This window comes from Chitinophaga costaii, assembly GCF_900094705.1.
Taxonomy (GTDB): domain Bacteria; phylum Bacteroidota; class Bacteroidia; order Chitinophagales; family Chitinophagaceae; genus Chitinophaga; species Chitinophaga costaii.
In genome coordinates this window covers 1-57,671 of the sequence record NZ_FMAR01000018.1, presented here as the reverse complement: position 1 = coordinate 57,671, position 57,671 = coordinate 1, and the positions used below count along the sequence as shown (strand labels likewise).

Below are 57,671 nucleotides of genomic sequence, written 5' to 3'. Positions count from 1 at the left end.
TAGCTACCAGGAATACCTACGCCTGTACCTGTGCGAAAGCCAGGGCATTGGCGGGGAAGCACAGATTTATTCCCGCAATTTGGAGCAACTTTTGCAGCGTGCAGTGATGAAGCTGCCGCCCCAGCAGCAGAAGGCTTTCCGGCTGAGCCGTTTTGAAGGGATGGATCATACACAGATTGCCGCGCTCATGGGCGTTTCCAAGGTGACGATTAAAAGTTATATTGTACAGGCACTGGCCACGCTCCGGAAAGTGTTTTCCCATTACACCCTCCCTTTTCTCATCGGCATTTTTCTCCATCCTTAATTTTTTTTTCGATTGGACACCTCCTTTTAGATCGGTTATGCGTCATTCATGGTGTACGGCCAGGGAAACGCTGTATATAATACGTTATGGAACCTACTTCGCTCGCTATCCTTATTAAAAGATATATTCACGATGAACTACAGGAAGAAGAAGTAGCCCAGTTATGGGAAACGCTGCGGGAAGACCAGCACCAGGAAAAATGGGAAGCCGCCATGACGGCCCTGCTGGAAGACGAGGCAGCCCATGGCCTGTCTGACCCGGCCAAAATGGAGCAGGTGTGGGCACGCATTCAACCACGCCCCTCACGGAGTATGCAACCTATAACATCCGGAAAATGGCGGTGGCTGGCTGCCGCCGCCGTGGTATCCGTCATGGCGGGTGCCAGCACCTATTTCGTATTACTCCGGCATCCCCGCACGGTGGCCGTAGCCGTACATCCTGCTACACCATTGCCCTCCCCGGTGAAACCCGGTAACAACAAGGCCGTGCTTACCCTGGCAAACGGCACCCAGATACCGTTGGACAGTAGCGGCAACGGTGCGGTAGCGGTGCAGGGCAACAGCCAAATTCTTCAGCAAAGTAATGGACAGCTTACTTACAAAAACAGCGGTACCACGGCTGCCGGTCAGCTACAATATAACAACCTGCATATTCCACGGGGTGGCCAGTTCCGCATCACCCTCTCTGATGGTACGAAGGTTTGGTTAAACGCCGCCTCCGACCTGCATTACCCCGCTTCTTTCACCGGCACGGATCGCCGGGTAGAACTTACCGGCGAGGCCTATTTCGAAGTAGCGCAACTACCAGCCAAACCATTTAAGGTAATTGTGCACAACACGGAGATACAAGTACTGGGTACCAACTTTAACGTAAAAGCCTATCAAGACGAACCCATTACCCAAACCACCTTACTGGAGGGTGCGGTGAAAATGAAAACCGGCAGCCAGGAAGCCCGGCTGCGGCCTGGACAGCAGGCGCAGGTACAGGCGGGTGGTATGCTTACCATAAAAGATGAGGTGGATGTAGAAGAAGTGGTGGCCTGGAAAAATGGCTATTTCCAGTTTAACCATGAAAAAATAAGTGGTGTGATGAAACAGTTATCCCGCTGGTATAACCTGGAGGTCAGTTACCAGGGAAACATCCCCGCCCGCGAATTTGGCGGAAGAATAGCCCGCAGCAGCAGCATTGAAGAAATTATCAGGATACTGGAGCTAAGCAAGATTCACGTTAAAATAGACAACCATAAAATCATCGTCATGCCATGAAACCAATTAAACGTTATGAAAAGTAAATAACCACACTATTATGTTGCCTAAAAAAAAACCGGAAGTGTTGTAGCACTCCCGGCGGCCGTTTGGGCAACACTTGAAAATCGTTCCACGACGCTCACCGCACCTGGTATAATGCCGGGCGGGCTTTTATTACCCAAACAAACCAAATGTATGATTTTTAGTGCTATTATGCGGCGCCCGGCTTGTCCACCGCCAGGGCTTGCCCAAACATTCCTCGTTATGAAATTGTCTGCCATCATTTTATTAACCGCTTGTTTGCAGGTGAGCGCAAAAGGGTATTCCCAGGATATCACCCTTTCAGAAAAAAATGCCTCCCTACAGAAAATATTCCGGCTCATCGAAAAGCAAACGGGATATGCCTTCTTTTTTGATCACACTCTCGTAGACCAGGTCCCTAAGATCAGCATAGCTACCCAATCGTCTTCACTGGAAAATGTTATGACCCTGTGCCTGAAAAACCTGCCCCTCACCTATACCATTGTCGGAAAAAATGTGGTCATAGCGTCCAGGGAAGAACGCGCCGCGCGGGCTGACGCACCCGCGCTGGAAGACATTCATGGAAAGGTGACGGATGAAACTGGCACTCCACTACCCGGCGCCACGGTGATGGTGAAAGGCAGTAAAAACGGCACGCAGGCCAGTGCAGATGGCACATTCCGGCTTAATGCGCCGAATGGCGCGGTGCTGGTTATATCCTACCTGGGTTATGAAACCCTGGAAGTAACGGTAACCAACAACGAGCCACTCGCCATTGTGCTAAAAACCGCTATCAATAAAACCTCCGAAATAGTGGTAGTGGGCTACGGCACGGTGAAAAAAAGTGATCTCACCGGCTCAATATCCCAAATAAAATCGGCCGACATTACCAGTCAGCCGGTAACTAATGTAATGCAGGCCCTCAGCGGTCGTGCGCCGGGCGTGCGGGTACTACAAAATAATGGCGCACCTGGTGGCGCTATCAGCGTGCGTATCAGGGGTATTAATTCTATCCTGGGCGGCAATGAACCCTTGTATGTGATAGATGGATTCCCGTACGATGGTAATCCCGACTTCCTGCAACCAGGTGATATTGCTTCCATGGAAATTCTTAAAGACGCCTCCTCCACTGCCATTTACGGTTCCAGGGGCGCCAATGGCATTGTAATGATAACTACCAACGCCGGTAAAAAGAATGACCAAACGCGGGTAGATTTCAGCACCAGTTACAGCATTCAGTCGGTGACAAAGAAAATGAAGCTGATGAATGCCCAACAATATGCTACGCTTTACAATGAACAGGCGGCCAATGATCACCTGGCACCTTACTTCACGCAGGCGCAGATAGATTCCTTTGGCCTTAGTGCAGGTACCGACTGGCAAGACCTGGTAATGCACCATGCACCACTTTCCAGCACAAGTGCTACGGTAAGTGGCGGATCGGAAAAGACCCGTTTCTCCGTGTCTGCCGGCGCTTTCCTGCAGGATGGTATTATCCGCAATACAGATTTTAAAAGATATTCCCTGCGGGGCAGCATAGAACACGATATCAGCAAGATCTTCACCATCTCTTATAACGCAACGCTGGTACAGTATGGCGGGGATGAGCAGAACAGCCTATTGGGCAACCGGGGCAGCGACGTGGTATCTGGCATGCTCATGGCGCCACCTACCTTGTCGCCCTACCTGCCGGATGGCAGTTACCGCCGCCTCAACACGGCCTACCCATTTATCTCTAACGCCATCAATAACCCCATGGTGGCCATTAATGAAACATCGAACAAACTAAAACGCAACCGCGTGTTCACCAATGCCGCGTTAACGATTAAGCCATTAGACGGCCTCTCTATCCGCATATCCGGTGGCCTCAATAATATAGATGATCGCCGCGATCAATACGCCAACATAGAGCCTTCCAATAATTCCGTAGGTACGGCCACGGTAAGCACCGCACAAGCTACTAACCTGCTGAATGAAAACGTGGTGAACTATTCCAAAACCTTTGGCCTGCACGCCATCAACGCCACGGCAGGTTTTACCTACCAGGAAAATTCCTCTACCACGCTGATAGGCTCCGGCATAGGTTTCCTCAGCGATGTAACCGGTACAGGCGCCCTGCAAAGTGCAGGCACACCCGGCATACCGCAAACCAGTTATGAAAGATGGGTGTTGATGTCTTACCTCGGGCGACTGAACTATACCCTGGCCGAAAAATACCTCATTACGGTGAGTGTACGCCGGGATGGATCTTCCCGTTATTCTGCCGGCAATAAATGGGGCAACTTCCCTTCTGCCGCCATTGCCTGGCGAGCTTCCAACGAACCTTTCCTTAAAAATTCGCGGGTGATCAGCGACCTGAAAGTAAGGGCCAGTTATGGAGCCAGTGGCAGCACGGCTATCAGTCCTTACCAGACCCTGAACCTGCTCACTCCTTCTAACACAGTGTTTGGCGATGGACTACATATAGGCTACGCGCCCGGCACTACATTACCCGGCAACCTGAAATGGGAAACTACTTATCAGGCCGATTTTGGCGTAGATGCCAGTTTTTTGGATAACCGGCTCCACATTACCGCAGATCTTTATGATAAGAAAACTAAAAACCTGCTGAATAATGTACAGTTGCCCGCATCGATTGGTTATCAAACCACCGTGCAAAATATTGGTGAAATGCAGAACCGTGGCATGGAATTCAGCGCCGACGCCACCATATTCAGAAAAGCAGTAACCTGGAATGTAGGGGCTAACATTGCCTTTAACAAAAACAAGGTAGTGAAGCTTTACAACGGGCAGGATATTTATGGCAGTGCGCTGTATACCGGTTCGCTAAACGATTATATAAACCTGCTGCGGGAAGGACAACCCTTTGGCATTTTTTATGGCTACAAGGAACAAGGGTATACCGCTACGGGTAATATTCAATATGAAGACCGCAGCAAAGACGGGGTAATTAGTCCCGCAGATAAAACCTATATCGGCAACCCCAATCCTAAGTTTATCTATGGTTTTAATTCTTCGCTCACCTATAAAGGCTTTGAATTTACCCTGTTCATCCAGGGATCACAGGGCAATGATATTTATAACCTGAACCAGGCCGCCACGCTGGACCTCGGCATGGGCCTGAACCTGCCGGCAGCAGTAGCTACCGATCATTGGACGCCGGACCATACCAATGCCAAATATCCCAAAATCACCAATACGATTACGGCGAATATGTCTAACCGCTTTGTAGAAGACGGCTCTTACCTGCGGTTTAAAAACATACAGCTAGCCTACAACATTCCACTCAAAACCACCAACCTCAAATGGTTTAAGAAAGCACAGGTATTCGTAAGCGGACAAAACCTGATCACCATCACCCATTACTCGTGGTACGATCCGGAAATAAATGCCTATGGTTCTGGCAATTCTATTGCACAGGGTATTGACTATGCCACCTACCCAGCCAGCAAATCGGTTACGTGTGGCATTCGGTGTGGTTTCTGATCTTTTAACTGTTTTAATTGCTTGTATGAAAAATAAAATCATCTTTATACTAACTATATTTTTATTTACGGCCTGTTCTAAATTGCTGGATGAAAAGCCGAAGGCAATTGCGGCCAGTAACTTTTATAATAAGCCGGCTGAAGTGGAGGCAGGATTGAACGCCATTTATCCACCGCTCCGGGATCAGGGCAACATGGGCGCTTTATACCAAACCCAGCTCGAAATATACACCGAGTATATGTATGGCCGCGGCAGCCATGCCCCGCTGAATACCTATACCGGCCTGGATAACACTAACATCACCCGCGTGTCGGATATGTGGCGCCGCTTTTATGAAGCGATCCGCGATGCCAATATTGTGATACAAAAAACACCCCTGGGCAAGGAGATCGGCGAGGCAGATGCTACCCGCTTTATTGCAGAAGCTAAGTTCATGAGAGGGCTTATTTACTTTCACCTGGTGCGCAACTGGGCAGGCGTGCCCATTAGAACGGAGGCTAATATGGAAGACCAAAACGTGCCCCGTAGCAGCCAGGACGACGTGTATGCACTCATCCTGTCTGACCTCACTGCGGCTGAAGCGGGCCTGGGGGAAACCGGCCGGTTACCGGGCGCACCCACCAAATGGTCTGCCAAGGCCGTTCTGGCAGATGTGTATATGAACATGCATGATTACCAAAAGGCAGCGGATGAAGCCAAGCAAATCATCACTAGCAATAAATTCTCCCTGGTGAATGTAACCGTGGCGGATGATTTTGATAAACTGTATGGGCCGGAAGTAGAAGGTTCTACAGAAGAAGTATTTTTCCTGAAATTTTCCCGTACACCCAGCGGCCAGGGATTTTCCTACCCCATTTACGCACACTATCCTAATTCCGGATATTATCCTCCCGGCGGGTTTTATACGTTCTATAGCGACTCTGAGCAAAATCTTTTTGTAAAACAATGGGATCGTGCAGACCTGCGCTATGTTTACAACTGGTACTCCCAAACGTTTGGCCTGAGTCCTACAACGATCCTCAATAAAAAGTTCAGCGACAAAACCACCACCACTAGCGGCGGCAATGATTACCCCATGTACCGCTATGCAGATGTGCTGCTATTTTACGCAGAATGCGCCGCCCGGGTAGCTAATGCGCCTACAGCCGATGCGATGGAGCAACTTAATATCGTGCATAGACGGGCATATGGTAAAAATCCCCTGGTAGCGGATGCCAGTGTAGATTTTAAACTGGCCAATTATTCCTCGCTGGATGCATTCATTAACCTGGTGGTACGGGAAAGAACCTACGAAGATTGTTCGGAGGGCAAACATTGGCTGGATCTGAAACGCCTGGGCATTGTAAAACAGGTGATCCTGGCCGATAAAGGCATTACCGTGACAGACAAACACCTGTTGTGGCCTATCCCCTCGAATGAATACAATTACAATAAAGATATTGATCCTATCAAAGACCAGAATCCTGGTTACTAATACACGTTACCATGCAATTGAAAAAGAAAATCATCACCCTTCTATCCCTGCTGATGGCCGGCAGCGCCCTCCATGCCGGGGTACCGAAGGAAGTAGACATTTGTGTGTACGGCGGCACCTCTGCAGGAGTGATCGCTGCTTATACGGCGAAGCAATTACACAAATCGGTATTACTGATATCGCCGGACAAAAGGCTGGGTGGCCTCAGTTCCGGAGGGTTGGGTTATACCGATATTGGCAACAAATACGCTATTACCGGCATATCGCGCAACTTCTACCGGCGCATTGGCGCACACTACGGAAAGCTGGAACAGTGGATATTTGAGCCACATGTAGCGGAAGAAACGTTTCACCATTATATGCAGGCAGGAAAGGTGGATGTATTTTACGACTACCAACTTACGGACGTAAAGAAGGTAAAAGGCCAGATCACAGAGATCACCGTAAGCGGCCCCACCACCCAGGTAGTAAAGGCCAAAATGTTTATCGATTGTTCGTATGAAGGAGATCTGATGGCCAAGGCCGGGGTGTCTTATAAAGTGGGCCGCGAAGCCAATGAACAATATCATGAAACGTACAACGGCGTGCAGCTCCGCGACAAGCACCAGTTTCCCGACGGTATTGATCCATACAAGATACCTGGGCATCCGGAAAGCGGCCTGTTATGGGGCATTAGCCCTGCCATACTGGACCATCCAGGAGCCGGCGATACAAAAGTTCAGGCCTATAATTTCAGGATATGCCTGAGTAACCAGCCCGGCAACATGATCCCCATTACCCAGCCGGCGGATTATGATCCTGCACGGTATGAACTGCTCCTGCGTTTGCTGCAAAAGATAGATGCAAAAAATCTGAATGCTATTTTAAAGTTTGACCTGATGCAAAATGGCAAAACAGATATTAATAACAACGGTGCATTTAGTACCGACATGATCGGCATGAATTACGACTATCCGGAGGCAGATGTCGCCACCCGGAAAAAGATTATCCAGGACCATGAAAACTACACCAAAGGATTACTTTACTTTATAGGGCACGATGAAAGAATGCCCCAGCACCTGAGGGATGCTATCCTGAAATGGGGCTATCCCAAAGACGAATACCCGGAAACCAATCACTGGACACCGCAATTGTATGTCAGAGAAGCCAGGCGCATGGTAGGGGAATATGTGATGACGCAGGCCAATTGTGAAGGCAGGGAAACGGTAACAGACGGTGTAGGCATGGCCGCTTACACGATGGACTCCCACAATATCCAGCGCATTGTCGTAAACGGTATGGTGAAAAATGAAGGTGATGTGCAGATAGGCGGTTTTGGCCCCTACCCGGTGTCTTACCGCGCCCTGGTTCCTAAGCCGGCAGACTGCACCAATCTATTGGTACCGGTTTGTTTATCGGCAACACACATTGCTTACGGATCTATCCGCATGGAGCCGGTATTCATGGTACTGGCGCAATCCGCTGCCACCGCTGCGGCGGTAGCTATAGACGCGCATACCACCGTGCAGCAGGCCGACGTAAAAAAAATACAGGCCATGCTGATCGCCAACCCGCTGGCCGATAATAGTACCCCGGAAATACTGGTGGATAATGACGACGAAAAACACGTTACCATCACGGGCAATTGGACGAAGGACACCAAAGGTTGTTACGGTCCGTCCATGCTCACAGACAATACCAAAGGTGCCACTCCAAAACGGGTGCGTTTTACCCCGGATATTCGCAAAAAGGGACGTTATCATATCTACACCTACATCCCCCGGTTGCCCGGTCATGCCACCGTAACGCTTACCAGCATTTTTGACGGCAAGACCTCCCAAACCGTAAAGATCCTGTCTGAAAATGTGAAAGTAGAAGGACAGACCTCCGGTGAATGGGCCGACCTGGGCACTTACCAATTGAGCGCTGGCAGCAAGGCCTACGTGGAAATTGGCAATGATAAAGCAGATGGCGCCGTGGTAGCGGATGCCGTGCTTTTTATCCCGGAATAACGCATATACGGTACCATTCTTATAAACAAGCGAGGCTACCTCCCGGTAAGGAGAGGTAGCCTCTTTTCTTCAGTCACGGTACTATTTCAGCGAATTACAGGGCTTTCCCTTTCAATAGCGTATCAATGCGGTGTTCCATATCCTGCAGGTGCAGTTTGGATAAACCAGCCTGCAAGGGAATGGATTTATGGATATCCGTTTTTAGATCACTTAAATGTGCCCGCATAATGCTGGAAACATCGTTACCAGTTGGATCGGGATTGATATAATAAATAGTGCCGTTCCCATTGTTCCGGCCTACGAGTTCATTCACCGCCTTGAAGGCTTTGGATGAATTTTCCACATACAATTTCTGCTGATTACGGCGATACATATCGATCGGTTTGTTAGTGTACAACTCCGTCCATACGCTATGTTTCAGGTCTTGCAGGAATTCCTCAGGCTTGTAGGTTTTCATCCCTTTATGCAGTTCCGCTGTTTTAAGCAGGCCTAATAGCATGCCGGAGCCTTGAAGTTTCATCAATACATTGAACTGTGCAACATTGATCTGCAAGAAAGGGTCTACACCGGTTAGTGCGGATAGGGAATCATTGATCAACCAGGTGGGCGTTGTAAAAAGGTAATCGTTGAGGAATTTCATGGCGTCTTTCTGGCGCTGGTACTCCACCGGCACCATTTGCAGGCCGGGTTGCTCCACACTTTTGATGTTGTAGTATTCGCCACCTATATTCTTAAGTACATGCACCGTGAATAATCTATACTGCTTGATCAACTCCTCGTACATGATCTTCAGGTTATCATACCCCTCGTTGGGCTCCCGCGTCCATTCCTGCAGGTGGGGCAAGATGCGTTGCAGGTTTTTAATCCCGTATTTGCCCGCCAATACAGCATTGTCGCCCAGGTCCTCGCTTTGACTGCGGGGATCATTGAACATGTTTTCACTGCCAAAAAACAGGCGAATATTATGTGCCAGGCTATCGATCACCAGTTGGTTCAGGTAAGGCACTTCTTCCTTCGCCGACTTAAACTGGGGATACAGGCGATAGCCAAATTCAATGGCCCAGGTATCGTACTCCCCTATTCTCGGGAAAATGCCTTTGCGGGAAATATTATCTTCGGGCTGCGCTACGTAATTGAATCGTGCATAGTCCATGATAGAAGGTGTATGGCCGTGGGCTTCTACATAGGCCTTATCCCTTAATTTTTCTACGGGTATAGTAGAGCTGGAACCAAAGTTATGGCTTAGGCCCAGGGTATGCCCTACTTCATGAGAAGACACGAACCGGATGAGTTGCCCCATCAGTTCATCGTCGAACTGCATTTTGTGTGCACCGGTGTCTATAGCGCCGGCTTGCAGCATGTACCAGTTGTGTACCAGTTGCATAATGTTATGATACCAGTTGATGTGGGTTTCAATGATCTCCCCACTGCGAGGATCATGTACGTGGGGACCGCTGGCATTGGCTATTTGCGATGGTTTGTATACGATCACATTATGGCGTGCATCATCTATGCTCCAGGTAGTATCATGCTCTGGAGCGGGCAATGCTTTGATGGCGTTCTTGAAGCCGGCTTGCTCAAAGGCTTTTTCCCAGTCGTTCACACCCGCGATCAGGTAAGGCACCCATTTTTTGGGGGTGGCAGGATCTATGTAATAAATGATGGGGTTTTTAGGTTCCACCAGTTCCCCCTTTTTATATTTTTCCAGGTCTTCTGCTTTAGGTTCCAGGCGCCAGCGGGTAATAAGGTATTGCTGTTTTACGCCCTGCGGATCTGCATCAAAATCTACATAACCTCTGGCAAAAAAACCTACCCGCGCATCTGCATACCGGGGCTGCATGGGAACTTTCGGCAGCAGTACCATGGAGCTATTCAGCTCATAGGTACCGGGAATGGTGCTGGCTACACCCTGAGGTCCGGGTATCTCCAGATAACTACGCAGCGTGTGGATCTCAATGTTCATCGGGAAGGCATGTATGCCGGTGATGAACGACTTATCTGCCTGTACGGCACCCAGTTTTAGCACCGCCTTTGCCTGCGGTCCAAAGTAAAAAATTTCATTTTCCGTGTTCAGGTAATCCGTTACATCGATCACCGTACTGTTGGCCGTTTTGTTGTAAGCTTTCACCGGGAATACGGCTACGATTGGTTCCAGGTTGGAATTTATGACAGCGCGGTACATGCCATTGCTGGTACTGTCTGTAGAACGTTCTGCAAAGCGCATTACTTTCATGAACACGCGATCGTCTGGTCCGCTTTCAAAATGAATAACGTTTTCGGCAATCTCATCGCCGGCATAACCGGTAAATTGCGGCCTGGGGCCGGCGGCAGCACGTGCAATACGGTTTACCACCAGGATGGCCCGGTTGTACATGGAATCCGGAATTTCAAAATAATAGTGGTTGTTGAGCTGGTGTACGGTTAACATACCGGTGTATGTTTTTGCCTTAGCGGTGATCACCTGCCCATACGGTTTGATGGCGGAAGGAAGCGTGTCCGTTTTTTTAACGGTGGTGTCGGCAGGTACTATTTTCTGCGCATGGGTGATGACCGCCATGCCAAGCAAGGAAAATAGTGCAATGTTGAATCTAAGCATAGTTTATTTAAATATTTCTTCTAATTTTTGAGCCAGCTGCTCCCCACGCAGGTCTTTGGCAATGATCTTCCCCTGTGGGTCGATGAGGAAATTCTGCGGGATGGAACGTACCATGTACAGCTTCGCTACTGCACTATCCCAGTACTTCAGGTCAGACACATGCTGCCAGGTGAGGCTATCTTGCCGGATGGCTTTTTCCCAGGCGTCTTTTTTACCGGGTTGGTCCAGGGAAACGGAAAGGATGTCGAAATTTTTATCCTTAAAGCGATGGTAGTCGGCTACTACAATAGGGTTTTCTTCCCGGCACGGACCACACCAACTGGCCCAGAAATCCAGTAGTACATACTTGCCTTTGAAGTCCGATAGGTTTACCGGGTGACCGGCAGTATCCGCTGCGGAAAATAGGGGTGCCTGCGCGCCGATGCGCACTGCCATATAACGTGCTATCAACTTTTGTAAGTTGCTGCCTGGTTCGCTTTGCCGCACTGTTTTTTTCAACCCTTTAAACAGGCGGTCATACATGAGAATATCGTCTGGTATGGGTCCTATAACGTCTTTTAGTGCATCCAGGCTCGCAAGGTAACCGGGATGCTGCTGGATGAAGTTGATCTCCAGCTTTTTCCTTTCCATTTTTAGTGCATGCATTTCATAACGATATTGGCCCAGGCCAATGGTATCGTACTTTTGTTTGGCCTGCTGTGCATCCGTCCAGGCGCGCTGCCGGTCGTCCAGTTTTTTGTCGGCGTCCTGCAAGGCTGCTTTCAGTTCGCTTTTTTGCCGTGTAAGCGCGGCGGTATCGGTTTGCGCCAGCAGGCTTCCGGCATACAAACAGCAGGCGGCGCTTAATAAAAATGTACGTTTCATGTTTACTTTTTTTATTTAAAAAAGGCATGAGATCACTTTGCCAGGCTGCGCATGCAGTGGCGTCATTGTGATCTCATGATATAGGAGCTTACTTAGAAGGTGCGGCTTCCCTGCCCTTGTTCCATGTAGGTGATATTGGCTACACGCCCATCTCCTTCAAAGTTTGGCTTAGCCAAAGCCTGGATAGTACCGGTAGAACTAATCGGGTGCAACCATACTTTATAATGGCCGTTGGCATAAGACGCAATGGCCAGGAAATCGGTAGTGGTGGGTATGGTAGCACTGGTAGGCTGCGGGTATTTAATATGTTGTATACAAGTGATGGTTTCCCCTGCCGGCAATGTTTCCTGCAGGTATTCACCGTTGCTATTAATGTCGGTAAGATATACCTGGTTGCCGAGGGCGTAGTAGATATAGTCTGCGTCATAGTTGCCCCCAATTACACTGGCAGCCATCAGTCCATGCGATGCAGGCAGGGTATCTTTTGCTAATACCATAGGCGATGTATAACCGGCCAGAAAACCATACTGCGCGTTTAGTTTCACCAGCACGCCACGGCTGTCTGGCAGGCGGAAGAGCAACATCGCCACACTGCGCTGGCCGGCATAACCATTTATCCACACAAGGTCTGCATTCATATTCTTCAGGTCATTCCCATTGGATGCCAGATTTGCATATACACTACCGTTATATAAAACGACCGATTTTGCATCGAGGTTAAATCCAATGTCCATCGCGTCTACGCCGGCTACGGCAGACACCCGGTAAGCGGGCGACATATCGGTAAAGAGTGCCCCTTTGTTCATGGAATAAGCCTTGTTGTCGTTGATAAGACCCAGATTGGCCGTATTCATAGACTGGAAGGCGTTCTGCAGGTTTCGGGTGGAGGGCTTAGAGAAGAACATATTATCAAAATTCAGGGCCTCTATGCCATTGTCAATACGGTAAATACCGGCATCTTTGGAGGAAAGCACCGTAAATGCGCTGAAAAGATCGGTGGTGGTAAGGTTCATTTTGAAGTACGGGGTAAATACTGCTTTCACGGCTGTACCATTCAGGCTTTTCCCGTTGTTGTAAAAGGCAATCCAGTTATCAATGCGGCCACCCTGGTATATGAAGTCGAAGTCAGTTTTGCTGCCATCGTCTTTAAGCAGGTACCAACCATTCATATTTAGCGTGGCCACGTTCATGATCTTATTAATGAGCGTGATAACTCCCGTCTTTTTGTCTTTCACGTTAAACACCAGGATGTACTCGCCTGGCGTGAGTGTTACAACGTAGTTGAGGTACTGGGAGGTGCCTAGTGTATCTGCATGCGGTAGCTTGCCGGTGCCTTGTACAAAGTTGGTAGAATAAGCAGTCCAATAATAATCATACTGGTCGGCATGCTGCACTTCCGGGTTTATGCGCAGGGTATCGCGGTGGGTATAGGTGGAAATGGTGTCCTGCAAACCGGTCACAACCACCTCCGGCAGCGGATGCGTAGCGCCGGTGCTGTTGTCTTTTTTACATCCAAAGGCCAGCAGGGACAACAGGCCTGCCATGATATATAACTGTTTCATGTTTGTAATAATTAATTGGGTGATCAAGGAAAAGTTATCACGGCACTCGTGGGAACATCTGTTTCCCGCAACGGCGCTTTCCCGCTGGCAATATTTGCCGGGTCATTATTAAAATTCACCAATGCTTGTTTAATGAGGGCCTTATACTCGTTCATGGCGCCTGCGGCTACGGCGGCCTGGTACCAGGCTTCATCAATATTTACTTTCAATACATCGATCATGAACTGGTGTTTGCCAGTGCTGTATTTGCCAAAATAGGCATAAGCCGGTGCCACGTAACTATCCACCCGCCAGGAATAAAAACGTTCCAGGTGATCAGAGAAAACGATGGTCTTTTCCCGCACACCTACTTCGCCCAGGCCAAATTCCGCATTAGGCTGCAACTGTATGCGCAGGCGGTAGCTGTTTGTTTTCAGACTGGTATCGCGGAGCAGTACAATGGGTATGCTGTCTATCACATTGCCTGCTCTCACCACCATCAGCGGTTGCAGAGAAGGATCGTTGAAATCTACATAATGCACGCCAGGAACGGCTTTAAAAGGTTTTTCGGTAAAAATGGTATCGACAATCTGGTTCGTCACAGTATCACGTACATAAGTATAATCGTATTCTGTGGTTTGCAGGATCTTCACCGCCCGGTCATGATCGGAAAAGCCTCCGATCGTATTTATTTGAACATAGATAGTATCTCTCACCACGCTGGGCGCATCATACACGAAGGTGGCATTGAGGGAAGAGGTATCGTTCAACTGTATGCGTGCAATATCATTGTACATCAGGTAGGCTGCTTTTTTACAACCGGTGCTGAGCATCCCGATGAACGCTATATAACAGAAAAATCTTTTCATCGCTATAATTAGTTATTGTGATAGTTAATTTCCCGGTCTGGTTTGGCCACCACATAACGGGTGGTATTACCGGTGTAATAAACGGAAGTCCAACTGGCTGGCAGCGTCGTCACATTATACCGTTTGTAGGTAAAGAAGGTTTGGCCTTCAGCGTAGAATTCGCGTACATACTCCCGTATCATTTTATTTCTACGGTCTGCCTGCCAATCGGTGGCATTAAAGCCGCTTACAAATGGAATGCCTTTCTGGGCGCAATAAGTTCCATATACTGCTTCAGCGGCTTCCTTTGTCTGTGCGCATTCCGTCAGGATCAGGTACATTTCGCTGAGGCGCAATAAAGGCACTTGCAGAATGGGAGAACTGGACCGCTGAATGAATTTTCTATACATCACATAACCGGTGCTGCCTGCCGTAGTTTTGTACACCCACATTTCTTTCCATCTCACATCGGAAGTTCTTTCGGCAACGGGGAATAGGTTATTCAAATAATAAAACCCATCCTGCACATTGAAGTCGCTGCGCTGCAGGCTACCAGATTCCCCGAAAGTATTAGTGGCAGTAGCGTCGAGATTATACACACTGAGGGCTGCGATATGTTCGGGCGACATGGTATAGTCTCCTGCCACGCGATCGCTTTCTTTACCCAACCGGAAAGTGGGTGTGCCATTATGATCTTTAGCGTCTATCACCATTTGTGCATACTTGGCAGCGTTCTGTACGTTAGCAGGGTCCAGGGGCGCCAGCCACAGGTATACCCTGGCTTTCAGGGCCAGTACGGCATAATAGTTCATGCGAATCTGGCGATACATGTAATAGTCGTCCGATACCACTGGGTTAGCAGTGCTGCTGGATGTAGGGTTCAGCTCCGCCATCGAGTATTTCGTGAAAGGGTCTGTGTCTTTCATCAGGCTTTCTGCTTCATCCAGGTCGGCCAGAATTTCCTGTGCAAATGCCTGGTAAGAAATAGGCTCAATGATCTGGTGTGTTACCGTTTTCACATAAGGCAAAATGGGCTGGGTGCCGGCATCATCCGGCATAGGACCAAACATGCGCAATACATCGAAGTGGGTAAATGCCCGCAGCGCAAGCGATTCTCCTTTGATCAGCGCATAATTGTTGTCGGTAAATAGCTCCTTTTTTAAATCTATATTTTCCAGGATGCTGTTTACATCAGCAATCACTTTATACTGATCCGCATACGTGTTGTCCAGCCAGCCCCGCGCAGTAGCGTCTGTATAGGTGCCACTGGCCAGGCTGGTGAGTGCCGTATTGCTGGAAGACACTACATCCCAGTTGCGGGCCATATATTCAATATTGCCCCACATCATCGATCCGCCGTAGGTGTTGCTGCTCTTCATATTGATATAAGCGCCAGTGAGGGCATCTCGAAATCCTTTTTGGGTACTAAATACTTCGTCTTTGGTAGCTTGCGCTTCCGGTGTTACATCGAGCCATTTCTTACACCCGGTAAAAGCCAGGCTGCTGCATAATATCGTTGTGAGAATAATTTTTTTCATGTTGGTTTCTGATTAAAAGGTGGCAAACAAGCTCATTGATACCTGCCGGGTGAATGGATAATCCAACCCGCGTTCCTGGCGCACGGAGGAGAGATAAAATACTTCACCTGTGTTGGCAGAAAGCGTCAGCGCTTTCATTCCGATATGCGATAACCAAACCCTGTTTACCACATCATAAGAAAAATTCATGTTCTGGCAGGTGAGTGTAGATTCGTTCTGCACAAAGCGGGAGGAGGGATAAATACGCAAGGTTTCATTGAGCCCCCGGAAGAAAGTTTTGTCGCCCGGTTTCTGCCAGCGGTCGGTAAACACGCGCTGATCTACGTTGAGGAAGCGGTCTGCATCTTCTACCTTGTCTATCAGCGTTTGGTTGTACAACTGACCGCCAAAACGGAATCCAAAGGAAGCATTGAACGAGAAGCCGCCGTAGCGGAACAGGGTGCTGAAGTTGCCCCTGTATTTAGGCTGGCTCAATCCTACCGCCACCCGGTCGGCCGCACTCCAGGTGTAGGTTACTTCGTGGTTGCGGTTCAGGTATAATTCTTTACCGGTGCTGGGGTCGATACCCAGGGAGCGTACAGCGTAAATCGTGTTCTGGGAAGCCCCTTCGCGGATGATGGTATTGGGTGTATTACCATCTGTTTCAAGTGCGAGCTTTTCGTTTGCAGCTTTCATGGCCTGCGACAATTGTATGATCTTATCTTTATTGTTGGCGATGTTGCCAGTTACCGACCAGTAAATGTGTCGGGTATCTTTGCGCAGCAACATTACGGTGGCCATCAGTTCCCAACCGGTTTGTTTTAATTGACCAATGTTTTCAATATAACTGGTAAAACCATTGGCATAAGGCAGTTCCAGGGATGATAATAGGTTGGATGTTTTTTCCTTGTAAATGTCTGCCTGGAAGGTGATGCGACCTTTGAAAAGCTCTGCTTCTATACCACCATCGTATTTGCCGGTTTTCTGCCATTGCAGATCAGGGTTGCCCAGTGCAGTTTGCGTGGCACCCAGCCAGTTTTTATAACGGTCGTTGGTAATGTAAGTGTAGGTAGCCAGGGGCTGGTAAGCGGCAAATTGTTGATTGCCCGTTACCCCGTAAGATGCCCGTACTTTCAGGCGGTCTATAAAGGTAAAGTTGTCTTTGATGAAAGACTCGTATTGCAGGTTCCAACCAACACCGGCAGACCAGAAAGGCGCGAAACGCCGGTCGGAGCCGAACTGGGAGGCACCATCTTCGCGGAAGGCCAGGTCGGCAAAGTAACGTTCATCGTAAATGTAGTTCGCATTGGCCAATATCCCTATTCTGCGGGTGGTAGCTTCTGAACCACTGGGCGTGCTGTTCTGCTGGTATTGCAGGGCCATCCCGATGAAATCTATGCTGGCATCCGGGAAACCTTCGGCATTAAAAATATAATTACTGCTTTTGTCTTCGTTAATGTCTGCCGCGGCGCCAATCGTAAGGCTGTGTACGCTGTTAAATACATTGGAATAGTTAGCGGTTATGTTGCCCGTATAATTGAATGATTTTCCGCTGCCATACGCATAACTTCCTTTGCGTAGCAGATCTGCATCACTATAGTTGGCAAAGTCGGAATGATCGGCCGGTTTAAAATCGTCGGAAGTGTTAGATTGGGTAGTGATGCCCATGCCGCCGCGTAATAACAGGTGTTTTACAGGGGTGTATTCCAATTGGAAATTATTGGTCACAGACGTATAGGCGCTACGGTTAAAGGTATGGAGTGTAGCATCGTACATCGGGTTGGCATAAGGAACTACGCCATGGGTACTTTGGGTCCAGTAATCCCAGTTAAAAGGCAGGAAATTTTTCACCACATGTCCCGTCGAATCATATGGACTCCAGTAAGGATTAAGCTTTGCATAGTCGCCGAAAGAACCCCAGGGCGATTCATTGCTCTTCATACTACCTATTGTGAGGCTGTTGCGGAAATTAAGTTTGCCGAGGCGATAAGAAAGGTCTACGGTAGCATTGATGGTTTCCCGGCCAGAGCCTTTCATGACGCCGTTAATTTTATTATACTGCCCTTCCAGTGCGTAGCGGAAAGCATTGTCGCCACCTTCCAGGCGCAGGGAATGGTTTTGGTCCAGTTCTGTGCGCAATGGTTTGGCCATCCAGTCAGTATTCACCCCACTTTCCACCAGTCCTTTAATCTGGTTGTAGTACTGTTGCAGGCCTATATTCTGTGCGGCATTTTTGGTAGTGCTTTCATAATAACCGGAGCGGCGTTCCAGCTCCAGTTTGTCGCGGGCGTTCAGCAAATGATAACTGCTCAGGTCTGGCATGCTTAGGTTCACCCCTCCCCGGTAGGTGAGTCGTAATTTGCCGCCCACCGGCTCTTTGGTAGTGATTACGATCACACCATTTGCACCGCGGGAACCATACAGCGCGGTGGCAGATCCGTCTTTCAACAGGGTAATAGATGCTATCTCATTATTATTAAGGTCCATCATACGCTGCAGCGTGGTAGGGAAACCATCGAGTATGATCAGCGGTGTGTTGATAGCTGCTGCGGTGCTGCCCTGCAATTGGTCAATGTTGGGCAGGTTGCGGGTACCACGGAGTTGAATGTCTGGCAGGTGGTTGGGATCAGAGCCAAAACTATTATCCGGCAATACGTAAAACGAAGGGTCGATGTTGCCAATGGTTACAAAAATATTGCGACCCTGGAAGTTTTGCAACTCTTTTGCCGTAATCACCCTGGCAGCTCCGGTATAACTTTCTTTTGCTTTATTGAAGATACCCGTTACTACAACATTATTAATACTGGACACCCCTGGTGCCATGATAACATTGATAAGTTTGGATTCTTTTTTTACGGTATAGGCTACCGTACCGTATCCCACATAACTGACGATCAGTACATCGCCTGGATCGGCCAGTATCTGGAAGCGCCCTTGCACATCCGTAGTTGCATTGCGTTGCTTGCCACGCACCCGGATGGATGCGCCGGGCATAGCTGCGCCGGTGGCGCTGTCTGTAACACGGCCCTGTACCGGCTGCGTTAACTCCAGGGGCGCCAGAATGCCTACATTGGCGGAGGCGGCGGTTTTCGGAGCTAGCACAATCGTTTTCGTGTTTGCTTTCATCTCGAAGCTGAAAGGCTGGTCTTTGGAAATAACCGCCAGCAAATCCTGTAGCGGCATATCCTTCACTTTCACAGAAACGGCCTTGCTGTTGGCCAGCATGTCTTGGTTGTAAAAAATGACATAGCCGGTTTGCTGCTTAATGAGCTGAAAGATCTTTTTTACCGGCATATTCTCTCCGGAAAAAGTAACGGTTTGTGCGACTACTGCGCCCTGAACATGTAGCAGTGCGGTGATCAATAGTACAATTGTCAGTTTCATGGCGAGAACAATTGATGCTGCATCAGTCCGATGGCTACGCAGGTAGGTTCGGGCCATCGCGAACAGCGATTTTTTGGTTGATTTCCCCGAAGTCCGATGCAGGGAAGAAGGCACAATAATAGCGTACGGCTTGGGATAAGCTGTAAAATCCATAACTTACGTCTGGTTAGGTTGATAAAAGAAACGGTTACTCCTCGAACGATAATTGTTTACAGGGATCAGCCCAGCCATTTTTCGCCGGAAATGTTGGAAGCATTTCCGGTTTTTTTTTGCAAGGGCGATCTCTTCATTTGTTAATTCCTCATGCGTTTAGATATGTGTTTGGTTTAGCGATATAATAGCCTTTTTCCTAGGTAGTTAGCTGATGTGGCAGCGAATGACTTATCAAGGAACAACCACCAGTTTGCGGCCTTCTTCCAGCCGGTAATGTACATTTGAACTTTCCAAAATTTGCAGCACATCCTGCAACGAATTCTTTTTGTTGATTTCACCCCCGAAACGAATAGCGGGAATACCTTTTTCATAAATTACTTCTATATCATACCAGCGCTCCAACTGGCGCATTACTTCTTCCAGGCTGGCATCATTGAAATCAAACAGGCCATTTTTCCAGGCCATTACGTGATCTATATCCACGTTGCTGATCACCTTCATTTGTTGCCGGGCCAACGATATGGAGGCCTGCTGGCCGGGTGTAAGCGTTTGCACCTGCTGATAGGCTTGTAAGCGTACGGCCCCTTCCAGCAAGGTGGTTTTGATGGCCGTTTCATTTTTATACGCGTTGATATTAAAACTGGTTCCCAATACTTCTACTGCTGTGGCATCGTTCAGCTTTACGATAAAGGGCCGTGATGCATTTTTAGCTACTTCAAAGTAGGCCTCCCCTTCCAGCTCCACGCGTCGCTCCTTATCGGTGAAGGTGGTGGGGTAACGTACGGTGCTGGCCGCATTGAGCCATACCTTGCTGCCGTCTGGCAATTGCAGCCGGAATTCCCGGCCCTTAGGCGTAGTTACGGTGTTGTAAATAAGGCTGCCCGTTGCGGAACTGTTCACGGGATCGTAGGCCAATTGCCCATTATACAGGGATACTTTTGCACCGTATTGCGTAGCTACTACGCCATTGCCCATACTATCCAGTACCACCTTAGAACCGTCTGCCAGAGTAAGTATAGCGCCATTATGCCCCGGGCCTATGATGGCAGTGCCGGGCGGTTTATTACCGCCCAATTCCTGGTTGTTATTTTTATGGAAGGTCCACCAGAATGCCCCGGTGCCCAAGAGGAAGATAATGGCTGCTGCATAACGCAACAGGCGCCGAGGCAGGGGCCGCATAGCAGGATTCGTATTAATGGTATCAAATGCCAGCGCTTTTATTTTGCTGATACCCCGTTGTTTGTTAAGCTCCCGGTTTTTTTCAATATCGTGCCAGGTCTTCAACATATCCTGTACGGCCGCAGGGTTTTCCAGCCTTTCCGCCAGCGCCGCATTAGCAGCCGACCGGTTTTTCCATTCTTCCAGCAATAGCCATTCCTCCCCGGAAAGCATTTCCCCACGTAGCTGCTTTTGCAGCACGGGCGCCACCAGGGCCAGTAATTCCATGTTAAATGTGGAGAAATCCTCCTCAGCCATGCAGGTTATTTTCAGTAAAACAACTGAAGGAAGGAAAGCGTGACAATCTTTTTTAGAAAAATATTAAGGAGAAAAAAATGTCATTCAATCCTTTTTTGAGCAGCCCACTTTTCAGTTCTTTGATGGCCCGGCCTTTTCGCTGACGCAGGTTATCCATGCTAATGCCCAGCCGGTCTGCGGCTTCCGCAGCTGAAAGCCCTTCCACATACAGCAGCTCCACCACCTGGCGGTAAGCATCCGGTAGCTGGGCTATTTCCTGGTATACCAGGCGTAGCAGGTCTGCCTCTACCACCAGCGCCTCCAGCCTGGCATCTATCAATGCTTCGGGATGGGCAAGTACCTGCTCGCTACGTTCCCGTACCCGCAGGTGTTTCAGGTAGTTCAGGCTTGCATTCCGGGCAAGGGTAAAGAGGTAACCCCTCAATTTGCCGGTGGTTTCAAAACGGGTAGGTACCTGCCATAGTTTCACCAGAGAATCCACTGCAATGTCTTCGGCCTGCTGCTGGTCTTTAATGATACTAAGCGAAAAATATACGAGGGAATTATAATAGGTATCAAATAAATAAGGATATATAGTAGCATCTCCTTCCACGATGCGGGTAAGCAATTCCTCCTCCTGGTATGGTGCGTCGGCTGGCAAATTCGATTGAATGTTGGTTCCCCTATTTTATGTGGTAAGTAAAATAAAAATAGAAAAAAGTATCGGCAATTTTTATCTTTTGTTGCAACGCCAATATGTTGGGATGGCGAATATGCCGTAAAAATAGGCTCAAACCATTGCTGGCAGCAGGGGTAAGCACGCTGCGGGGGCCTTCCTGGTTCATGGTGAGAACAGGAAAATCCCCACCATTTAATATTATTTTAATACAAAGACATTACACTACCCCCCATTTATTTTACATTTTCTGCTGCTGTGGAAAAACGCCGGCAACATACCCTTGCCCTCCGGTATGGGCAAGGGTGGCCATGTACATTATGCTTTGCCGGCCGGTGCGGATACATCTTTTGGCTTATAGGCCAGCAGGCGCAGGGCATTAAACACTACTACGAGTGTTGAGCCTTCGTGCGCCACTACAGCGGGGCCAATAGAAGCCAGCCCGGAGATGGTAAGGGGTATCAGCACTACTACCATACCCAGGCTGATGAAGAGATTTTGCCGGATAATGGATGTTGCTTTCCGGCTTAGCCCAATGGCAAAAGGAAGCAGGTCTAATTTGTCGCCCATCAGTGCAATATCGGCAGTTTCAAGGGCCACATCGCTACCGGCGGCCCCCATGGCAATGCCTACGGTACTTTTGGCCATGGCGGGTGCATCATTTACCCCATCTCCTACCATCGCTGCTTTACCGGCATCCCTGGTGAGTTTTTCAATAGCTTCCACTTTTTGTTCGGGCAGCAAGCCGCCTAGCGCCTCGGTTAGCCCAATTTGCACGGCCACTGCATTGGCCACCTGCTGATTATCGCCGGTAAGCATGACCATTTTTGTAATCCCTTCCCGTGTTAGCGCTGAGAGGGTGGCTTTGGCTTCTGGTCGGGGGATATCCATAACGGCAATGATGCCAATATAGGCCTGGTTGCGCCGGATGATCATGGTGGTATTGCCCTTGTTTTCCAATTCCCTTACCTGGGCCGTGAGTGCAGGAGATGGTTTGTAGGCATCCAGGCCGTCGAACAATGCCAGGTTTCCGGCATACACCTGCTCATTGCCTACGCTGGCTTTCACCCCTTTTCCCAACACCGCTTGCAGGTCTTGAGCCGTTAAGGACGATGCTCCTTGTAGCCGGGTTTGCGCATCGCGTACAATGGCTTTGGCCAAAGGATGATCGCTGAGCGATTCCACGGCCACTACATATGCCAGCAACTCCTGCTCACCGATGTTGTCCAGTGGCAGCACGGCAGTGAGCCTGGGCTTACCTTCGGTGAGGGTGCCTGTTTTATCAAAGGCCAATGCCGTGAGGCTGCCCAAGTCTTCCAAAGGACGGCCGCCTTTGATCAGTACCCCCGCACGGGCGGCGCGGGCTACGCCGCTTAATACGGCGCTGGGTGTGGATATAGCCAGGGCACAAGGACTGGCGGCCACTAACACTGCCATGGCCCTGTAAAAGCTCTTACTAAATGGTTCATCTATGACCAGGAAGGCAAAACAAAGCAGCACGACCAGCACCAGCACGGCAGGCACAAAAATTTTTTCGATCTTGTCCGTAAATTGCTGGGTGGGCGATTGCTGGGCCTCCGCTTCATTCACCATTTTTACCAGCCGGGCAATGGAAGAATCATTGGCCTCCCGCGAAACTTTTACCTCCAGCAAATCATTGCCATTGATCGTGCCGGCAAATACCCGGTATTTCCCATCCAGGTTACCCGCTTTCTCCGGCGATATGCTGGGATCTTCCACCGCTTCTTTATCTACCGGTATGCTTTCGCCGGTAATGGGTGCCTGGTTTACACTACCAGCCCCGCTGACTACAATACCATCGGCGGCAATTTTAGTGTTAGGTTTCACAACGATCACATCGCCAATTTTCAGGGCGCTGATCGCTACGGTACGGGTTTGGCCATTATCCTTCACCAGCGCGGTTTTTGGTGCCAGGGCCGTTAGCGCGGTAATAGATTTGCGGGCCTTGCCCATGGCGTAATGTTCCAGCGCATGGCCCATGCTAAAAAGAAACAGCAGCAAAGCCCCTTCGGCCCAGTCGCCCAAGATGGCGGCGCCTATGGCTGCTACCAGCATAAGGAAATCTATTTCAAAACCACCCTTGCGAATGGCTTCTATCGCTTCTTTGGCCGTAAAGAAACCACCCAGCAGGTAGGCCACTATGTAAAAAGCAATGGGCAGTAATTTGGGCAAGCTGCTCACCCGGGAAAGACCAAAGCCCACCGCCAGCGCTATACCGCAGCCAATACTGAAATATAATTCTGTGTTTTTGCCAAAGATACCACCATGCTCATGATCATGCCCCGGCTGCCCGGGATCATCGACTGCGGAGGCATGTGAATGTGGTGCCTGGGCGGCAGCTTCACCGGCATTACGGTGTATGTCCTGGTTTATTTTTAGGTTATCCATAGCAGATGTTGTTATTGGTAAAAAAACAGGGGGGACCATAACAGGCAGGCCCCAATCCTTTATTCATCTTCTTCCGATACGTTTTTCATTTTTGACAGCAGATCATAGGCACCCTTGGTTACAATCTTACCACTGGTATCCACACTTTCCGGCAGGCCAATCGCGGTAAAGCCATTTTCTGTAACGCCAGTGGTGACTTCCATGCGCCGAAACGTATAAGTGGTGGTAGTACCCTGCGCGCCGTTTGCCGCAGGCTGTGCTACGAAGATATAGTTCTTTCCGCCCGACTGTACAATCGCATCTTGCCGGAGCGCGGGTGTGGCCTTGGCACCCAGTTCAATAATCGCATTTACAAACATACCCGGCAATAATTTGCCCGCAGCTCCTGCTATTTGGGCCTGTACATCCACGGTTCTGTCTTCATGAATATCTTTGCCCACAATGGTAATCACCGCACGGCGTTCCACACTGTCGCCCGCCACCTGGAAGCGAACGGTTTGATGCAGGGACAGCTTGGGTACGTCTTTTTCAAACACACGGATACGTACCAGCATATTGTCTGTATTGGCCAGGTCTGCTACCACTTCATTGGTACCTACAAACTTGCCAATATTGGCGTATACCTTGGTAATATAACCCGTTTGCGGAGAATAAATGCTGGCCTGCGTTACAAAATTTCCCCGGCTTACCCGTTCGGGATCGAGGTGAATGATGCGCAACTTTGCTTTCAAACCCTCCACGCGTGCGGCCATGCTATTGTAATCGCTCTGTGCCTTTTGCAGCGATTTTCGGGCGGCAATTTCTTCCTGCACCAGCTCTTGCTGGCGTTCCAGGTCTTGCCGGAGAAATAAAAGCTGGCTGCTGCTTTCCATGTAGTCCTGCTGTAGCTGTACAAATTCGGGATTCTCCAGCACCGCCACCACTTCGCCAGTACCAATGTGCTTACCCTCCAGTACACTCATGCTGGTAATGTGGCCACCGTAGGGCGATGTAATGCTCACAATTTGTTGAGGCGGCACTTCAATAGCACCGGAGGCTTTGATATAATCGGTGAGGTTGGTGTATTGCACATTACCCAGCGCAATTCCTGCCGCCTGGTATTGCGCGGCATTTAGCGTAACCAGGTCCGGATCATGGGCTGGCTCCTGGGTTTTACTTTCTTCCGGTTGCTTATTACCGGTGCCACAAGCCGCCAATAAAATACTTGCTGAAAGCATGAATAGATATAATGGTTTAAACATACCGTGATTTTTATAGATTATAAGCCAGCAATCAGTTCCAGTTCGATGGCTGTTTGGTTGTATTGATTTAACAGGTTTAAAAATTGCCTGCGTACTTCTACCGCGTTGTTAATAGATTGGGATAGCTGGTAATAATCCATCTCCCCTGCTTCAAAGGCCCGCTGCGATTTTGTGATCAGCAGGTCGGTTTGCGGCAGTGCTGCGTGGCGGTAAAAATCTATTTGTATTTGAAAGCGTTTCAAATCGGACAGCAATTCGGTACCGCGTTGTAGCAGGCTAAAATAAAATGCATCTACCTGCGATGCTTTCACCTGCTCGTTAAGCCGGGCCGCCTTTATGCGGGCGCGTTGCGCACCGGCAAAAATAGGTAGGCCTATACCCGCCTCAAAACCCTGGAAGCGCTTGCCCACCCCGTAATATTGGGCACTGCCATCTTTATCATAAGTTCCTACCAGCGACTGGTTAAAATATCCAACATTAAAGTCCGGCAACAATTTGCTTTTCTCTACTTTAATCTCGCGGGATGCCACCATTACTTCACTACGTAAGGATTGCAGTTCTGCATTATTATGAAATGCAGTGGTATCGGGTACGATCAGCAGGGGCTTTTCCTGCAATACACTATCTGCTATACCGGTGATAGTGTTATCGCCCATAAACAGCCGGAGTTGTTGAAGGTGGGTATTGGCCAGCTCTATGGTCTGCTGTTGCTGCGCGATGGCTTCCTGCAACCGGGTGCTGGCATTGTATTTTTCTAGTCCATTGGTTTCCCCGGTAGCAAGCCTCACCTCCGCCGCTTTTAAAATGCGGCTATAGAGGGTCACCACTTCCTGGTCTGATTTTGCTTGTTGATACCTGAATAAAAGCAGGTAGTAAACAGACTTTACCTGATAGGCCACCTTTGAACGGTAAATAGCTGCCTGCAACTGGCTTGCATAAATATTGGCATCGGCCAGTTGTGCTAACCGTTTCAGGTATACCGGGTTGGGGATGGCCTGCGATATCGTAAAATTGTTATCATATCCTACGGGACTGTTGTACTGTCCATAAGTGAGGTTGATATTCGTTTTACCAAAATCTGCGGTGCTGCCTTTAAGCGCTTGCTGGTATTGCATGTTCAGGGCCGCCATACTTGTAGTAGGATTAGATTGCACTGCTGCATGAATCGCAGCTTCCAGGTTCACTATTTTTACCGGGCCGGTTTGTGCTTTTGCACTGCCCGCACCCAATACGCATAGCAGGCACACCGCAGTAGCCACAGGGGTTACTGGCAATGCACGCAGCCGTAGTTTTTCCACAAAGGCATATAACACCGGCAGTACAATAAGGGTGAGCAAAGTAGCCGTCATCAATCCACCGATAACTACCGTGGCCAGCGGTTTTTGCACCTCGCCGCCAGCGCCAGTGGAGAGCGCCATGGGCATAAAACCCAGCGAAGCTACCGTGGCCGTCATCAACACCGGGCGCAAGCGGGTGGTGGTGCCGGAAAGAATAATTTCATCTATATCCACCACCCCTTCCTTTTTAAGCCGGTTAAATTCTGTGATCAGTACGATGCCATTGAGTACAGCCACGCCAAACAGCGCAATAAACCCTACTCCTGCCGATATACTAAAAGGAAGCCCGCGGAGCAACAGCGCAAATACGCCCCCAATGGCCGCCATAGGAATAGCCGTAAAAATCAGTAAAGCATACTTAATAGTACCAAAGGCGAAATACAGTAGCACCAGGATCAGGGCAAGCGATACCGGCACCGCCACAGACAGGCGTTTGTTGGCTTCCTCCAGGTTTTTGAACTGGCCGCCATAAGTGATATAATAACCAGGCGGTAGCTGCACTTTTTCTGCTATTTTTTGCTGAAGGTCTTTTACCACGGAGGCTATGTCGCGCCCCCGAACGTTGAAACCTACAATGATCCTGCGTTTGGCATCTTCCCGCTGTATCTGGTTGGGGGCAAGCTGATAACTGATGTCGGCCACCTGGTCTAGTGGTAATTGGTTTCCATTGGAAGCCGTTACAAACAATCGTTTTACATCGTCTATACTTTGCCGTTGTGATTTTTCCAACCTCACCACCAGGTCGAACCGCTTTTCTCCTTCAAATACAATCCCAGCCACACCACCGGCAAAGGCAGTGTTGATGGTTGTATTAATATCGGCAATATTTAAACCATATTGTGCAATGCGCTGGCGGTCCAGTTTAATGGAAATCTGGGGCAGCCCCGTTACCTGTTCAATATAAAGATCTGCGACTCCTTGTACGGTAGGCACCAGCCGGCCTATGCGCTGCGCCAGTTCGGACAGCTCCTCCAGGTCTTCCCCAAATATTTTAATTCCTACATCCTGGCGCACACCGGAAATAAGTTCATTGGTACGCAACTGTATGGGTTGAGAAAATCCAAAACTTACGCCGGGCAAGGCTTCCAGCGCCACTTGCATTTTGCCCGCCAGCGCCTCGCGGGTGTGGGCGCTGGTCCATTGATTTTTAGGTTTCAGCAGGATGGTGAGGTCACAGGCATCTATGGGCATGGGGTCTGTAGGTATTTCAGATGCACCAATTTTACCAATGACCTCCTTTACTTCGGGAAATTGCTTTTTTAACAGCATGGATGCCTGCTCCACTTTATCGATAGTCTGATCCAGCGAACTACCGGTGAGCAGACGGGTTTCTACGGCAAAATCGCCTTCCTCCAGCGTAGGCAAAAATTCTCCCCCCAGGGTGGTAAACAGGTACACTGAAAATGCCAAAAGCATAAAGGCAATTCCCACCACCATTCGTTTTCTGCGCAGCGCACCTTGGATCAGGGGCGTGTAAGCACGGGTAATGGCTTCCATCATCCGGTCTGCAAATGTTTTTTTATGCACCCTCCGTTTACTTAACAACAGGCTACTGATCATAGGAACATAGGTGAGCGAAAGGAGCAGCGCGCCAAGGATAGCGAAAGAAACCGTTTCCGCCATAGGCCGGAACATTTTGCCTTCAATGCCTACCAGCGCAAGGATGGGCAGGTATACGATTAAAATAATGACTTGCCCAAAGGCAGCGGAGTTCATCATTTTTTGGGCGGCCTGCTTTACTTCCTCATCCATCTGGGGCTGTGTTAACGTATCGCCTTGCCGGTAAGCCAGGTGATGCATGGTGGCTTCCACAATGATAACCGCACCATCCACGATCAGCCCAAAATCAATGGCTCCCAGGCTCATGAGGTTACCCGACACACCAAAAAGATGCATCATGGAAATGGCAAACAACATAGCAAGGGGAATAACGGAGGCTACGATCAACCCCGAGCGGAGATTACCCAGGAACAAGACCAACACGAAGATGACAATCAGGGCACCTTCTATCAGGTTCTTTTTAACCGTATCAATAGCCCGGCCTACAAATTCACTTCTGTCCAGGAAAGCCGCTGCGGTAACGCCTTCTGGCAATGTTTTACGAATTTGGTCCATCCTGTCTTTTACGGCACGCACTACTTGCGTGGCATTACTGCCTTTCAGCATCAATACAATGCCGCCTACCGCTTCCTGGTCATCGCGGGTTAATGCGCCATAACGGGTAGCCCTGCCAAATTGAACGGTGGCGATATCACGCATCAGGATGGGTATACCGGAGGAGGCGGTTTTAACTACAATGTTTTCAATATCCGCCAGGCTCTTTATCAGGCCTTCACTGCGGATGAAATAAACGTTGGGCTTTTTGTCGATATAAGAACCGCCGGTGTTCTGGTTATTTTTTTCCAGGGCCGTAAATATATCTGCCGTGGAAATATTATAACTACGGCTTTTGTCGATGTTGAGTGCTATTTCGTATTGTTTCAAATATCCCCCAAAACTATTTACCTCGGCCACACCCGGCGTACCCAGTAATTGCCGGCGCACTATCCAGTCTTGAATGGTGCGTAAGGCAGTCGCATCGTACTTTTTTTCATAGCCTGGTTTGGCATGCACTACGTACTGGTATATCTCCCCAAGACCGGTGGAGATGGGCGCCATTTCGGGGTTTCCCAGGCCTTCGGGAATATTATGCTGCGCAGCAGGCAGTTTTTCCGCCACCTGCTGACGCGCCCAGTAGATATCCGCATCATCATGAAATACGATGGTCACCACCGATAAGCCAAAGCGGGAAATAGATCTCACCTCCTGTATATCGGGTATGGTAGACATGGTTTGTTCTATGGGAAATGAAATAAGCTGCTCTATTTCCTGGGTAGCCAGCGCCGGGCTGGAAGTGATGATCTGTACCTGGTTATTGGTGATGTCCGGCACAGCGTCTATGGGAAGGCTTCTTAAAGACAGGATGCCCCAGACCAACAGGCCAAGGGTAAAGATGCCTACCACCAGCTTATTCCGTATGGAAAAGTTAATGATTTTATTGAGCATGTCTGAAATGGACTTTTTTATTTTGATGAATAATGAGGCTGTACCGGATCATGATCCTGCAAAACGTTGCCAGGCAAAACATCCCTGTACATGATAACAAGGCCATATATAACACCACACAGGTGGCACGATAGCCCTTACCGGATTTGGGTAATACTGGTTAGACATGCATGATAGCTAACAGGGAATACCCTGCCAGGCAATGGAAATACAGCACTAAAAAGAAAGTATTTAAGAAAGCTGAGGAGGTTGCCAAACAGTACGCGGAATGGCTACAATCAATGATAGATAGGTGGAATTAAATACTTTACCCGGCTGCGCGGCGCGCATGCCATGATCTGTCACAGGGGCTATGATAACGAAGGTAGCGCAGCAGGCGCAGTGACAAAAGGGAGAACAATCGTCCTGAAAAGGTAAATGATGCAGGGGCATTTCCTGGGAAACCTGCACCTGCGCCGCCTGGCCAGTGTGCATCATCATTTCATCCGAGCAAGGAACTATGCTCAGTATTAAAACAAGAAAGGATAATATGACACCTAATATTTTCACTGTCGCGAAGATAAAATATATTATTTACCAGACAAATAGAATAACTGAAGCGAAGTTGCAGTTTCAGCTAGCGCCGTTGTGACCGAAGCCATGCGCAACAATTGCTTTTTTAAAAAACATAACCCCATCCTTACAGACGGGGTTATCCATTATTTTCATCCTTTTGTTGGGCGCCTACTTCGCTTCATTAATGTGCCGGATCGCTTCATCGGCGATACCCGCGGTGGTTGTATCGCCCTGACTGCGCAGCCCGCTGCCGACCTGCTCCAGGGAAACGATTAGTTTGGTGGCTATACCATATCGCTTATACCCTATACCCAACCGCTCCATGGCGTGTATGCCCTCAGCAGTATATTGTTTGTTCTTAAGCCGCACCATCAGCTGAGACATGCCTCCCCGCAAAAGATCAAACTTCACCTGCACAGACCCTTTGTTGAAAGCGTTCATGATGAAGGGCCATTGCTCATCCGAACCATTTGCGGCATAGGTGTATACAATGGCCTGTCCCAGTTTTCCTTTACCATCTGTTTCCAGGTGTTTGGCCAGGGTAAACGCCGCCGCCGGGTCTACGCTGTTGAGCGCAAGGAGCGCCGCACCCTTTACGGTGTAGGATGGACTGGCGATGGACGACTGGTACAGTGCCGTGTAATCTTTTCTACCTGTTTTGCCCAGCACAGTAATGGCGGCGGCACGTACCAGGTAATTAGTATCGTTGCTGGCCATCCCCGCCAGCAATGGCAGTATGGTGGCGGCCCTGTCTAATGTATCTGTTTTAATCGCATTGATTGCTCTTATGCGAAGCCCGTAATACTTATCCTTTAATGCTGCCGTGAGTATGGCTATTCCTGCCGGCTGCCCTTGCTGCCCGGTGGCCGCCTGAATGGCTTCCAGCCGGTCGAGGTAGAATGGCGCATGTTGATATTGGAAATATAGTTCCTCCAGGGTTTTATGGTCTGTGAGCTTACATAGCAACACTTTATCGGCGTCTACATTCACCAGGTCGGGTTTCGTGGCCAATGGGATGACAAGCGTATCCTGGTGTTGCTTCATCCATACCTGCGCCCTCACTACTTTGTCTTTCACATAAAAATCAACGGCCAGGGGCCACTGAAAGGCCGGTCCTGCCTGTTGCTGGTTAATGATAACGGTTTCCTGGTGCAGCGCCTCATTCCACTGGCTAGTAACATCCAGTACGGGATGCCCTGCCCCGTAATACCATTGATTAAAAAACCAATTTAAGTCTCTCCCACTCACTTCTTCCATGGCCAGGCGCAGGTCTTGTACCTCCGCATTTTTATAGGCGTGGGTTTTAAGGTATAATCCCAGCCCCTTAAAAAACGCTTCATCGCCCAGGTAGTTTCTCAGCATGTTGAGCACAATGCCGCCTTTGTCATATATATTGGCCCCATTTATGCCCTCGTTGTCAGTAAACACAAAGGGTACCAGCGGCTGCGATGCGGCAGTTGCATTTCTCAGATAGGCCTGCATTTCATCATACCGTTTGGCATCGCCATCGTCTTTTCCGTATTTCTTTTCATTCCAATATTTTTCACCAAACACGGCAAACGATTCATTCAACGTTTCATTACTCCAGCTTTCGCAGGTCACCAGGTCGCCAAACCACTGGTGAAACAGTTCATGCGCAATGGTGGTACCACCTGCTCCATTCGGATCGTCTATCAGGTCCCACGGCGTTTTCTGCACATAGTCTCCATGCAGGGTGGCAGAGGTATTCTCCATGGCTCCCAGGGGAAAATCGCGCACAACTACCTGGGCGTATTTATCCCATGGAAAGTCTACACCCAGCGCTTGGGAAAAAAACTCCATCATTTCAGGCGTTTGCCCAAACAATTGTTTCGCGTAGGGCGCATAAGCCGGCTCCAGGTAATAATCAACGGCCTTGTTGCGCCACTTGTCCTTAAATATTTTGAAATCGCCCACCGCAAGCATGAAAAGGTAGGGCGCATGCGGCAGCAGTTGTCGCCAGGTGTCTGTTCGGGTGCCGTCTGTATTATTTTTTTGGGTGATCAGCAAACCATTCGACAACGTGACATATTTTGAAGGCACGGTAATGCTAATTTCTTCGGTGGTTTTCTGATTGGGCTTATCGATGGTGGGAAACCAGCAGGAGGAGCTCTCTGCTTCTCCCTGGGTCCATATTTGCGTAGGTTTACTGGTGTCTTCTCCACGGGGGTTTACAAAATACAGGCCTTTACCATCCAGTTTAAATCCAGGCTTATCATGCAGCTTATCCGGCATAGCGGTGTAGTCGATAAACAGGGTATACTTTTCATCATTGCGGTAAGTCCTATCCAGTTTTATGACAAGGGTCAGACTATCGTTGTACCGGAAAGTAAGCGGCTTGATCTTGCCATGCTGCATCATGCCGATAGTCTTAATGTTCATCCCCTTGGCATCGAGTTGCAGCGTATCCGTGGGATAATAATGTGGCTTCAGGGTTATCCATTCTTTTCCGTACACGTAAGATTTGGCCAGGTCGAACCGGACATCCAGCCGGGTATCAATAAGGTCATTTACCTTTTGCGATGTGGTGTGATAATATGGAGTATCCCTGTTTCGGGCCATATCCTGTGCCTTAGTACCCATGCTTCCTAATCCCATGCAGAGCAACCCGCCCAGCAACTTTGCAAAACGTTGTTTCATTAAATTACTTCGATTATTGACGCTAAATAGGGCGTTGCATTTACCTAAAATGCAAAAACCGATGCCAAGCTACAAAAGCGCGTTTAACCTATTTCAACTATTGTATGAGCGGTCAAATAGGCCGGAAGTGAACCTTGTAATACCTACCATTGGCCATCCCCCTGCATCTCAACATTTTGAAAAGCTGATATATTGAACAAACCTAGGCTGGTCTGTATGATTGGCACTGGCAGCATGGGGCAATGTTTGCAGCCATAGTATGGCATCCCCTTTTTTACCGGGTACCGGCGTACCGGTAAACGCCTGTTGCATTACCTGTTGAGCCTCATGCGGGTCGGGGTAGGTTTTTATCCATTCGTCAAACTGAAGATGAAATCCGGGTACTAAGGTTAGCGGGCCCCTATTTTCCGGCACATCGTTCAGGTACACGAGTCCCTGTATGTAGTACGGATCAGGATGGGCAAAGTCTACATCCCAATGAAGCCTGCCATGGCTAAATTTCCAGGTGGCTGTTTCCGGTGGGTTAAAGCTTACTTTTTCCGGGTTGGGAATAAGGCTGGTCGTACCGTACAATTCCTCAAACAACAGCCGGATAACCGGGCTTGTTCTAATAGCATGAATACTTTCATCTTGGTATAGTTGCAACATTAACCCATGCCAATCAGGATGGTGTTGATACCAGGTAGCTGGCGCAGACAGGTTTGCCCCCAAATGGGTAGCTATTAACTGAACCACCGCATCACATAAATGATCTTCTACCAGGCCGCTTATCTTTATAAAGCCTTGCTCCTTCCAGCTTTGCCATTGAGATTCATTTAGCAGAGAATGCCCGGAACTGGCGGTAACTGTAGGCATATTTTGCTGTAATGACCACTGGCTGAAAGCGATGGCAGACGCCTGAATTTGCGTTTCCCCTTTTAGACCAATCATCCATTCCTGCAAATGTGCCAGGCTGATACAATGTGCATATAAAAATTGGTAGGTCTCAAATTTTCCCAACCCATAAAAGCCCATCCATATATTTTCCATCCGCAGGTATTCATGAGACACCGGCAAAGGTTTTCCCATTTTTATACGCTGATGATGTTCGTAAAATGCCGGCAGAAAGCTATCATTCATCATGAGTTAGAAATTAATTTAGCCATGAAAATACAAAGATTAAGGCGTTGTGTTATTATAAAAACAACGAATGTTTGAGAGGTATAATTTCGAGTCCATTTATTAAACGAATAAACTGGAACAAGGAAGCTACCAACAATTTATAAGCGCCATTTCGGCTCAGGTTATACCGCTGGCAACAACGGAATATATACAGGTAGGGTCAAAAGACACCTGTTTCCTACCAGTTTTGTATCTTTAAACGCCGCACGTTTTTATTTCCAACTGGCCCTTGCTATGGAGAGTGCTTATGTAACGGCGAAGAATTAGTAACTGTTAGTTCTAATAAGGGCTACATCGAATACTGAGACCATGATCGTTAAAAGAGCAATTGTTTCTTATATAATCAATGTCTGACAGATTATTGTCATTTAAATTTTTAGCATAAGATGTTGCTTCACTACCATCAAACGAAAATATTATTACCCGTCATGTTATGCTCTTTTTTATTTGGGAAAGGTAAAATTTATACACCAGGAAACGAGGTGACTTCGCACCTTATCCCTTGGCTTACAACGGGAGGAAAATATGGATATGCGGATAATTCGGGCAAAATGTTTATCCATCCTCAATTTGATGATGCGCAGCTATTCCAGCATGGGTTCGCAGTAGTAGGGAAAAATAATAAATACGGTGTTATTAATACTGAGGGGAAATTTGTTATTCCGATGGCATATCCGTTTGTGGAAATTAGTAAGTGCGGAAATTTTACATGGGCCGTGCTCAAAAAAGAGCATAACGCGTGGTGGCAGTTCTGGCATTGGAAACTGTTGCCCCAATGGAATATTCTGGGTGGGAAAAGCGGACCTTTTTTGGTTACAAAGGTCCCGAGGGCCCAATGGAGTGTGATGGCTATTCCTGGTCGTAAAACCTTGTTCGTGCAAAGACGCATGGATGATAAAGGCCTTTGGGGTAATAGCCAATACTGGAAAAAAGATTGGCAACCCAACCGTACGCCGCCCGCTGATATTTCCATACGTGCCACAGATACTTTAATCGCCGTTTCTAATGTCGTTTTCCATCTTGGCGAAAACAACAAATTGATAAAAATAAATCGTCACTTTCAATATTTCACCGCCTCCCATGAAATGATGGTTCAAATAGGCGAGAACCGTTATCAAATTATCAATGAAAAAGGTAAGCCCGTCAATAGCATCATATATTCCAAAGAAAAATATTTAACTATTCAGGACGAGCAGAATGCCCATATCAGCATACCCATTACCCATACCGAAATGCCTGCTTATCCCGTTATGGCTGCTTTGTTCAAAAATAGCAAGGGGCAATACTTTCTGCCACCCAATTTTACAAGTCCTTTTCCACACGTTATGCAGGCGTATAATAACGGCAAAGATACTTTGACTGCTGCTGAAATTTTAAAGAATGCAGTTTTGATAAACGCTATTCCAAACAGTATGGATTTTCTGATTATATCCAGTGCAGGACATGATGCAAGCAAAGGATGGATGGGTTTTATTATTAAAAAAGACGGTTCATGGAATACAAAAATTCCGTTGAGGAACGGCGTAAAGGCAATGTTGCCTGACGGTAGGATTGTTTATAATGATAAAGAAAATAAAGGTGTGTTGGATACGGATCATATTTTTCACTCCATGCCTTTATCCAATATAGTACCCTGCCAATACCATCATGATTGGTATATGGGAAAAGATACGGCTTCCGGCAAATATGGAGTATATGATGTGGGAAATAAACGTTGGCAGGTAATGCCTAAGTATAACTATCTGCAACACGAAATAGCACCAGGCATTGCAATTTATACCATCCATAAACAAGATTCAAATGCTAGTCAAAAGGAATGGTATGGATTATTAAACATCGACCGGGATAAGGCAATCACGCCACCCGAATACGACCGCATTAACGCAGACGGAAGAGTGTGGAAACAGGTTAACGGTAACCAAATGAGCTTTTACATTAACCCCGAAACGGGTGATGCCTATAGGGATAAATAAAAAGAATTATAGGCACCAATCCATTATTCCAAGCGTTAAGATCACTTCCGTAATCAATATGGCCAATAGCCACTACTGCCCTAAAGTCAATGTTAAAGTAATCTTAAAAAAAGCCCATTCAAGGTAAAAATGGAATCATTATTGTTCCTTTCTACCCTGAACCAAAAATATTAACCATGGCAAAGAATCATATAGATGAGGTAAAACACGAAATTCAGGAATTGGCCATAGGCAACTATAAGAGCTATCCAGAAGAATATGAAAAAACGCCGGATGAGGTGAACCGCAGCATTGAATCCCTGGCAAAAGGCTATTGGGATAGCCGGGAAGACAAGGAAATAGCCCGTGACGAACGGTTAGGCATCAGCCTGGAAAATTACCAGGAATGGACCCGGGAAGCGTATACAACATTTATAGCTGAAAATGCGCAGTCCCTGAACTAAGTTAATGGATCGCATTACCTAAAAAAGCGGGAAAACCTACATGGTTATCCCGCTTTTTTGCTTCGTATTATAACAAGAGGAATATCAAGCAAAGGCATAAGCTTATCATCTTGTTAAAACCCGTATCCTTCCACTATGCAATCACAATACTATCTATTCCTTTTTGTAAGGCATCGGCTTCGGTAATGCCTGACATTCTAAAGCCTTCTGCACGAAAAACAGTAACATCCGTCATTCCCAGCCATCCAAAAATGGATTTTAACAAGGGTATCACAAAATCCAACGACTGCCCCGGGCCTTCTGCATAATTGCCGGATGCGGAAAAAGCGAGGTATACTTTTTTGTTTTTTAACAATCCTTCTATCCCATTTTCAGTAGCCTGGAATGTAACCCCTCTTCTTACAATATGATCGAGAAAGGATTTTAAGGTAGACGTAATTGTAAAATTATACATGGGTGCGTCTACTACGATTATGTCTGCTTCCTGGAGTGCCGCTATAGCCTTATCTGAGTAGGTAATGGCTGCCAATTGTTCCGGGGTTAAATGCTCCGCAGGGGTAAAAAAAGAGGAAATAGTCACCCCATCCAAATGCGGAAGCGGATCATTTGCTAAATTAATTTCCTTTATAATACTGGCTGGATAAGCAACTTTAATTTTTTCAACAATAGCGTTTCCTAATTGAATGCTTAAAGATGCTGCTCCCCGGGGACTCGAAATAATTCTCAATACTTTCTTGGCCATAAAATGTGTTGCTTTTTTATAACGACAAAACTATGTACATTCGCTAAATAAATATTAGTACTAAACAATTGTTTAGTACTAACCTTTTGTTTAGTTAATAATATAATGGGAGATTTATTAAGTAAAAAAGTAGCCTTCTCCGCTTCACAATGCAGCAAAAATTTAGCTGCCACGGAAGATGCATTGTACGTGGTGGGCGGCAAATGGACCTTACGCGTCATGATCGCATTGCTAAGTGGGCACACCCACTTTAACGATTTACAACGTACGGTAGTTGGCATTTCGGCCAGAGCGCTTTCCGGGGAGTTGAAAGATCTGGAATTAAACGGATTGGTAGAAAGGGTGGTAGATCCGCAACAAAAGCCTGTAACTGTATCTTACCTGCCTACTGAATACAGCAGATCACTGCGGGAAATTATTACCGCCTTGTCTGAATGGGGTGCAAAACATAAGAAGAGGATCACCCGGCGCATGTAAGGGTATGCATCCGTATAACGGGGTTGTTTTATAAAGAAAGATGGAACGAATATAAATGGCCCTTATTCATTTCTTACCACGGGTGTCAAATGCTCCAGTTCCTCCTCCGTGAAAAGCCGGTATTGCACTTTAAATGTTTTCCCGTAAGGCGTTTCCAGGGAAAAACCGCCAGGTCCAAATCCGTCTAAAACATCGAGTGTAAAATGTGAATATTTCCAATACTCAAACAAGTCCCTATCTACCCAGAAGTCAAAACCCCGGATGGTGCCAATGCAGGCATCATTTGTTCTCGGAAAGAAACCGCCTTTTTCAAAACATTGGGGTTGGGTTCCCTCACAGCAGCCGCCAGCCTGGTAAAACATTAAATCTCCATGATCCTTCACAAGCAGGTCTATCAAAGCCAGTGCTTCATCCGTAGCGTCCAATCTTTTTATGGCTATCATAATGAATGTAATTAACAGTACTACCTGAAAAAAAATAGGTGGCATAGCGCACACCTATTACAAATATAACCATCATCGATACATACACATAAAAACCGCAAAGCACTCAGCAGGTAGGTGCTACCAGGTGCCGAGCCTTTGCGGTTAATAGATAAATATACCTAGAAGAATCCCAGTTTCTGTTTACTGTAAGAAATAAGCATATTCTTGGTTTGGCGATAATGGCCCAACATCATCTTGTGATTTTCTCGTCCTATGCCAGACTGTTTGTAACCACCAAATGGTGCACCTGCGGGATAGGCGTGATAGTTATTCACCCATACCCTACCTGCTTGTATGGCCCTCGGCACACGGTACAACTCGTGTGCGTCCCTGGTCCAAACGCCAGCACCTAATCCATACATGGTATCGTTACCAATTTCAATGGCTTCTTCCACGGTTTTGAAAGTAGTAACGGCCAATACCGGCCCAAATATTTCTTCTTGGAAAATGCGCATTTTATTATGTCCTTTAAACAAGGTAGGTTGTATGTAGTAGCCGGTTTCCAAATCGCCTTGCAGGTGATTTTCGTCGCCGCCTACCAGCAGTTCTGCCCCTTCTTCCTTACCAAGTTTCAGGTAAGACATAATCTTGTCTTTCTGGATCTTGGAAGCCTGTGCACCCATCATTACCGTTGGGTCCAGTGGGTTTCCAGTTTTTATTTTTTTCACCCGGTCTATTACACGTGCAATGAACTTATCGTAAATGTCTTCCTGAATCAGCAGGCGCGACGGGCAGGTACAAATTTCACCCTGGTTAAGCGCAAACAAAACAGCGCCTTCAATGGCTTTATCTAAATACTCATCATCGGCATCCATCACAGAATTAAAGAAAATATTGGGCGACTTGCCTCCCAATTCCAAAGTAACCGGGATGATATTTTCGGTAGCATACTGCATCACCAAACGCCCGGTGGCCGTAGAGCCTGTAAATGCGGCTTTAGCCACCTTAGGATTGGTTACCAACGCCCGGCCAAGTTCCGACCCAAAACCGTTCACAATATTGATCACGCCGGCAGGGACCAGGTCTTCTATCAGTTCCATTAAAATCAGGATAGAAACCGGGGTACTTTCTGCGGGTTTCAGCACCACACAGTTACCTGCAGCCAGTGCTGGCGCCAGTTTCCATACCGCCATCAAAATGGGGAAGTTCCAGGGAATGATCTGGCCAATAACGCCTAAAGGCTCCTGGATAATTAAGGAAACAGTGTCTTTATCCAACTCCGTGGCGGCACCTTCTTCTGCCCGGATCACCCCGGCAAAATAGCGGAAATGGTCTATCGCCAGCGGGATATCTGCGTTCAGGGTTTCCCGGATAGCCTTACCATTATCAATGGTTTCTACCGTAGCTAGTTTTTCAAGGTTTTTTTCCAACCGGTCTGCCACTTTGTTTAAAATAATACTGCGTTCGGTGGCAGATGTGTTTTTCCAGGTTCTGAAAGCCGCTTCTGCAGCATCTACGGCCTGGCTAATATCCTCTTTATTGGAATGTGCAACCTGGGTAAACACTTTTCCATCTATCGGGGAAATAACATCGAAATACTTACCACTTGCAGGTTTTGTCCATTTTCCACCTATAAAATTGTCATATTTATCCTTGAAACTGGGCCGCGCAAAACCATCATTTTTGGGTAAAATCTTGTCCTTTTTTTCTGGACTTGCTGATACTTCTGCCATAACTTTACATTTTTGTTTACATAAAGCTATCGTACATTAGTAGAACGAAATAGCAGAATAATGGAGAAAAATAGTAAAATAGTCGCATGGATGCGTCCTTATCCATAAACCAGCCACTAGACTTGGATAGCCTGCGAATTGCTATGTATATTTATGCTACCGTGCACAGCCAGTTATGAAGGATGCTGAATGTTACTAAACCACGCCACGATATGAAAAAAATACAACAGCCTGCCATTGTCTGCTATTGGCTGGGAGGCCTTCAATTATAGATCCAGCGATAATTTTAAAGCATCAGCCGCATGTAACAAGCTCTCCACAAACATACTTTACACTTGCAGCTGAATGCATTGATTCCACACACGCCCATCATCTCCATTAAACAGATGACCATGACCAAAAAATCACTGTTAAATCCACTGAAATTAAGGACCATAAGGAATTTGAATACGATGGTCGAAAACAAAAAAAGTTATACGTATAATAATTGTGAATTGGATATTTACGAAACACATACTGCTGTGCAGAATATTTCGTTAAAGTTCGACGATTTCGCTTTCATCGGCATGATCCGTGGCAAGAAGGATCTGCGCATTGCCAATAAAACTGAAAAATTTGAATACCTGCCCGGCGAAAGCCTGATTATGCTTCCCGGGGAGGAAATGATTATTGATTTCCCAGAAGCAGACACTACCCCGTCGCAATGTATAGCCTTATCGATCGACAGTAACTTTATTAAAAGCACGGTAGATTACCTCAATGGAAATTTCCCTAAAATTGATACTGCCTCCGAATGGAAATTTTCAGATGAATGTTTTTACCTGTTCAACAGCCCTTCCCTCTCTTCCGCCACCAATAACATTCTCCGCATTGCTGTTGAGAATAATAGCGCTAAGGATTTTATGACCGATCTTGCGCTAAAGGAATTGCTGATCCGGATCATGCAAACGCAGGCAAGAAAATTTTTTGAGATGAATTACCTGCATTATAAAGATGTTAACCGGTTTGCAGCCATCATCGCCTACATCAAAAACAATATCCGGGAAAAAATTTCTGTGGACGCACTTGCTAAACAGGCCTATATGAGCAAGTCTAATTTCTTTCGTGCATTTAAGCAGGAGTTTGGCATTTCTCCCAATCACTTTATTTTGCAGGAAAGGATCGTTAAAGCTAAATCATTGCTCCAAAATCAACTGCCCGTATGCGAGGCAGCCTACCAGGCCGGATTTTCAGATGCCAATTATTTTATCAAAGCATTTAAAGAGGTGGAAGGCATTACCCCCAAGCATTTTCAAAGGGATGTATTGCTAAAGAAAGGATAGCCTGGCAGGCTGCCCTTGCCCTCATTGAGCAGGCACCGGCGCTACTATTTCAAACATATCGGGCTGTTCTTTTACATATTTCACTTCCAACTTATCTCCTTGCTGGTATTGTGTCTTTCTATTGTCCAATACCCGGTATATTTTCACGCCGTCTACACTGTATTCTAACAATGCATCGCTATGCTGCCGGTTATTGATGTACCGGGTAGTCCTGCTTGCGGCGCTGGTTTTATAATTACGTACATCCGTAACCGTAGCTACCGCAGTGTCGGTGGGGAGGGCGTTCAGGAACTGCTTTACCCGATGGCTACTAGCAATTTGCAGATAAATATGCCCGCCCACAAGTGAAAATACGGGGAGTATAACAAAGATCACCCACAACTCCGGCCCACGCGGGCCATTGGCCTGTAAGGACTTCATGCGCTGATTAACAGGAGGTATATTGAGTACAAGAATGGTGAGTAAGATGGCAGCAAGGATGAGGACTGTGATGGCAGCCATGTTAAAGAAAACATCGTTTTTATAATCGTAATAATAATCTATATAAAATAAGGCCGCCAGGTACAGCAAACAGACAAGCAGGGCCACAAATACACTTTTTACCGCTAAAAAAAATGACCATACCAACATGCAAATACCAGCACCGAGCAGCAGCCCGTCAAATAAAGTAAAGCCAATGTCCATATATCCATTCCGGCTTATAGTATAAGCATAATATAACAAAGCAGCAGCCAGTACCGGCAACACCACTATCAGCCATCCCTTCACCATGTTATTCCGGCTTTTCCCAGCGGACTTTTTGGATATAGCATCTTCCGTAGGCACCAGCACTATGCCACCCATATAAGCTTCATTGGCATAACAGGGATAGCCGCCTACCAGGCAGGCATGTTCTTTACCATAGGTTTTGGTAGCCTGATTATAGGATTGAAAACCGCCGGAAATGCCTTCATTGTAGAACGTAAGCTTTTCCCCTTTTACATTTACCGCTTTTCCTATACAGTCCTCGCATAACCTTACAGGATAACGAGGATTAAAAGGCAATGCTGCTTCGCATATAAAACAATGGTCGTTTTCTTGTGTTTCATGAGGCATATTGACTGCTTATTTATGGTTTAATACAATAAGGGTGTTAAGGATATTATGGTGTTAAAGAGTGATATTTTTCAATATAACCATTAAAAAGTTAAGGCACACACAGCCTCAGCCAAGGCACAATATTAACGTCAGAATGGGGACGAGCGTAAGGTATGCCTGGGCCAACTTTAGGGAAAAGTTCTTTTGCCTCATTTTGGGGGATTTTGGTTGTATGCCTGATCTTAAACACCTGAATTTGTGATATTTCTCATCGGCTGCTTAAATCTATTACATTTTTTCGTCTTTTAATAGTGCTGATATTAATTTCACAATAGCCGAATGCAGCCCTGCTTCCGGAAAAGGTAGCATACTGGTTGTTGTTAATTTATATTTTAAGAGTAAGTACCATGGAATAGTCAACAGGTATAGACATCATCTGTAGGCAAAGGATGTTGAGGAGATTCACTATCAAAAGGAGGCGGCTTATCTTACTCCTTAATATAAGCCAGCTTCACCCCTTTATAGGCTGGTTTTAGCAACTGCTGTTGTAAGTTTTCAAAAATCTTATAAGGCCCTTCCGTGGCAAACATATTCACCAGCCATGCGGGTAGCGATCCTCCCGGATCTACATGGAGGGTATAGATCACGCTCAAATAACCGTTTACCAGTGGGGTGATCACCCATTTTCCCATTGAATTTTCTATCCGTACAATACCTGTTTTTACCGGCACCATCCCTCCCACTGCAGGCCCATCTACGGTTACAACTTTAGTGACCGGGTGCTGCGTTACCGTTAAATGCGCCACAAAATCCCTGTTCTGAATAGGCCAGGGTAAATTTACTTCCGAGTAATAATAAAGTTCGGATGGTGAAACTTGCTTTACCAGCACTGCCGATTTGGTGTGATAAACCCACTCCGGTGCGCTCTTCACATCCAGTAGCAATGTAATAAACTGTGAAAGTGTTGACTGTACATTGCAGGATACTTTCACTGCCTTCACTTTAGAGTCTGATAAGAGGCTGGTATAAATTTTAATGCCTCCCTTATCCGTATTCAATTTCCAGTCCGTTTGCGCCATCGCCGTATTCATACCTGCTACTAGGCATAACATTACCCATCTCATGTACATCTTCTTGCCTTTTGTATTTAATTATTGCCGCTACAAATTTAAACGGAAAGCAGCAAACACCGGCATATTAATTCCAAGGCAGCACCTGATCCCCCTTACCCATGGTACTTTGGGCGTGTACCGGTACCGGACATTTAACAATTTTAATAGCCGCGGATGCGTATATTTGTTCAGATGAAATGGCTCCTCCTTTTTGCGGTTATTTTAACGAAGACGGTAGCGGCAAATGCACAGTCGCCCTACCCTTTGGGCATGATGAATACATATCCATACGGCTTTGGGCGCACTAGTCCTGTGATGGATACGAATAACCTTCGTTCCAAATGGTCGCTCACGAGATATGCCAGCATTACGACTGGCTTTGTTGCCTTCAGGGGTGGCAGCGGCTCCTTTTTATCGGCCCCGCTGGGATGGCAGGTTAACCGGCAGCTCACTAATAACGTAAGCGCCTTTGGCGGAATATCCCTTTCACCCTCCTATTTCTACAGTAACAGCGCCTTTTACCAACAGGGCATTAAAAACCGCAGCTATATGAGCACGAGCAATTTTGGCGTTTATCCTGCGGCGCAACTAGGCTTGATGTATATGAATGACCAACGAACGTTTTCTATTTCCGGTAGTGTAAGCGTGAGCAGGGGCAGCTTAGGCGGCTATCCTCCCTTTTAACTTTTTTTGTCTGGCGTTCGGTAACGCCCACAAAACAGCGAAGCCATCTAAAAACAAGTTAGATGGCTTCGCTGTTTTGTATAAAGAAGCTTATGCTAATAGTATGCCGGGTGTATTCTCTATTTGGTTAGGCGAAACGAACACCCGGTATGTGGCAACCACAGCATCCATACAGGGCTTGCACTCCAGGCAAGTAAACGATAGCTTTCCTTTCGGATACCTCCACAAACAGACGAACTTAAAAGCTTAACTTGGTGCCCATTAAATACCACTATTAAAACACTAGATCATGGAAATAGGAATAGATAGTTTTGCATCAGCCATGTACGGAACTAACACCCTTAGTAGCGTGGAAGCCATGGAACAGTTGCTGGAAAGAATTGTAAAGGCCGATGAAGCAGGGTTAGATATTTTTGGCATAGGCGAACATCATAAAAAAGAATTCCTCGATTCTGCCCCGGCAGTTATACTGGCCGCAGCAGCAGCCCGCACAAAACGCATCCGGCTTACCAGTGCCGTAACGGTGTTGAGTACCGCAGACCCGGTGCGTGTTTACCAAAGTTTTGCTACGTTAGACCTGGTGTCAAAAGGGCGTGCAGAACTGGTGGTAGGCCGTGGGTCTGCCATAGAAGCCTATCCCCTCTTTGGTTTTGACCTGGATGATTACGATGCGCTGTTTAAAGAAAAGTTAGACCTGCTGCTCCGCATTCGTGACCAGGAATTCATAACATGGTCTGGTAAGTTCAGGCCTGCCTTACACAACCAACCCGTTTATCCAAGAGCATTACAGGAAAAATTGCCCGTATGGCTCGGCGTAGGTGGCACGCCAGCATCATTTGTCCGCGCAGGCACCTTAGGGCTGCCCTTAATGGTGGCTATAATTGGTGGTGAAACAGAACGTTTTCGCCCGCTGGTAGAGCTGTACCGGGAAGCCGGACGTAAAGCAGGTTTTACGCCGGAACAATTAAAGGTGGGCCTTCACTCACCGGGCTACGTAGCCGCAACAGATGAGCAGGCCATTGAGGATTACTATCCGGGCTATATTGAACTTTGGACCAAATTAGGTAAAGAACGCGGCTGGCCGCCCGTTACCCGCGCACAGTTCAATGCCTCCGTTGCACCCAGGGGCGTATTAGTCGTGGGCGGACCTGAACAGGTAGCCGAAAAGTTATTAAGACACAGCAAAGCATTGGGCGGGGTAGACAGGTTTACTTTTCAAATGGACAATGCCGGACTTACGCATCAACAATTGTTAGGCTCAATAGCACTTATCGGCCAAAAGGTGATTCCCCTGCTTCACCAAGCCCTGTAAGACAATACAGGTGTTAGCGAAAAAAGCAGGCAAAAATTACAAGATACATTTATATATAACTATATAAATATTAATAATATATATATAATAAATATTAAACACACATATGTACTAAACGTAAACTGGTCTTAACAAACCACGCCATTTCCTGACTGCCAACAGCAATCCAGCAAACAATGTCCTAAATTGTATGATTTATGTCCTTTGAGACAAATCAGCCTTGATGTAATTTTGGGCAATGAACAGGAGGAAAATGAAGGAAGACGAACGCCCACAGAAAAAGCAGGTAGTCATTGTAGCGATGACCAGCCAGCTGCTGCTCGATATTACGGGCCCGGCCGACGTTTTTACCACTGCCGATAAATGCCTGCAGGCGCTTGGTACTGCTCATGGATACGATGTTATGATCGTGGCGCCCACTGCAGATAAAAAAGTAATTTCCGAAACCGGCCTTGCGTTCTCCTGCAAATTATGTGCAATGGATATCCATACACCTATTGACACGCTCGTGATTGCAGGAAATGATTATTGGGAAGGTAATGAAACAGTATTTGAACCATTTTATACGTGGCTTTCAGGGATCAACGAAAAGAATACCCGACGTATCACATCCGTATGTGCGGGCGCATTTTCACTGGCTAAAGTGGGCCTGCTGGATGGTCGGAAAGCTACTACACACTGGAACCTCAGCGAGCAATTAAAAAAACATTATCCCCGCATAGATGTTGATGCAAATGCATTCTTCATTCATGACGGCCCTATTTACACTTCCGCCGGCGTGTCTTCCGGAATAGACCTGGCGCTTGCGCTGGTTGAAGAAGATTTTGGCAAAGACATCGCCATCAAGGTGGCCAGGCACCTGGTGTATTACCTGAGCAGGCCCGGTTTCCAGGCGCAGTTTGGCAGCCTGCTTCCCCTGTACGAAAATTCCAACATAGGGCAAAAACTACAACATTGGCTCAGCGATCACTTACAGGAGCCGGTGGATGTAGGCAAAATAGCTGCACATTTTAACATGAGTGTGCGTAATCTAACCCGTGTGCTGCAAAAACAAACCGGCATGCCACCCGCGAAATTTATTGAGAAACTGCGGGTTGAAAAAGCCCGGAAATTGCTGGAGAATACAGACCTATCCCTCGAAAGAATAGCGGAACAAAGTGGCCTGGGAAATTTAATATCCATGCGGCGAGTCTTTTTAAGGCACCTCATGACCACACCCTCCGACTACAGACGGGCATTCCGGACCTCCCTTAATACACCTGAAATAAAAGAACTGCTTCCTATCAAATCATGGGATTCTTTTAACTAATCGACGCAGCAAAAAGATTCCAACATGCATGGTGCTACTATGTGTGAATGGCTGACTGCTGCCCGGTGGTGCTGATCCACAGCAAGGAATAAATCTTATAATGTTATGTTTACAAATTTTCAAGTATGTACTTTTTTCTTTTAGTGCTTCACTCATTTATGCGTTGGCTGGTACTGGTCATTCTTGTATATGCCATTTTTACCGCCGCTCAGGGCCTGGTTAAAAAGCAACCGTTTTCTAACAACGCAAATGTTATTCGTCATTGTACAGCTACCATCGCCCATCTTCAGCTTGTGTTGGGTATTACACTTTATTTTCAAAGTCCTGCCGTAAAATTTCTATTGTCAGACAGTCCTGCTACGTTAGTAAATGAGGGAACGTTTTTTAGATATATTCACATATCCCTGATGCTGGTAGCAGTAGTGGTTATCACCATCGGATCTTCCAGGGCAAAAAGAATGGAAAATGATCCGCAAAAATACAAGACCATGCTCACCTGGTTTTCCATAGGGCTGCTCTTGATATTGATCGCTATTCCCTGGCCTTTTTCGCCACTTGCACACCGCCCATTTATCAGGAATTTTTAATTGTTCACATCCCTGTTTAGCACAGTAAAATTTATATTTCTTTCCTACATACACAAACATTTTACATCATGGAATTATCCATCAAAACACAAATAGGACGGCTAAGACTGATCAGTTATTTAGAGGGCATTTCCCTGCTTATTCTCATCGGCATCGCCATGCCGGTTAAATATATTGCAGGCAATCCATCCATGGTAAAAGCAATGGGGCCTGTGCATGGGATGCTGTTTGTATTATTCATATTCAATACACTCAGCGTGGGGGTAGAACACCAATGGAAATTCCGTCATACAACCTGGAAGGTACTGCTGGCTTGCATAATACCGTTTGGTACATTTTATATTGACAAGCACATTTTAAGTAGAGTAGCAGAAGGAGATGCACAAAAGAAAGCATTATAATTATTTGGGGAGGGCAACTTCTATAGCCAAAGCCTTGCTATAGGTATTCAATGCAGCCTTTGCAGTGCTATAGGCCATGGTAGATTCCCAGATAGGAAACTGACTGCTGGTAGTGGATATATGAATAATTACCCCACTTTTTTGATGCAGCATGATAGGAAGCAGGGCACTATCCAAACGCACAGCAGCCAGCAGGTTCACTTCCAGGGCTTCGTCCCAGTGCTCATCCGTTAAGGTGTTCAATGAAAGAAAGATAGCATCTCCCAATATTACGCACTATCTTGAAGTAAATTGTTTTCCGACCTACATGATCGTAGATAGAAAGGGAAATATTATTTTTAGCAATTGTGGGATAGAAGGGTTTAATGAATTATAGCAGATATTGATGAGTAAAAGCTACTAATAACCGTTGCGCACACATAAAAAAGGCCAGCCTTAGCGCTGACCTTACCATTCATGTGTACAGGCATTATACCTGACGCATTACCATCCGATCACTTGTCCAGGAAAGGCAGCAATTTATCCAGCAGCGCCGCCGGTTGTTCTTCCTGGATAAAATGACCACAATTTTCGATAACGCCGCCGGTAACATTGCTTCCAAGTTGTTGAAAACTCAAAAGGGTACGTGCACCAAAGCTCTTTTCTCCACCCAACGCCAGGATGGGCATTGCAAGTTTTCGCTGTGTATTTGTCTTATTCGTTTCAATGTTTTGCAGGGTGGCCCTGTAATATTCCATGGCGGCATGCAATACAGCTGGGTGCTGGTAGGACTTTACATATACGCCAATGTGTTGTTTATCGAACGGCACTTTGTTATACGCATCTTCTGTAAAAAAATAACTTAGATAAACGTATTCCTTTCCTTGAATGAGTTGTTCCGGCAGCCCAGGAACGTTATGAAAGGCAAACCACCAGAGGCTACGCCCATTTTCCGGCAATAAAGGTAATTGTTTCATTTGCTCCGTTTCCACAGGCACATCCAGGAATGCTACTTTGTTCACCTCCTGTGAATAAGTGGATGCGTAACCGTAAGCTAACTCCACGCCTAGATCATGGGCCACTATGCTGGTGTTAGAGTACCCCAGGCTAAGCATAAAATCATGTAGTAGTGCAGCGATGACCTGCTGTCCATACCCATGGGGTGAGGGCAAAGATTCCCCTAACCCTGGCAGATCAATGGCAATGACGGTATGATTTTTCGACAATTCCGAAATAATAAACCGCCAGGTATAAACAGTTTCCGGAAAACCATGCAGCAACAAAACAGGCGCACCCTTCCCAGTGCGTAAATAATGGATGCGGGTTCCATCAACAGTTTTGTCCTGCATTTTATAATTCCAATTATCATTTGCCTGCGCAAACAGCGAGGTTCCTGTAAAAAGCAATAGCGCCACCATCCCCCATTTTAATAAAATCTTTCTAACTGTCATATCGTAATAATTTAATTTGTGCAAATGTAGGTTAACACTTACCTTTAGTCAAGTACTTACCAATAAGTTAAGTGCTAACTTTTAAGTAAGTTTTGTTGATAAACAGTATATTATCAGATAATAAAAAATGGAAAAGATTTATAAAATAGGATCGAAAACATTCAATTGCCCGGTAGCACTGGCTAGTAATGTCATTAATGGTAAGTGGAAATTGCAGATTATTAACCTGCTATCTTCCGCAGAAAAGGTTCGCTATCATGTTTTAAAAAATGATATCGTTGGTATATCCGAGAAGATGCTCATTCAACATCTGCGCGAATTGGAAGCAGACGGCCTGGTATCTCGCAAAGTATATCCTGTGGTGCCTCCAATGGTGGAGTATGCACTAACGAAGGCTGGCAAGAACTTCGTACCTGTTATATCTTCCTTAAGGGAATGGGGGGAGCAATATAAGAAGTGAATGTTACTTCCATGCGTTGTAAGGCACCCATTGGTTTTGATTTCTACAAGTCGTAAAGCATACATACACAAGGAGGTCCCTCCGGCTGTTTAATAGAGTAGCATCCCACCGTGACTGAACCGACCATAGTTAAGGACTGGGATGTAATTTTTTCATGTGCCGTCTTTACTATATTTTTATAGTCAGCCTCATCATATATAGTATAGGTAATAAAAGCATGCATTAATGTATTGGACATTCCCTTGTTAAACTCCTGAAAATGAATTATAGTTTACGCATATTAAGATCAATACTTAACATTTCTTGTATGTTATATGCCCTGAATGGCATAGCACAGACGCCGGTTATAAAAATAGAATTGGATACAATCCAGGATTTCCGCCCATCATTTACATCAATTTCCAACACTATTCCTGAACGTATTTGGCCAGCACAGGGTGAGACGCTTGACAGTATATTGTGGTCGACTTATTTGCCAGGTAAACGGCATTTACAGGATGCATATCAGGCAGGATGTCCGCCTATTGACAAAGCGTTATTCATATTGGAGAAAAGAATAGGAGATGCTGTAAAGCTATGCCTGTTAAAAAAACATAATCCCTTTCTTACCAATACGATTCCCTAAATAAATGGACGTACAATAATGTTCTGGATTGGGCTACCCCAAAGTTAAAAATAAATGTACCTTATTGTGAAAATAACCAGGTCGTAAATGGAGTATGGGAATTTTATTTGATTCCGGTTAAAAGGCCGGGTAGTACATTTAATGATCACCGATTAAATGAAATGCCATTATTCATTTCCTCTCTACAAGAAAGAGTCTCGACATTGAATAATGCGCTCTTGTATTTTTCCGATCCGCATAAGTGGTATGCTGAAGATAGTATTGTCCAGATCAAGATCAAGGAAGATGGTAAATTCCAATCTGACAAATTAAAAGATAAGCTACATTATAAAAACAGCTATAAAATAAAGGATACGCTAATAGTAGATAAAAAGTCATACCAGATTGATAGCATTGACCAGGAGTGGCGCTACGCCTATCTGCATCCGCTAGCAGCGTTGAGTACGCCACAACTACCTGAGCAATACATACAAGCATTACTACCCTATTTTACTAAGGCTAAAGATAAAATGGTTATTGATTTTTGGGGAACCTGGTGTGCACCCTGTATCGCATCCATGCCACAAATGAAAGCGCTCTACGAAAGGACAGGAAAGGACGTTGATTTTTTAAGCATTTGCGTTGATGATGCCAAAAATTTAGCATTATCAAAAACCATCGCTTCAGCACATGGAATACAGTGGCCACAACTGTTCAATGAAAGAAAGATAGAATCCCCAAATATTACGCACTATCTTGAAGTAAATTGTTTTCCGACCTACATGATCGTAGATAGAAAGGGAAATATTATTTTTAGCAATTGTGGTATAGAAGGGTTTAATGAATTACAGCAGATATTGATGAGTAAAAGCTACTAATAACCTTTGCACTACATAGAAAAGGCCAGCCTTATCGCTAACCTTACTTTTCATGTGTTCCGTATTGCTGCTGGGATACTCCCCTCCGTCTCAAAGCTTTCGTAGACCTTCACCGAAAATGTCAAATATTACTAATAACATTGGATAAATTTCGATATTCTTTGAATTTTGAGACAAGAATCATTGCCCGGTACCCGCCATTTTACTTTTTTATGCCTTTATAATTCGATTATTAACATTGTCCGTAAGGAATCTTCTCATGACATCTGCCTCAGCAGCATCCCGAAGGGAGAAATGCCACACGCGTTGCTCTATTTTAATAAAAACGGGTATTCGTTGTATTGCCGGAAGTCTAATGATTGGGTATCATTCAGTCGCTTGTTATTCCTATCGAAGGAAATGGCGATCCTGGATGAATTAATTTGCATAAAGCTACTGTCGAAATGCCGCTTGCCTACCAGGGAAACAATGAACGCACAACGCGCCACACCATTTCAAACATGTTGCCATCATTAGATACTAATTTTCCGATCCTTATACACCTGGATTTCCGAGCCTTCCGCGAGGAACACGGAAGTCGGCTCATTGCCTTGTAAGAATCTAAAATCGGTCCCGTAACAAGCTTCAAAATTTACATCCATCATATAGCTGTTTACAGGATAGAGTTGCCAGGGATCGTGCGCGACCTGGTATTCAGAGAGCTGCGGGCCACGCGCCCCGTAGCCCCAGAAGTGTTCAGTGATAAATTCTTCCTGACTTCCTGCGATCAATGTAAATGGTTTATTCGCCGCCGTTACACCGAACCGGTTCCAGTCCCCTTTCTTCCATTTATATTCCACCTCCAGAGTTTCCGGGGCAATGGTAATTGTATGGCGCATGGGAAAGGTTTGATAGCATTCATCGTAAAAGGTGTTGGCAACAAAGGTAACCATGCGCAAGGGAACGAATTCGCGGATGAACACCACTCCCCTTTTCCAGTTGCCGCCATCTTTATAGCGGACATAGAACCGCAGGTTGACTTCTTCAAAGTCCTGGTGGAATGGGATCCTGCAGCCCATGACACAGGTCCGTTCGAACATAAAGGCGACGAGCGACACGTAACAGGTGGCGTTCCAGGTATCAAGTTCAGTGCCCCGTGGCACATACCGTTGCAACAGGCCGGGGTCCACCGCGTAGTTAGCCATCGCGAGCTTTCGCCATTCAGCCGTCAGGAAAATCGAGTTAGACATATGAGGTTAAGTTACGGGTTTTACTCAAATAAAATTCCTGCATATTCCGGCAGCCTACGATGGTGAGTATTCTACCCTTACAAACTAAATAGCACCTTTGCTGGGGCAATAGAGGATACCTCGCAGTAGACCCTTTGCTATAACATTATTTTTAATTGTTTGTCCACCCAATGCAAGATAGCTTCTTTCATTTCGGTAAATTTTGCGGTAGGCAGTAAAATAAGGGGAGTGGTAACGGGCAGGTGCATCCTGCTGCCTGCCCGGAAAGGATTAACGGATACGGTTCATATTATCATTCACTTCCTTGTTCTTAAACACGGCTTTCTTCACTGAGCCCAGGGTGTACCGGATATTCAGGGAGATCTCCCGTACATCTTCGTAGTAGATCACATTGGAGGACACGGCGTTTGCTGTTAATTTCTCCGAGAAATTAAGACCCCGGTAAACATCGTTCAGGTTCAGTGTTACCACCAGTTTGTTATTGAACGTTTTGGAGGCCCCAAGGTCAAGGGCAGACAGCGCGTTTCTCCTGAATATGCCTTCGTACCGGCCCGTCAGCACCCAGAAGTTGGCAAAGACGTTAACATCTTTTGGCAGGCTGAATTGGTTACCTGTATAAAAATAAACGTACGGGGTGGTCTTCAGGTTTACGGAGTTGGCATCGGAAGTTTTGTTCACCGTACCGGTAAGTATATTGGTGGAGTTCCATTTCTTTACCGTGAATGGCACGGTAAAGCTCAGGTTAACCCCTTGTTCCTTATCGAAGTTCTGATCGATAACCTGGAACTTATTGGCGCTGGCATCAAAACTGGCGCTGTAATAGACCGGGTTCTTTTTTATGTATCCCACCAATTGTACAGAGTTGTTCCCCAATTGAAAGGTAGCTCCTGCTTCATCGGTAATGGTAGGCACCAGATTGATGTTGCTGGCCCATTCAAAGAATGGATTGATGTAAGTGATGATCTGGCTGAGGTTTGAGTAATTAGGCCGGATAATAGACCTGCCATAGTTAAAGCTCAAAGTGCGGGTGCTGTCTACCTGGAACCCGATGTTGAATTTAGGGAAAAGCTGGAGGTTATGCCGGTCTATCGTGAGCTGATCATCGTTACTGAACTTCCCTGCAGCATCGGCTTTTTCCAGCCGTAAACCCGCATCAATACTGGTATGGCCGATCTTTGTACCGAATTGTGCATATCCGGCGCCGATCGCTTCCGCGTAATGATACAGGGTATGCGTGTGGTCCGCCGCTGATTTATCATCAATGTCCAACACGGCATCTGCCCATGCTTTGGTATAACTTCCTCCAAATTCGAGCTTACTGTTTTTTCCTAACTTTTTGGCGAATTCCAGCTTGCCGCTGCCTGCATTCAGGCTGAAGTCCTGCAGGCGTTGCTGCGTAAAGACCATAGGTGCATCGTCGATACTATTGTAGATGTTGCTGGAAAGGTTTCTTTCAAAGTGGGAATACTGGCCGCCAAAGAACATATCCAGGTTGTTTTTTTTGAACTGCTTGAAATAGTTCAGACTGGCGTTGTAATAGGGTTTTTGGGTGCCGTTGTCCGTATACGTAAGGGCATTGGTCGTAACGTCCATGTTACGCAGGTCGGAATTGGTGTTGATGGCAAAGGTTTCATGATGGATCCGGGTATTGCCGGACAGAGACAGGTAATCGTTGTCATTGAACTGGTAATGCAGGCCGGCGCCCAGCAGCCACTGTTTCCGGGGGCCTTTGGACACCACGGTGTAGTCGGAAGAGATATCCTGACCTTCAATACCAAATTCGTTACCGTTACTTTCCCAAAGGTTAAAGTGGTTATACTGCGCATTCGCTCTAAGTTCCAGCTTATTTTTCCGGTAGCTTACTTCCGCACTGGTACTGTTCTGGAAATACCGTCTTTGGGCAACGTTCTCCGTGAGATCAATTTTAAATCCATCCCTTTGGCTGAACTTACGGGTCACCAGGATCACGGCGCGGCCCTCTGATTCGTACCTCGCGGAAGGATTGTTGAGGATCTCTATACTTTTTATTTCATGTACGGGTATGGATTGAAGATCGCTGATGGTAATGCGCTGATTGTCTAGGTAAATGAGGGGCATACCTTTCCCTAAGAGCGTCAGGCTTTCGCCGTCCGGACCTACCTGCAGCCCCGGCAGTTTGGATAATAAACTCATAGCCCCAGAACTGGCCTGCAGGATAGGGTTGTCGACATTTACCCGGATGTTGCCGTTACTCGTCGTAAATATTTCCTTGTTACCGTACACCTGTACTTCGTCCAGTACCCTGGATCTGGTGGTCAGCGGCACAATAATACTGGTATCGCCACTGACCTGGAGGGGCTGTACGGTTTCATTATATCCTGCACAAACGATCCGGAGCAGGTACAGCCCTTTTTCAGCCAGGTCCAGTTTAAAGCCGTTATTGGTTACAGGCGCTATTTTAAGCACCGCGGAATCCGGTGAATGTAACAATGCCACATTGCCTACCACCACGCTCTCGTCTGCCGGAAGCTGAAACCTGCCCGATACCGTGATCTGTTGCTGGGCATGTGTAATGGTGGAAAAAAACAAAAGGCTTCCGGATAACAAAAGTGAGTAAAATGGGATTTTACGAAACATCAATACGGGGATTATAAAATGGTTATTCAAAATCATTGGTCCATAACGTGGCCGTTTCCTGTTCCCGTTGGGGCATCAACATATCCGGATTTATTACGACTTGAGGGTTTTGTAACAGGTTCCCGGCTAACAAAACAAAACGGGCATTCATATAACTGTTACTTTCCTCATCAAACAACGACAGGTTAAACAATAACATCAGTTTAGTCTGTCCATTACCGGAGAAATTAAAAAAGAGATCGTATTTAATTTTCCACCCGTATAATACATTTTCTCCCTGATCTATCCTAATATTTTGCTCATTTTCATTCCATTCACCTGCGCTGACCATCATATCAAATACAGGATGGCGAGCCGGTTCGCCGGTGTTGCCGGCCAATCCCACCACCCTACTGAATGGGTAGGACTGCTATTCAAGTTCCGCGGTGAGCACCTCCATGGTTTCTGCCACCAGCTGCGAGAAACTTTTGGCCGTATCAACAGGCCGTTTCAGCACGATCGTATTGACGAACAACCCCGGCATTTCCTGGAGTTCCGGCATTTCCCGGCCGGCAGCCGGCGCGCCGGTGATGATGGTATCTGTACCGGAAAGTTCATGTAACAGTATATGTACAATGGTCAGTAGAATGCTGTACTGGGCATACCCTTTTCTGCAGCGAAAGCTTCCAGCCGGGCAAGCACAGGTGCTGGCAGGCCTTGCTGACCTTCTGACAAGCGGTGGCTGTCGGCCCGGCCGTATCCAGCTGTACCGCTTTTACGCCGCCATAATTTTCCAGCAAGGCACTCATCCCGGCAAGCGTGATATGCAGGAAGATTGCATGCAGCGGTAACGCAACACCGCTCGCCTTGCGCAACAGGCCCGTTAACCGGGTCACCATCAGCGAATGCCCTCCCAGCTCAAAGAAAATGTCGTTCCTGTTGTGTTCCTGTACAGGAACAGGAATTTCGCGTGTCATAGTGCGTGTACTTTGTTTGTCCAAAAAGGTGGCACAAAGCGAAAAAAGCGACAACCTGCGAAAAATCTCGTCTATAAAAAAGGTGTAAATCAACGATTTACACCTTTTGACCACTTGGTCATTTTAACCTTTCGTGCCCAGTAGCGGAAGATTTTCGAACCAAATGACATTGATTATTAATAGTATGTGTAAGCCAGATCGATAATTATCAAATTTATAAGGACAAGGTTAAATAGTCATAATCGTTTTACTGCATTTTAAATCTAAAATAACTGTTTTACAGTATTAATGAATAGATCTACTGTAAACATGGAGATATGACATCAAGGTCAGTAGGTAGTCAATGGCTAAAAGAAAAATATAATTTAACAGGTTATATCTTAACGCATTGCTCTTTCATTGGGAGTAACGATTCTATAGAAGTTACGAACAAAGGAAACATTGAACAGGTATATAGCAGAAAGTATGCTACTGTTAAAGATACTCCGTTATTGCATCTGGAATTTTCATCAGCGAAGTCTTATTGTTTACTCACCAACATCTTCGTCAGGACATCAAACTGCGGATTCGATGCGAACTCGAAATACATACGAAAATATAAATAGCGGGGTGAGTTATAGGCGGTTTTACAAAGTCAACCGAAACCGCCGCGGAAACATAAATATTTTTCCCCTCTTGCGGTATGCCCTTATAGACGAAATAAGCCACTTCGAATAGTAAGAAAAATCTGCATCATTATCCTTAGAAAAAAGCTCAAATATGTCACCACTCCAGTCTACCACCGTGTAGGAATAATACCCGTCAACCTTTCCCGTTCCCCATAGAAGGCTATCCGTGGTTCTATACATGGGGTATCCAGTGCCGTCTGTCATGAATTTTTTATAGTTGTCATCATTCCAGGTGTAATCGCCATCAAAGCCTCTCCAATAGAAATGCATTTGAAAAACATCTTTTCCATTTGAGTATCTATCATCGTCACCGGCTAGATTGTCGCCTGATATTAATTTAAACCCCGGGGGAAACGAAGCTTATCCTAAAGATGTTGCCGTGTACAGCAGGAAGAAAAAACTGAAATAGTATTTCATAAGTTAACAGGAGTGGGTAATGATTTAATCCATTAGTGCGTGATATTGGAAGTAGCCGGGCTTGATGTATAGTTTTGTTATCTATATAGGCCGACGGGCTGCTATTTCACTCATTGCTTTAAACGAGATGCCAGCGCTAACAAGTATAAAGGCAACAATAAGTATCACTACCCAGGTGCCGATGATATTCTTATAGCGCGGTAGCTTATCAAACTCCTTAAAGTAATGTTTCCAACCATCGTTCGATATAAAGGCAATCGTATTAACTAAAAACACTACCACTCCCAAAACAATCATCTGTAAAGGAGTAAGTTCATTCTTTGGATCAATGTATTCAATGTAATAGAACTTCAATGAGACTATAAACACCATTTCTAACATAGCTATAGCCGCAGCCGCAGCCATATCGTGGGGAAATACTGTATGCGCCCAATCCGTACACTTATAAAATTTATAAAACAGGTAGAAATAAGCTTTCTTTATCATCATCATATTTATAACACTCCGGATTCCATTATAACTTGCCTCCATCTACTGGCCCCAAAAAGCCAATCGCTGTAAACACTCCATTCTCTCCGGCCTGGCCCCAAGTTTTTGCGCCTTTATAAACGCCATAGAGATCTAAACCAGTTCCTATAATTGCCCCACCAATACCGGCAGCTTTCCCTATTCTTGATAAGCTAAATGTCTTAACATATTGGTTATCCATGAACACCCGGCCACTTTGGGTAGCTCCATATAATGCTAAATTGGAACCGTGAGGTGGGTCGATTTTGCCGGACAGTGAAGTCTCTTAGGTTAAAGATATATTTTCCAAATGTAAGAAAGGGCTTTAAATTTAATTTGATCTGAA

General features: G+C 46.6%; 45 protein-coding genes (1 of these 45 running past the window's edge). 17 read left to right on the top strand and 28 right to left on the bottom strand.

The window, feature by feature from the left end; translation table 11 throughout:
- From GA0116948_RS18985 to GA0116948_RS18965, 5 genes are all read left to right on the top strand, one after another.
- Nucleotides 1-304: the 3' portion of an RNA polymerase sigma-70 factor gene (locus GA0116948_RS18985; RefSeq protein ID WP_089715158.1), read on the top strand. Its footprint begins 290 nt before the window's first position; 304 of the gene's 594 nt are visible here — the last part of the coding sequence; its start codon lies off the left edge, out of view; it ends in the stop codon at nucleotides 302-304.
- An 86-nt stretch (nucleotides 305-390) separates the two neighbouring features.
- Nucleotides 391-1,569 (top strand): FecR family protein, encoded by a 1,179-nt coding sequence (locus tag GA0116948_RS18980; protein WP_089715156.1) that lies wholly within the window; start codon nucleotides 391-393, stop codon nucleotides 1,567-1,569.
- 246 nt (nucleotides 1,570-1,815) lie between these two features.
- Nucleotides 1,816-5,058, top strand: a complete 3,243-nt coding sequence (locus GA0116948_RS18975) for a TonB-dependent receptor (RefSeq protein ID WP_205686163.1) — start codon at nucleotides 1,816-1,818, stop codon at nucleotides 5,056-5,058.
- A gap of 25 nt (nucleotides 5,059-5,083) precedes the next feature.
- Complete coding sequence (locus tag GA0116948_RS18970) at nucleotides 5,084-6,532, top strand: RagB/SusD family nutrient uptake outer membrane protein (protein WP_089715155.1); 1,449 nt, start codon at nucleotides 5,084-5,086, stop codon at nucleotides 6,530-6,532.
- A gap of 11 nt (nucleotides 6,533-6,543) precedes the next feature.
- On the top strand, nucleotides 6,544-8,523 hold the full coding sequence (locus GA0116948_RS18965) for an FAD-dependent oxidoreductase (protein WP_089715153.1): 1,980 nt from the start codon (nucleotides 6,544-6,546) through the stop codon (nucleotides 8,521-8,523).
- A gap of 94 nt (nucleotides 8,524-8,617) precedes the next feature.
- On the opposite strand, the gene GA0116948_RS18960 is transcribed toward GA0116948_RS18965, so the two are convergent.
- The 14 genes from GA0116948_RS18960 to GA0116948_RS18900 all read right to left on the bottom strand — a co-directional run bounded on the left by GA0116948_RS18960 (nucleotide 8,618) and on the right by GA0116948_RS18900 (nucleotide 33,924).
- A complete protein-coding gene (locus GA0116948_RS18960; protein WP_089715150.1) occupies nucleotides 8,618-11,119 on the bottom strand; it encodes a zinc-dependent metalloprotease in 2,502 nt (833 codons plus the stop codon).
- Between the two features lie 3 nt (nucleotides 11,120-11,122).
- Complete coding sequence (locus tag GA0116948_RS18955) at nucleotides 11,123-11,983, bottom strand: peroxiredoxin family protein (protein WP_089715148.1); 861 nt, start codon at nucleotides 11,981-11,983, stop codon at nucleotides 11,123-11,125.
- A gap of 92 nt (nucleotides 11,984-12,075) precedes the next feature.
- Entirely contained in the window at nucleotides 12,076-13,545 is a 1,470-nt protein-coding gene (locus GA0116948_RS18950) for a PKD-like family lipoprotein (RefSeq protein ID WP_089715145.1), read from the bottom strand.
- Nucleotides 13,546-13,568: 23 nt separating this feature from the next.
- A complete protein-coding gene (locus tag GA0116948_RS18945; RefSeq protein ID WP_240619235.1) occupies nucleotides 13,569-14,393 on the bottom strand; it encodes a DUF4843 domain-containing protein in 825 nt (274 codons plus the stop codon).
- A gap of 8 nt (nucleotides 14,394-14,401) precedes the next feature.
- Nucleotides 14,402-15,910, bottom strand: a complete 1,509-nt coding sequence (locus tag GA0116948_RS18940; protein ID WP_089715143.1) for a RagB/SusD family nutrient uptake outer membrane protein — start codon at nucleotides 15,908-15,910, stop codon at nucleotides 14,402-14,404.
- Nucleotides 15,911-15,922: 12 nt separating this feature from the next.
- The gene (locus tag GA0116948_RS18935; RefSeq protein WP_240619234.1) at nucleotides 15,923-19,273 is read right to left on the bottom strand and encodes a SusC/RagA family TonB-linked outer membrane protein; all 3,351 of its coding nucleotides are present in this window, start codon (nucleotides 19,271-19,273) and stop codon (nucleotides 15,923-15,925) included.
- Between the two features lie 384 nt (nucleotides 19,274-19,657).
- Nucleotides 19,658-20,902: a FecR family protein gene (locus tag GA0116948_RS18930; RefSeq protein ID WP_240619233.1), complete on the bottom strand. Its 1,245-nt coding sequence runs from the start codon at nucleotides 20,900-20,902 to the stop codon at nucleotides 19,658-19,660.
- Nucleotides 20,903-20,954: 52 nt separating this feature from the next.
- A complete protein-coding gene (locus GA0116948_RS18925) occupies nucleotides 20,955-21,542 on the bottom strand; it encodes an RNA polymerase sigma factor (protein ID WP_165798513.1) in 588 nt (195 codons plus the stop codon).
- A gap of 333 nt (nucleotides 21,543-21,875) precedes the next feature.
- Nucleotides 21,876-23,966 carry a heavy metal translocating P-type ATPase gene (locus tag GA0116948_RS18920; protein ID WP_205686162.1) on the bottom strand — a complete coding sequence of 697 codons (2,091 nt, stop codon included), beginning with the start codon at nucleotides 23,964-23,966 and terminating at the stop codon, nucleotides 21,876-21,878.
- Nucleotides 23,967-24,025: 59 nt separating this feature from the next.
- Nucleotides 24,026-25,183, bottom strand: a complete 1,158-nt coding sequence (locus tag GA0116948_RS18915; RefSeq protein WP_170876091.1) for an efflux RND transporter periplasmic adaptor subunit — start codon at nucleotides 25,181-25,183, stop codon at nucleotides 24,026-24,028.
- Nucleotides 25,184-25,224: 41 nt separating this feature from the next.
- On the bottom strand, nucleotides 25,225-29,589 hold the full coding sequence (locus GA0116948_RS18910; protein WP_089715133.1) for a CusA/CzcA family heavy metal efflux RND transporter: 4,365 nt from the start codon (nucleotides 29,587-29,589) through the stop codon (nucleotides 25,225-25,227).
- A gap of 231 nt (nucleotides 29,590-29,820) precedes the next feature.
- A complete protein-coding gene (locus GA0116948_RS21110) occupies nucleotides 29,821-30,138 on the bottom strand; it encodes a DUF6660 family protein (protein WP_317041934.1) in 318 nt (105 codons plus the stop codon).
- Between the two features lie 174 nt (nucleotides 30,139-30,312).
- Entirely contained in the window at nucleotides 30,313-32,802 is a 2,490-nt protein-coding gene (locus GA0116948_RS18905; protein WP_089715131.1) for a M1 family metallopeptidase, read from the bottom strand.
- Nucleotides 32,803-32,970: 168 nt separating this feature from the next.
- Nucleotides 32,971-33,924 (bottom strand): phytanoyl-CoA dioxygenase family protein, encoded by a 954-nt coding sequence (locus GA0116948_RS18900; RefSeq protein WP_089715129.1) that lies wholly within the window; start codon nucleotides 33,922-33,924, stop codon nucleotides 32,971-32,973.
- Between the two features lie 425 nt (nucleotides 33,925-34,349).
- On the opposite strand from GA0116948_RS18900, the gene GA0116948_RS18895 reads away from it, so the two are divergent.
- Together GA0116948_RS18895 and GA0116948_RS18890 are read left to right on the top strand one after the other, a co-directional pair.
- Nucleotides 34,350-35,936 carry a WG repeat-containing protein gene (locus GA0116948_RS18895; protein WP_089715127.1) on the top strand — a complete coding sequence of 529 codons (1,587 nt, stop codon included), beginning with the start codon at nucleotides 34,350-34,352 and terminating at the stop codon, nucleotides 35,934-35,936.
- 176 nt (nucleotides 35,937-36,112) lie between these two features.
- Complete coding sequence (locus tag GA0116948_RS18890; protein ID WP_089715125.1) at nucleotides 36,113-36,379, top strand: hypothetical protein; 267 nt, start codon at nucleotides 36,113-36,115, stop codon at nucleotides 36,377-36,379.
- Between the two features lie 133 nt (nucleotides 36,380-36,512).
- Here the strand turns inward: GA0116948_RS18890 and GA0116948_RS18885 are convergent, their stop codons facing one another.
- Entirely contained in the window at nucleotides 36,513-37,121 is a 609-nt protein-coding gene (locus GA0116948_RS18885; protein WP_089715123.1) for an FMN-dependent NADH-azoreductase, read from the bottom strand.
- A 105-nt stretch (nucleotides 37,122-37,226) separates the two neighbouring features.
- Here GA0116948_RS18885 and GA0116948_RS18880 point away from each other — a divergent pair, with 105 nt between their 5' ends.
- Nucleotides 37,227-37,598: a winged helix-turn-helix transcriptional regulator gene (locus tag GA0116948_RS18880; RefSeq protein ID WP_089715121.1), complete on the top strand. Its 372-nt coding sequence runs from the start codon at nucleotides 37,227-37,229 to the stop codon at nucleotides 37,596-37,598.
- Between the two features lie 62 nt (nucleotides 37,599-37,660).
- Here the strand turns inward: GA0116948_RS18880 and GA0116948_RS18875 are convergent, their stop codons facing one another.
- Nucleotides 37,661-38,041, bottom strand: coding sequence for a DUF779 domain-containing protein (locus GA0116948_RS18875; protein ID WP_089715243.1), 381 nt, complete (start codon nucleotides 38,039-38,041; stop codon nucleotides 37,661-37,663).
- A 161-nt stretch (nucleotides 38,042-38,202) separates the two neighbouring features.
- Nucleotides 38,203-39,756 (bottom strand): aldehyde dehydrogenase family protein, encoded by a 1,554-nt coding sequence (locus GA0116948_RS18870; protein ID WP_089715119.1) that lies wholly within the window; start codon nucleotides 39,754-39,756, stop codon nucleotides 38,203-38,205.
- 452 nt (nucleotides 39,757-40,208) lie between these two features.
- Here GA0116948_RS18870 and GA0116948_RS18865 point away from each other — a divergent pair, with 452 nt between their 5' ends.
- Nucleotides 40,209-41,078 (top strand): helix-turn-helix domain-containing protein, encoded by an 870-nt coding sequence (locus GA0116948_RS18865; protein ID WP_205686161.1) that lies wholly within the window; start codon nucleotides 40,209-40,211, stop codon nucleotides 41,076-41,078.
- A gap of 21 nt (nucleotides 41,079-41,099) precedes the next feature.
- Here GA0116948_RS18865 and GA0116948_RS18860 read toward each other — a convergent pair whose 3' ends face one another.
- A complete protein-coding gene (locus GA0116948_RS18860) occupies nucleotides 41,100-42,173 on the bottom strand; it encodes a hypothetical protein (protein ID WP_089715118.1) in 1,074 nt (357 codons plus the stop codon).
- A 470-nt stretch (nucleotides 42,174-42,643) separates the two neighbouring features.
- Entirely contained in the window at nucleotides 42,644-43,285 is a 642-nt protein-coding gene (locus GA0116948_RS18855; RefSeq protein WP_249260578.1) for an START domain-containing protein, read from the bottom strand.
- A gap of 174 nt (nucleotides 43,286-43,459) precedes the next feature.
- Here GA0116948_RS18855 and GA0116948_RS18845 point away from each other — a divergent pair, with 174 nt between their 5' ends.
- The 5 genes from GA0116948_RS18845 (at nucleotide 43,460) to GA0116948_RS18825 (ending at nucleotide 47,560) form a co-directional block, all read left to right on the top strand.
- Nucleotides 43,460-43,951 carry a hypothetical protein gene (locus GA0116948_RS18845; protein ID WP_089715114.1) on the top strand — a complete coding sequence of 164 codons (492 nt, stop codon included), beginning with the start codon at nucleotides 43,460-43,462 and terminating at the stop codon, nucleotides 43,949-43,951.
- Between the two features lie 289 nt (nucleotides 43,952-44,240).
- The gene (locus GA0116948_RS18840) at nucleotides 44,241-45,263 is read left to right on the top strand and encodes an LLM class flavin-dependent oxidoreductase (protein ID WP_089715112.1); all 1,023 of its coding nucleotides are present in this window, start codon (nucleotides 44,241-44,243) and stop codon (nucleotides 45,261-45,263) included.
- Between the two features lie 238 nt (nucleotides 45,264-45,501).
- Entirely contained in the window at nucleotides 45,502-46,572 is a 1,071-nt protein-coding gene (locus tag GA0116948_RS18835; RefSeq protein WP_089715110.1) for a GlxA family transcriptional regulator, read from the top strand.
- Between the two features lie 125 nt (nucleotides 46,573-46,697).
- Entirely contained in the window at nucleotides 46,698-47,159 is a 462-nt protein-coding gene (locus tag GA0116948_RS18830) for a hypothetical protein (RefSeq protein ID WP_089715108.1), read from the top strand.
- 68 nt (nucleotides 47,160-47,227) lie between these two features.
- Nucleotides 47,228-47,560 carry a DUF3817 domain-containing protein gene (locus tag GA0116948_RS18825; protein WP_089715106.1) on the top strand — a complete coding sequence of 111 codons (333 nt, stop codon included), beginning with the start codon at nucleotides 47,228-47,230 and terminating at the stop codon, nucleotides 47,558-47,560.
- Here GA0116948_RS18825 and GA0116948_RS18820 read toward each other — a convergent pair whose 3' ends face one another.
- Both GA0116948_RS18820 and GA0116948_RS18815 read right to left on the bottom strand, forming a co-directional pair.
- Nucleotides 47,561-47,803 (bottom strand): SDR family NAD(P)-dependent oxidoreductase, encoded by a 243-nt coding sequence (locus GA0116948_RS18820; protein ID WP_240619232.1) that lies wholly within the window; start codon nucleotides 47,801-47,803, stop codon nucleotides 47,561-47,563.
- Between the two features lie 251 nt (nucleotides 47,804-48,054).
- Entirely contained in the window at nucleotides 48,055-48,990 is a 936-nt protein-coding gene (locus GA0116948_RS18815; RefSeq protein ID WP_089715102.1) for an alpha/beta fold hydrolase, read from the bottom strand.
- A 127-nt stretch (nucleotides 48,991-49,117) separates the two neighbouring features.
- On the opposite strand from GA0116948_RS18815, the gene GA0116948_RS18810 reads away from it, so the two are divergent.
- The 3 genes from GA0116948_RS18810 (at nucleotide 49,118) to GA0116948_RS18800 (ending at nucleotide 50,932) form a co-directional block, all read left to right on the top strand.
- Nucleotides 49,118-49,450 (top strand): winged helix-turn-helix transcriptional regulator, encoded by a 333-nt coding sequence (locus GA0116948_RS18810; RefSeq protein WP_089715100.1) that lies wholly within the window; start codon nucleotides 49,118-49,120, stop codon nucleotides 49,448-49,450.
- A 307-nt stretch (nucleotides 49,451-49,757) separates the two neighbouring features.
- Nucleotides 49,758-50,075: a hypothetical protein gene (locus GA0116948_RS18805; RefSeq protein WP_089715098.1), complete on the top strand. Its 318-nt coding sequence runs from the start codon at nucleotides 49,758-49,760 to the stop codon at nucleotides 50,073-50,075.
- A 161-nt stretch (nucleotides 50,076-50,236) separates the two neighbouring features.
- Complete coding sequence (locus GA0116948_RS18800; protein ID WP_089715096.1) at nucleotides 50,237-50,932, top strand: TlpA family protein disulfide reductase; 696 nt, start codon at nucleotides 50,237-50,239, stop codon at nucleotides 50,930-50,932.
- 512 nt (nucleotides 50,933-51,444) lie between these two features.
- On the opposite strand, the gene GA0116948_RS18795 is transcribed toward GA0116948_RS18800, so the two are convergent.
- From GA0116948_RS18795 to GA0116948_RS18760, 7 genes are all read right to left on the bottom strand, one after another.
- Nucleotides 51,445-52,161, bottom strand: coding sequence for a YqjF family protein (locus GA0116948_RS18795; protein ID WP_089715094.1), 717 nt, complete (start codon nucleotides 52,159-52,161; stop codon nucleotides 51,445-51,447).
- 270 nt (nucleotides 52,162-52,431) lie between these two features.
- Nucleotides 52,432-54,777, bottom strand: a complete 2,346-nt coding sequence (locus tag GA0116948_RS18790) for a TonB-dependent receptor domain-containing protein (RefSeq protein WP_165798511.1) — start codon at nucleotides 54,775-54,777, stop codon at nucleotides 52,432-52,434.
- A 22-nt stretch (nucleotides 54,778-54,799) separates the two neighbouring features.
- Entirely contained in the window at nucleotides 54,800-55,111 is a 312-nt protein-coding gene (locus GA0116948_RS18785) for a hypothetical protein (RefSeq protein WP_165798510.1), read from the bottom strand.
- A gap of 75 nt (nucleotides 55,112-55,186) precedes the next feature.
- On the bottom strand, nucleotides 55,187-55,381 hold the full coding sequence (locus GA0116948_RS21830; RefSeq protein WP_394336949.1) for a condensation domain-containing protein: 195 nt from the start codon (nucleotides 55,379-55,381) through the stop codon (nucleotides 55,187-55,189).
- Nucleotides 55,371-55,733, bottom strand: a complete 363-nt coding sequence (locus GA0116948_RS18775) for a phosphopantetheine-binding protein (protein ID WP_089715086.1) — start codon at nucleotides 55,731-55,733, stop codon at nucleotides 55,371-55,373. The genes GA0116948_RS21830 and GA0116948_RS18775 overlap by 11 nt, the downstream gene beginning before the upstream one ends.
- A 1,166-nt stretch (nucleotides 55,734-56,899) precedes the next feature.
- Nucleotides 56,900-57,310, bottom strand: coding sequence for a hypothetical protein (locus GA0116948_RS18765; protein WP_123891839.1), 411 nt, complete (start codon nucleotides 57,308-57,310; stop codon nucleotides 56,900-56,902).
- Between the two features lie 22 nt (nucleotides 57,311-57,332).
- Nucleotides 57,333-57,527 carry a hypothetical protein gene (locus tag GA0116948_RS18760; protein WP_089715079.1) on the bottom strand — a complete coding sequence of 65 codons (195 nt, stop codon included), beginning with the start codon at nucleotides 57,525-57,527 and terminating at the stop codon, nucleotides 57,333-57,335.
- Nucleotides 57,528-57,671 lie beyond the last annotated feature (144 nt).

Bases quoted from the DNA above. Each gene is read 5' to 3' on its own strand.
- GA0116948_RS18940 (WP_089715143.1), bottom strand. From the start codon at position 15,910: ATGAAAAAAATTATTCTCACAACGATATTATGCAGCAGCCTGGCTTTT.
- GA0116948_RS18910 (WP_089715133.1), bottom strand. From the start codon at position 29,589: ATGCTCAATAAAATCATTAACTTTTCCATACGGAATAAGCTGGTGGTA.
- GA0116948_RS18950 (WP_089715145.1), bottom strand. From the start codon at position 13,545: ATGAAACAGTTATATATCATGGCAGGCCTGTTGTCCCTGCTGGCCTTT.
- GA0116948_RS18875 (WP_089715243.1), bottom strand. From the start codon at position 38,041: ATGATAGCCATAAAAAGATTGGACGCTACGGATGAAGCACTGGCTTTG.
- GA0116948_RS18980 (WP_089715156.1), top strand. From the start codon at position 391: ATGGAACCTACTTCGCTCGCTATCCTTATTAAAAGATATATTCACGAT.
- GA0116948_RS18845 (WP_089715114.1), top strand. From the start codon at position 43,460: ATGAAATGGCTCCTCCTTTTTGCGGTTATTTTAACGAAGACGGTAGCG.
- GA0116948_RS18885 (WP_089715123.1), bottom strand. From the start codon at position 37,121: ATGGCCAAGAAAGTATTGAGAATTATTTCGAGTCCCCGGGGAGCAGCA.
- GA0116948_RS18785 (WP_165798510.1), bottom strand. From the start codon at position 55,111: ATGATGGTCAGCGCAGGTGAATGGAATGAAAATGAGCAAAATATTAGG.
- GA0116948_RS18830 (WP_089715108.1), top strand. From the start codon at position 46,698: ATGTACTTTTTTCTTTTAGTGCTTCACTCATTTATGCGTTGGCTGGTA.
- GA0116948_RS18795 (WP_089715094.1), bottom strand. From the start codon at position 52,161: ATGTCTAACTCGATTTTCCTGACGGCTGAATGGCGAAAGCTCGCGATG.
- GA0116948_RS18860 (WP_089715118.1), bottom strand. From the start codon at position 42,173: ATGCCTCATGAAACACAAGAAAACGACCATTGTTTTATATGCGAAGCA.
- GA0116948_RS18930 (WP_240619233.1), bottom strand. From the start codon at position 20,902: ATGGCTGAGGAGGATTTCTCCACATTTAACATGGAATTACTGGCCCTG.
- GA0116948_RS18945 (WP_240619235.1), bottom strand. From the start codon at position 14,393: ATGAAAAGATTTTTCTGTTATATAGCGTTCATCGGGATGCTCAGCACC.
- GA0116948_RS18895 (WP_089715127.1), top strand. From the start codon at position 34,350: ATGTTGCTTCACTACCATCAAACGAAAATATTATTACCCGTCATGTTA.
- GA0116948_RS18790 (WP_165798511.1), bottom strand. From the start codon at position 54,777: ATGTTTCGTAAAATCCCATTTTACTCACTTTTGTTATCCGGAAGCCTT.
- GA0116948_RS18970 (WP_089715155.1), top strand. From the start codon at position 5,084: ATGAAAAATAAAATCATCTTTATACTAACTATATTTTTATTTACGGCC.
- GA0116948_RS18965 (WP_089715153.1), top strand. From the start codon at position 6,544: ATGCAATTGAAAAAGAAAATCATCACCCTTCTATCCCTGCTGATGGCC.
- GA0116948_RS18870 (WP_089715119.1), bottom strand. From the start codon at position 39,756: ATGGCAGAAGTATCAGCAAGTCCAGAAAAAAAGGACAAGATTTTACCC.
- GA0116948_RS18775 (WP_089715086.1), bottom strand. From the start codon at position 55,733: ATGACACGCGAAATTCCTGTTCCTGTACAGGAACACAACAGGAACGAC.
- GA0116948_RS18855 (WP_249260578.1), bottom strand. From the start codon at position 43,285: ATGTACATGAGATGGGTAATGTTATGCCTAGTAGCAGGTATGAATACG.
- GA0116948_RS18905 (WP_089715131.1), bottom strand. From the start codon at position 32,802: ATGAAACAACGTTTTGCAAAGTTGCTGGGCGGGTTGCTCTGCATGGGA.
- GA0116948_RS18920 (WP_205686162.1), bottom strand. From the start codon at position 23,966: ATGGATAACCTAAAAATAAACCAGGACATACACCGTAATGCCGGTGAA.
- GA0116948_RS18835 (WP_089715110.1), top strand. From the start codon at position 45,502: ATGAACAGGAGGAAAATGAAGGAAGACGAACGCCCACAGAAAAAGCAG.
- GA0116948_RS18825 (WP_089715106.1), top strand. From the start codon at position 47,228: ATGGAATTATCCATCAAAACACAAATAGGACGGCTAAGACTGATCAGT.
- GA0116948_RS18805 (WP_089715098.1), top strand. From the start codon at position 49,758: ATGTTATATGCCCTGAATGGCATAGCACAGACGCCGGTTATAAAAATA.
- GA0116948_RS18975 (WP_205686163.1), top strand. From the start codon at position 1,816: ATGAAATTGTCTGCCATCATTTTATTAACCGCTTGTTTGCAGGTGAGC.
- GA0116948_RS18765 (WP_123891839.1), bottom strand. From the start codon at position 57,310: ATGATGATGATAAAGAAAGCTTATTTCTACCTGTTTTATAAATTTTAT.
- GA0116948_RS18890 (WP_089715125.1), top strand. From the start codon at position 36,113: ATGGCAAAGAATCATATAGATGAGGTAAAACACGAAATTCAGGAATTG.
- GA0116948_RS18800 (WP_089715096.1), top strand. From the start codon at position 50,237: ATGCCATTATTCATTTCCTCTCTACAAGAAAGAGTCTCGACATTGAAT.
- GA0116948_RS18900 (WP_089715129.1), bottom strand. From the start codon at position 33,924: ATGATGAATGATAGCTTTCTGCCGGCATTTTACGAACATCATCAGCGT.
- GA0116948_RS18915 (WP_170876091.1), bottom strand. From the start codon at position 25,183: ATGCTTTCAGCAAGTATTTTATTGGCGGCTTGTGGCACCGGTAATAAG.
- GA0116948_RS18840 (WP_089715112.1), top strand. From the start codon at position 44,241: ATGGAAATAGGAATAGATAGTTTTGCATCAGCCATGTACGGAACTAAC.
- GA0116948_RS18810 (WP_089715100.1), top strand. From the start codon at position 49,118: ATGGAAAAGATTTATAAAATAGGATCGAAAACATTCAATTGCCCGGTA.
- GA0116948_RS18960 (WP_089715150.1), bottom strand. From the start codon at position 11,119: ATGCTTAGATTCAACATTGCACTATTTTCCTTGCTTGGCATGGCGGTC.
- GA0116948_RS18865 (WP_205686161.1), top strand. From the start codon at position 40,209: ATGGTCGAAAACAAAAAAAGTTATACGTATAATAATTGTGAATTGGAT.
- GA0116948_RS18880 (WP_089715121.1), top strand. From the start codon at position 37,227: ATGGGAGATTTATTAAGTAAAAAAGTAGCCTTCTCCGCTTCACAATGC.
- GA0116948_RS18935 (WP_240619234.1), bottom strand. From the start codon at position 19,273: ATGAAACTGACAATTGTACTATTGATCACCGCACTGCTACATGTTCAG.
- GA0116948_RS18955 (WP_089715148.1), bottom strand. From the start codon at position 11,983: ATGAAACGTACATTTTTATTAAGCGCCGCCTGCTGTTTGTATGCCGGA.
- GA0116948_RS18760 (WP_089715079.1), bottom strand. From the start codon at position 57,527: ATGGATAACCAATATGTTAAGACATTTAGCTTATCAAGAATAGGGAAA.
- GA0116948_RS18815 (WP_089715102.1), bottom strand. From the start codon at position 48,990: ATGACAGTTAGAAAGATTTTATTAAAATGGGGGATGGTGGCGCTATTG.